This window comes from Siccirubricoccus soli (assembly GCF_024178315.1).
Lineage (GTDB): Bacteria > Pseudomonadota > Alphaproteobacteria > Acetobacterales > Acetobacteraceae > Siccirubricoccus > Siccirubricoccus soli.
On the sequence record NZ_JAMZIK010000030.1, the window covers coordinates 111,579 to 154,662 of the forward strand.

Here is a 43,084-nt window from a genome sequence, read left to right on the forward strand (position 1 = left end):
GTCCCGCCCCGTCGTCCCAAGGAAACGTCATGATGATGACGCATCCATCTTGGGCTGAGAAGAAGCCTAGCGCGGGCACATGGATCACCACGGGAGACCTTTGCGAAAGGCGGGTGTTGGGACTTGGCGGGACGCTTGGGTCATGCGGACGGTCGCCGGGAGCGCCCCAATGGTCGTGGGGCCACCCGACGGGCGCAGCTTTCCCGTCAGGCGGTGAGCCGTTCGGCCCGGCGCAGGTTCATGGCGGTGCAGAGCAGGTGCAGATGGGCGCTGTTGCGGACCAAGCCGCGGTAGCGGACCCGCCGCCAGCCATAGCTGCGCTTCAGCGTGCCGAAGGCGCGCTCGACCTGGCCCGGATCGGGGCGAGGTGCGCCTTGAAGCCGAAAAAGCTCCTCTGGCCGCGCCGGGTGAGGAAGGGCGTGGTCTCGCCCGACGTTCCGTCATCCAGCCCGACGCCGCAAAAGCGGCGGAAGACAACCGGTCGGCTAGCGCCTCCTCAAGGCCGGGGTCGGAGAGCTGGTACCACTGCGCCAGCAGCAGCGCGTGGAACAGCGCCAACGGCGGGTAACCGGGCGGCCGGTCGATGCCCGCAGCGGCGCCCTGTCGATCAGGCCGGCGATCCGCGCCAAACGGCGGTTCGAGCCGGCACCCGCCGGCAGCAGCGCCTCCGCGAGGCTCCCCTGTCCGATCCGCCGCTGGCCCGCCCGTGCCTCCGCCATCGCACCGCAGGCCCAAGCGAATCAGCCTCGGGCACCATCAGCAAGGCATTTCGCAGAGGTCTCCTGAGAGGCACCGGAGGCCACCTCGATCGCGCACGAGGCCACTGGAACTCTCCACTTTACTGCTGTGAGCTATTTTCCTCCGCCGCCGCTACTAGACTGCGCACTCGCTCTAAGTGATCGGAATACGCGACCGCCAAGAGCAAGCCGCGCGGCGGTGCAGAAGACCAATGCACCCGTGCTGACAGACACCAGCAGGTTAGCACCTGGGTGAAGATGCCATTTTGCCTGTAGCAGCAGCACGGAAAGGCTGGCAAAAACTGTGGCCGCCAGCCCTGGCGCGACCTTTCCCAACAACCAAAGGGGGGTGCGGCCCAGATACTGCAGCACACGCCGGGGCTGGCATGGCCGAACTAACGTTCGACAAGGCCAATGCGCTTGCCTCGGCGCTCTCGATGGATCGGCGCCGAGCTTGCTGCCGGAGGCCTACATCGGCACAGTCGAGGGCGCCAGAGCCCGTGCTTTCTAAGGGTGGAAGTGTGCCGCGGCGGCATCCACGCCATGATGCGACCTAGGAGGAGCGCCCTGGTCGCCGCGAAGCTCTCTAGCCACCTCGCCGGCTCCCTGAACCGCCCTAACCGCCCATGCCTTGTCGTCCCGAACGGCGACGAGGCCCTTTTCCACAAGTGCTTCCCTAGCGCGTTTGAATGCTCGGTACCGATCCTTTGCATCCTCCGCTGCTGAGATGCCTCGGCGGTCGCATTCCTTGCGCCACGCATCGACGCAGACGCCCTCGGTGCTGGTTTCGGGGTACCCGTCCCCAACCGGAAGCGGGGCACCGTCAGTCTCGATGGAGGCGTGCAGCGCACCCAGGGCTGCCTTCTCGATCTTCGTCAGCTTCGCCTTAGGGCGAGCAGCGCCGGCAGGCACTTCGGAAGCCAGGGCAGCAGTCTCCGGCTCGCCGTCCTCATCGATTCCAATGGTTGCTCCCTGGACATCGAAGTACCAGGTGACCCCGTCAGAAGGCCCATTGCGGTTCTTGCCAAAGGTGACGGTGCGTACCCGCTCGCCAGGAGCAGGCGCGGTAACCTCCAGCGTGAGATCGACCGCGCCGTTGAGCAGGGAATGTCCCCGGGGGCCGCGGTCGTTGTTCTTGGTGCCGTGGTGCAGCACCAGAACCGCGGCGCCCGTCGGCGCGGAAAGTGACCTTAGCGCGGCCACCGCCCGCCCCATGTCCTCCGACTCATTTTCTCGCAGCCCAGGAAATGCCGCGGCCATGGTGTCCACGATGACGAGATCGGCACCGCATTCCGCGATCCGCGCCTGCACATCGGCAAGGTCGGAGGCGCCGCCCAGGTTTGGCGGGATGTCGATCAACAAGAGATTCGTCGAGGGACCGTGGGCTTCCCACAGCGCGCGCACGCGTCCGCGCATCCCGTGTCCGTCTTCAGCCGCCACGTAGAGCACTCGGCACTGTCGCACTCGCTTGCCGAACACTGAGCGCCCCTGTGCCGCGGCCAGGGCGATGTAAGGCGCCAGAGCCGATTTGCCGGCGCCAGGTGGCCCGAAGAGGATCGCTAGGTCACCGCGCCCAAGCACGCCCTTGATGAGGTAGGGGCGCGCGACCGAAGTGATGCAATCCTCCATGGAGCGCAGCGGGAACCTATTGGTCGCGCCAGGGGCGGTGGCGACGCTGGCCACCAGTGGGCTCGGGTTGCCGGGTACGAGCACCGGCGCCTCTACCCCGGCGAAGTCGGTCAATGCGCCGCCCGTCCAGCCCCCAGCTCGAGCTCGGATCTCGACCCAAGGCCACCCCACCCGGAAGGGGGGCTTCTGCTGGTTCCACTTCGCATCGAAGTCGATGTGCGTGCCGCTGCCCCCGCCGGTCCAGCGGTTCGTCCAGTCACGTGCCAGCTCGCGCCCGTCGTCATCCGCCAGACCGGCAGCGGCGGCACGGATGGCGCACAGGCCAGGAATCCACTCGTCGTAGCCTCCGTCATTCGGGACATGGGCCAGGGCTTCGGTTAGCGCCTCCAACGACGGGGCGCGGAGGGACGCCTGGTCCACCGCCGCCCGGTCGGCCTGAGCCGCACTGGAGACTGACAGCACCTCGCCACCGATGATCTCTATAGCCCCTTCCAGTGCTCGCAATAGATCGTCTACGGACGGCAAGTTACGCACCGGGGAAGCCTCCGGTTTCTGGTAGCGCGCTCAGAGTGGGGCGCCCATCCGGCCAAGCATAGGGCTTCAATGTCTGTGGATGAATTCCATCGACGACGACCTGCTGGCCGCGCGCTAGGATCTCAATGGCGTGCTCCCCAGTCGGAAGTCGGAATCGCACCTTGCGCTTCGTCACTTCGCCCGCTGAGCGGTACAACAGCATCATGCGCGGTGCCCGCCCGATGCGTGGCGGCGAGGTACCTAGCGTCCTCTCCGATACCATACGCATTGTTTGCGCGGCGGCTGAATCGGATACGTCGATGTCAACAGCGATGATTTCGCCGAGTCGCAGCCCGACGTTGGCGCCCATCTCAGTCCAGCGAGCCAGGTCGTCGGCTGTGGGCTCCGGAGCTGCCCTCCAGTTGTAGCTGTGCCAGCCGTTCGCGCCACGAAGCCCTGGCACCTTGCCCCGCTGATTGAGGGGCACCGAACTACCGGGCGCCATCAGCACCAGTGGTGGGATAACAGGCAAGAGATAAGGGCCGAACCCACGCGCTGACCAGTCAGCAAAGGTCCCGGGCTGCACAATGTCCGGGTTGCCATTAGCCACTGGCGCGGCCCCCCTGCGAGAGGACATTCCCCGGGCTCTGGCAATCGATTTGGTCGCCGACCCAGCGAGCTTCCAACTGGCGACCTCCACCAAATCGGTTGATTCTTGTGGTGCTCCATACTATATCCATTCTTGTATCTCCAAAGCTTTAGGCGACCGCCGCAAACGGTCGTTGATCCTTCAGAGGCCGGGCCCGTCAGCTCGGCCTCTTCTTGTTTTCAGGGCTTTGCTAGGGTTCGCATGTCATGCGGGAGTGACCGCCGCATGCCTAATCTCCAGCCATCGCTGGTACGCCGGTACGGACGCGAAGAACTCTCCGGTCCCGACGGTGGCGACGCGACCATCCAACTTCCACGCCGCATCATCCGGGAGTTCCATCAACGTGCCGGCGGGCGTGATCGGACCCGCAGCACCGCCGATCCAAGCCCATCCGGCGACGGGCGTCTCCATGAGGCGAATGCTGCCGTCGTCATCTGTGGTAGGGAATAGGACGCTCATGGCACGCACTTCGGGCCACGATCTCCCGCACAGCGAAAGCGTCGTGCCAGTCGGCAAATCGTGCCGAGTACCGTCATGCATCACCGCGACGCCTGGAGCGGACGGGAACCCGTCCATCTCGACTTGCGCGATGTCTGCGACGCGAACTGCGACCCGCTGCGCCGTGAGAGCGAAATGCTGCGCACCCCGGGCACGTGCCCGCACCTGCCGGTATCTGGCCCTCGCTGCTAAGCAGCGCATCTGCAGCTTCACCAGCCAGATGCGCCATGCTGATGGACGCTGCGGCATCAGACCGGCCCCGCCAGCCGCCCGAACGCTCCGGGGTTGCCTGGCAGCATCTTGGAGCCGCCGTCTGGCCCGCCAAACAGCGTTGCCATCCAGCCGTTCTCGGGCGTCGGCCCGTTGCCGATACCCCCCCGCGCCCACGACCATCGCGGCGCCATTGAGGAGATCCCCGACAAAACGCCAATCGGAGCCTTTCTGTTTGGCCGCTGCGCGCTCCGCCTTGTTCGCTTCCATACTCCCCTGCGCGAAGCTGGCCTCGCGGGCGACACCCTGGCCGGAGCGGTTGACGGCGATGCGCCCGCCTAGCAGCGCATCCGCCCAGGACTCCAGCGCCGCCTTGCGCTTGGCTTCCTCGCCCAGCGTGGAGGCGTTCGCCGCGCGGCGCTGGTCGACGGCATCTCGCACCACCTGGGGGGCATTCTCCTGCCCTGGCAGGTAGGTCGGGATGGAGGGCTCGGCCGCGGTGCGGTAGGCATCCTCTCGCTGCTGGCCCGCCTTGGCCTGGGCGTCCTGGATGTTCTCCTGCTCGAACGCCTGACGGCCGGTGTCGACGGCAGCGCGCTGGCGATCGGAAAACTCCTGCTGGCGCAGCGCCTCGGCGGCAATGGCGCGCTGTTCGGCATCGCGGGATTGCTGCTGGCCGATGACCGGGGCGGTCGTGCCTGCAGCCGCCAGCGCGGCAGCGATGTAAGCGGCTGAAGTCAGCTCACACATTTTTAGACTACCCGGGCAGACGGAAGCGACTGGAGCCAGCTTTCCAGGTCCCCCGCCAGAATCAGTGTCCGGCCGGCGATTTTCCTCGCGGTAAGGCGCCCTGCCCGAATCTCACCATAGAGCGTTGTGCGGCCGACCCGGGCGAGGTTGTAGGCCTCCGGGATCGTGTACACCGGCCTCTGCCGAAGCGCGGTCGTATGGTCAGTAATGACCTGCTCATCGACTTCCATGCTTGCCTCTTCGTGAATACTGGACAGCGGCGTCCACGAACAGCATAGCAAGACCGGTCCCAGCCAAACAATATACTTTATTAGGTCGACAACAGTATTGACGCTTGTCTCGTCTAATGGACCGACCGATTAAGTAGGCGCTTATCTCTACACTTGGTGGTCACGTTGGGACGACGTTTGACGACGACACCGTAGGGTGCGTTAGGCTGTCGGCTTCCCGCACGCATTAAGCGTCGCTTTCGCCAGAGCCATTTGAGATACCACTGGCTGCAGGAGCCTAGCGACGGGCGGCCGCACCCAATGCGCACCCAAAGGCAGCCCGGCCGTATAGTCGCGGCCTAAGGCTTGCGATACCGCCCACCCCACAAGAAGACCATCATGGTGAACATGGCCTGACGTCCCGGCGGCGGCACTCGGTATCTCGGTGGCCCGGAGCAATATCCGATCAGGTGGAATCCCCTGATCGGATGTCTTGCTCCAGCTATCCTGCGAGTCTCAAGCCGACAACCGCATTCGTCCCACCATCCTGCCCCGCCCCCCCCGTCGCGGTGGGGTTGCGTGCATGGCCAGCACCCACCCCGCGCGACGCGCTGCGCAGGGGCTGACGACACAGCCGTATCAGGCATGGCGGCCGCTGACCACCGCGACTCCCCCGATCAATGCGGGGGCTGGCTGGCGCACGAAAAAGCGGTCGAGCGCGGTGGCAGGAGCGGCGGCGCCCCAGAAATAGCCCTGAGCCTCGGCGCAGCCCGCCTCTCGCACCAGTTCGAGCTGTGCGGCAGACTCGACCCCCTCCGCGGTTGCCACCATGCCGAGGCTCGTCGCGAGCCGGGCGATCGACCGGACGATGGCGCGGCAATCCTCGCGCGTCACCATGTCACGGACGAAGGACTGGTCGATCTTGATCTTGTCGAGCGGAAAATTGCGCAGATAGCTCAGGGACGAATACTTCGTCCCGAAATCGTCCAGGGATATCCCGACGCCCAGCGCCCGGAGGCGGTCGAATGCGGCAACGACCGCGTCATTGTCCTGCAGCAGGACAGATTCCGTAACTTCCAGTTCCAGCCGGCGCGGCGCCAAGCCGGACTCCCTCAGCGCCGAGCCGATCACCTGCAGAAGATCGTTGCTGGCGAACTGCACCGCAGAGACGTTGACCGCGACCTTCACGTCCTGGGGGAAATTCGCCGCTTCCCGGCAGGCCTGCCGCAGCACCCATTCGCCGAACTGCAGGATGAGGCCGGTTTCCTCCGCCAGCGGGATGAAATCGGCCGGCTGGACCAGGCCACGCACGGGATGCCGCCACCGCAGCAGCGCTTCGAAGCCGGCGAGCCTGTTCTCCACGATGCTGTAAACCGGCTGATAGTGGACCTCGAGCTCATGACGGTCGAGCGCGTGCCGCAGATCGGCCTCGAGCTCCATCTTCGTCTGCAACTCGGCCGCCATAGACTGCTCGAAGATCCGATACGTCCCTCGCCCTTCCGCTTTCGCGCGGTAGAGCGCCACATCGGCATGCTTCATCATGGCCTCGGCGCTCAAGCCAGCGCCGTTCGCCCAGGCAATGCCGATGCTCGCCGCGACCGAGGCCTTGTAGCCACCCAGGCTGAACGGCATCGCCAGGGCCTCCGTGATGCGCTTTGCCAGCGCCTCGACCCGCTCGGTCACGGCGGCACCGCCGACTGCCAGAATCGCGAACTCGTCTCCACCGAGCCGGGCGACGATTCCGCCGTCGTGCAAATGCGCCTTGATGCGTGCCGCGGCGGAACGGAGGAGCAGGTCGCCCGCCTGATGACCGAGCGTATCGTTGACGTTCTTGAAGTTGTCGAGGTCCATCAGCAGCAGCGCCATGGCCGTCCCGCCATCGCCATGGTCCCGCAGCGCCTGCTGCAGCAGTTCGCCGAAATGCCGGCGATTCGGCAGATCGGTCAGAGCGTCATGATTGGCGAGATGCCGGATGCGCGCCTCGGCGCGACGGCTCTCGGTGACGTCTTCATAGGTCGCAACCCAGCCCCCATCGGCCAGCGGACGGTGGGATACCCAAAGCGATCGTCCCTGATCGTCTTCCCGCACAAAGGTCGCCGCCTTCGCCCCGGCTGCGAGCATTCGGTGCTCGGCCCAGACAGCCTCCGTGGCGCGGGCGCCGAAGCCGCCGGCCGTACCGGCACGGCGCAGGATGTCGGCCGCATGCACCCCCGGTGTCGCCGTGCCGCGTGGCAGGTGAAACATCTCTTCCAGCCGGCTGTTGCAGACGATGACCCGGTGCTCGGCATCGAACATCGCCAATCCCTGCGGCATGTTGCTGAGCGCCGCGTGGAAAAGCTGGTTCTGCCGGCGCAGCTCGGCATCGCGGGCCCGCAGCGTGGCATTCTGCTTGCTGAGCGCCGCCATCGCCTCCCGCACCTGAAGGTTGGCGTGGGACAGGCTCTCGCCGGTCTTGCGCAGGCTCTCGACCAGGGAACTGACATCCGCATTCGCCTTGGCCAGCAGACGATTGTGCCAGGCGGCCAGCGCAGCCAATAGCAGCGAGGTGGCGATCAGCCCCATCAGCAGCCGCGAAAACTGCCAATGCAGGGCCGCAAGCTCCTCGTAATCCTCCTGCGCAAGATCGGCGCCGCGCGCATGCGCCAGCGAGGCAAGACGGGCCATTCGGGAATTAAGGGCCTCGAAGCTCCGCATGAGCTGCGAGACGGCACCGGCCTGATCGAGCGAGGCGAGCAACGGACGCGCCGCTTCCACCGCGCTTGCCAGGGAAGCGACGATCTCGCTCACCTCCGGGTCGGCGCGGACGAAAGCGCCCACTTCGCCGGCGCGGAGAACCGCCACGCGGCTCGCGAGCAGGTCGAGCCACGTCTCGACTTCCTCCCGCTCCGCATCCCCGTGGCGGAGGATCAAAGCGCCCAGCGCCGCCTGAAGCCGGGACACCTCATGGCCCGCCTGGGCAGCGGTCCAGCCGAGATTGTACCGCGATGTGTTCCGCAGGGCCTCCTGGCGTTCCTGAACCAGGCCGGAGACATGTGCCGCGCTGAGGGCGAGAAGCACCGTGGCAGCGACGAGCAAACCCTGGAAGCGCGATCGACTGAACCGCGACTTTCGCGTCCGCATGGCGGCGTGAACGGGGGGCGTAGCTGAGGCAGGAGACTTAGCGGGGATCGAGCCTCCCGTTTCGCTCATCTTACGACGAGTCGGGCCACCGACCAGGCGGAGCGGCTGTAGTACAGCCGGGTCCTCAGTTCGGGGCTGGAATCATAGGGGTAGACGATGAAGAGCGGTCCCTTGTCGCTGACCCGCATGGGCTCGCCATTGCGCAGCAAGGCGAGGATCACGCCGAAGCGTGCGAAGTCGGCGACCGGGATGTCCGTCGAATAGTCGTTCAAGGCAATCGCCGTGACCGTCTCGCCGGTGGCCCCGACCGCGTCCATCAGCTTCGCCAGCGGTACCCCGTCGAAGCGCATGGGGCCGTCATACCACGGGGAGTTGGTGACGATGGTGTCAAGGCCGAAGGCCTCCAGCATCGGCCGATCGAAGACCGCGGCGTCCCCCTGGTTGGTGTGCCGGATCCGGCCCGATACGGTGAGGAGCGGGCGCTGGCTGGGCGTGGGCAAGGGCGGCCTGCCGCCGTCGCCCTGCCCATGCGCCTCCGGTGGAAGGATCAGGGCCGGTGCGCAGGCCGCCCCGGCCGCCAGAGCGAGCACCCACCGTCTGCCTCGGCGATCCATCCGGCTGTCCCTCCCTCCAAACTGCCCTGCCCCAACACTGTCGGGCTCGGAACCTGCGCCGCAGTGCGCCGCTCCCCTCAAGGGCAGCAGCTTCCGCCGGGCTCCGGTGATCGTGCCACTCTCATCGGCGCCTTGGCGTCCATGGGCGCGGTCCCGATCAGTCCTGGCGCAGCCCTTCAGCGGTCGTCCCGGCTGTAGATGGTCCCCTCGGCGGCGCCTTCCGCACCGCGCCAGAGTTCCACGCGCTGCAGGCCAGGCAAGGCGGCGTCCAGGCGGTTCCAGATCCAGCGCGCGACATTCTCGAGCGTCGGCATCTCAAGGCCTTCGATATCATTGAGATATCGGTGGTCGAGCTGCTTGCGGACCGAGTCCAGAACCGGCGCGACTTCCAGCAGGTCATGCGACCAGCCATAGACGGGGTCAGGGTCGCCACTCATGACGACCCTGACCTTGAAGCTGTGCCCATGCAGAGGCGTGTCCGGTGTCGTTTTGTGCGCGGCGTCGAAGGCAAAGTCGCGGAAGGTCAAGGCGGGCATTGCCCCGGACTCCAGAAGGTTGAATTTGTTGGGTCGAGTGGCGATTATACGCCACCGCGCTCACTTTTGCAGCATACGCGAATCATTTGCCAGAGTGTTATCGATTAAGCTATGGCTGCCAATGGCCATGGCAGGGCCACCGGCTGGGCGGTCCGGCTCGCCGCCGATCCGCCAACCCCTTCGTCCTGGCGCGGCCCGTGCCGCGGGCGTGGGTGCACTGACACCGGGGATCCCTCGGTACCCTGTCGCCGGGACGTCCGCCGAAGCATGCCGGCACAGGCATCGCCCGGCGGCTTCTGGGCACGGGCCACAGCCTCCTCGTCACGCTGCCGGACAAGCGCGGCACCGCCAGGCTGCCGGGCCGTGCCCGCATCGCCAGGCGTGACCGCCGGGCACCGGTCGGCGGCCGGCCGCCGCACGTCCTTGAGCGGGCGGAGCGCATGACGGGGCGATGGATCGGACAGGTCGCTTTCGCCGGCGCCATCGGACATGCCGCCGGTCAAAGCGCTGTAGCGGCGAATCCCTGCACCGGAGCGCGCCCGAATTCCTCGGCCATTCCCGACGCCAGAAGGCGACCACCATGGTCGCCATGGGCTGATCCCGGGCCCGGCGCGCCCTGCCTGGCGAGCGGCGGACGCCGGTCAGCCGCGCCACCTGACCGGCGTCCTCGTTCAGCACGCTACCCGGCGTGGCCGCTTCACGGGTGCTGCTCCCGCTCGAATACCTCAAGCTGCGCCCCGAGAACCTTGCCCTTCGTCTCCGGCCCCAGATAGACGCCGATGATGAGGAGGATGAGCGAGCCGATCGTCGCGTACATCATCGGCAGCGCGAAGCCCATCTCCCGGTTCACCGCATAGTAGGTGAGGATCGGCGCGACGAAGCCGCCCCAGATGGCCCCCTGGTGGTAGACGAAGCCGGCGGCGGAGGCGCGGATCTCGGTCGGAAACCGCTCCGAGAGCCAGCAGGGGTTCAGCGTGTCCTTGCCGCCGACGACCAGGGCCTGCAGCAGGAAGCCGAGCGTGAAGATCATCGGGTCGATCGTCGTCAGATAGATCGGCGTGATGAAGATGGCGATGGCGCAGGGGATGATGAGCGCCCAGCGCCGCCCGATCCGGTCGGACATGGCGCCCCAGAAGGCCGCCGAGACGAAGACCAGGATGTTGCCCCAGAACAGCGGCGTCGCCACCATCGCCGGCGTCCATCCCAGCTCCTTCTGCAGATAGGTGCCGGGCAGCGCCCAGATCGAGTAGTAGACGCAGAAATTGGCGGCCATCCAGAGGCAGCCGGTCAGCGTGTTCCACAGGTATTTCCGCTTGAAGATGGCGAAGAGCGGCAGCGTCACCTGCCTGGTGCTGGCCTGGATCTTCTGATTCTCCGCCCAGATCTCCGGCTCCTTCACATAGGCGCGGATCCAGAGGCAGACGAGCGCCGGCAGCACGCCGAGGATCAGCATGCCGCGCCAGCCATAGCCCGGTCCCAGCCGTTCCAGCGGCTCGTAGAGCAGGCCGTAGGCGGCGGCCGAGAGCGCATAGCCGAGCCCCCAGGACCCCTGCAGCACGCCCGACATCAGGCCGCGCGACCGTGCCGGCCAGGATTCCATGGCGAGTGCCGCGCCGGCCGGCCATTCGGCCCCCATGCCGATGCCGAGCAGCGCCCGGAAGAAGAACAGGAAGGCGAAGTCCGGCGAGAATCCGGCGAGGAAATTACATATCGAGTACCACAGGATGGAGATCATCAGCGGCGCCTTGCGGCCCATCCGGTCGGCCAGCCAGCCCGCCGCCGTGGCGCCGAGGAGCCGCAGCCACAGCGTGACGGCGAAGACGGCCGTGACGGCGGTGAGCGGGACGTCGAATTCCCGCGCGATCGGCAGCATGATGAGCAGGAAGATGGTGAAGTCGAACGCATCCAGCGTCCAGCCGAGCCAGGCCGCCAGATAGGCGTACCACTGGTCCTTGGTGGGTTCCTTCCACCAGGGCACGGCTTCTGCGCCCTTCACCGCTACGGGCATGTTGACCTCCCTGTTTGTCGTGTTCTTGCTTGTCCGCCCTGCCGGGGTGTCGCCAGGTGCAGCCTTTGGACGGCACCCCTTCTGCGGCCGAGCGGGCCGCTGATCGGCCGTGGTGGCGCAGCCCTGCCGAGGGCGGTGGCCGACGCCATCGGATGTCGCCCCGGTCTCCGCACTCCGGATCTGGCCGGGGCTACGGCCCGGTGCCTTCGGCGTGCCGTCAGTGGGACGTCGCGGTGGCCGCGTCAGTCGCCAGGACCGTCGCGGGCGCGCTGTTGTTGCGGTGCGGGGCGTGCGCGGCCGGCCGGCGATCCTTCGGCACGCCTTGAGGTGCGGCTCGGCATCCGGTCCTCCCCCTGAGCGGGCAGAGGCGAAGACGGCACAGGGTCGGGGCAGCGATGGTCGCAGGTCTCACGCAGCCAGGATGGCCCCGATCGGTCGCAACGGCTCTTACCCGGGGGCGACGCTAGAGCAGATCGCGTTCAGATGGAATCATCTGAACGCGCGAAGATGCTCGCAAAACAACGGCCTGGAGCATGCTGCGTGAGCGCAAGCGAACGCCGCATGCTCCAGAACCCGCGAAGGCGGAGGAGCAACAGGCTTCTGGCGGCAACGCCCGCTCCGTCCCGCCTCGGCCCGCCATGCGCCGGGCGGCACCGGCAGCGGCGACGGCGCGATGCCCGGCAGCATCCCGGCCGCGACGCGGGGTTTCATCCGGCCGGAAGGCGGGTGACCGCAGGCACAGCCAGGACAGGGCGATCGGACGCATCTCCGGCGGGACGCCAGATGCGGAGGAATCGACTCATGCTCCCCTGTTGCCCCGCCAGCTGCCAGCCCGCCAATGACGCCGGCACCGCGAGGCCGCGGCGTGACGCGTTGATCGCGGCGGGCTCGGGCGGGCTCTGGCTCGCCCTCGCCAGCGACTGGCTGCAATCCGCCCCCGCCACCCGCCCGGACCGCGGGACGGTCGTGGCGCCCTGCCCCGAAACCGAGCGGCCAGCCGCGGCCTGACCTCCGCGTTGCCCCGGCCGGGAACGGGCTGCCCGGCCATGGCCGCCAGATGCGGCTGCCGGGCCGGGCGATGCCCCGCCCGGCATGCCCGGCATGTGTCGTAACATTCTGATCCGGCTGCGTATTTCGCCAACGCTGCACCGCGAATGTGACCGCCGCACCCCGCCCGGCGGGCGTAGGGTGGCTGCCGGGACCATCGCACCGTGCTCCGGGTCGCGGACCCGCTCCCGACGCGGCACGGCCAATGACGGGCGAGCAGGAATGCAACATCGTGGCCTCATCGCCGGCGCGGCAGCGGCGGCCCTCTGCCTGGGCGGCGCTGCCGCCCATGCCCAGGACTGCATGGCCGTCATGGCACGAAACCCGCAGCTCAGCACCTTCGTCGGGTCCCTGGAGCGCACCGGCGTCGCCGAATTGCTGCGGAGCCCGGGCCCCTTCACGATCCTCGCACCGACCAATGCGGCGATCGAACAGGTGCCGGTCAACATCCGCAACGACCTCATGGGATCGCAGCCGAGAGACAGTTTCGACCCGATACGGGGACCGGCCGTGGTCAACGCGCATATTCTCGACGGCAAGCACATGGCGAGCGAGACGGCCGGCCGGCAGGAAATCAGGATGCGGACCAGGAACGGCAATGAGCTGATCCTGAACCGCCAGCCCGACGGGCACTACAGCATCACGCCCGGGGGCGGTGGATTCAGCGCCGGCGGTGCGCACCGCATCCAGCCTGCGCATGTCGTCCAGGCCGATATCCCTTGCAGCAATGGCGTGGTTCACATCGTGGATCACGTCCTGGTGCGCTGAACGGCCCCGGCCAGTCCTCGGGCGCCCGCACCTCCAGGGCAGTGCCGGCTCCGGATGCGGGGTGGCGCTCATGCCCGAGCGCCACCCCGGTTCAGCCATGCTGCGCGGCCGGGCCGCAGCCAGGCCGCGCGATCGCGCCTCAGATCAGGAACACGCCCTTGCCGGTGTTCTGCTGGTCGAAGAGCTTGTAGGCCTCTTCCGCTTGGTCGAGCTTCCACTGGTCGGTGAACAGCTTGTCCACGTTCAGCTTGCGGTCGATGATGAAGCGCGCGCACTCCGCCTGGCCGACATTGGAGAAGGTCCAGGAGGCGATGACCGTCGCCTGCCGCCGCAGCATGTCCGGCGAGACGTCGATCGTCACCTCGCCGCCCTCGCCGACGAAGCAGCAGGTGCCCCAGACCTTCAGCGCGCGGATCGCCTGGATGCGCGCCTGAGGCGAGGAGGAGGTGTCGAGGGTGAGGTCGGCGCCGAGGCCGTGGGTCAGCTCGCGGATCGCCTCCACCGGGTCGGCGTTGGAGGGGTTGATGGTCTCCGCCGCACCGAATTCCCGCGCCCGCTCCAGCCGCTGCGGCGAGATGTCGAGGGCGATGACGCGCGCGCCCATGGCGGCGGCGAGCTGCGTTGCAGAGAGGCCCACCGGGCCCTGGCCGAAGATGGCGATGGTGTCGTTGCCGGAGATGTTCATCCGCCGCAGCGCGCCATAGGCGGTGCCGGTGCCGCAGGAGATCGCGGCGCCGGCGGTGAAGCTCAGCTCCTCGGGCAGCGGCACCAGGGTGTTGGCCGGCACGCACATGTAGTTGGCATGGCCGCCATGGCTGTTGTTGCCATAGACCTTCACGCTGGTCTTCTGGCAGAGCTGCTGCCAGCCGGTGCGGCAATGGTTGCAGGTGGTGCAGCCCTGGTAGTGGTGCACCATCACCCGTTGCCCGACCTGCGCCTGGCGCGGATCGACGCCCGGCCCGATGGCGGCGACGACGCCGCAGGGCTCGTGCCCCGCGATGGTCGGGCCGGTGGGGGTGGCGAGGCCGTTGTTCTGCCGCACGCCCTTCGGCCGGCGATACTGCTTCAGGTCGCTGCCGCACATGCCGGAGGCCTTCATCTCCAGCACCACCTCGCCGAAGCCCGGGGTGGGGTCCGGGAAATTCATGATCTCCAGCTGCCGGTCGCCGGTGAACACCACGCCACGCATCGCGCTTCCTCCTCGCTTGCTTGGGCGGGATGCTAAGCAGGTTCGCGCCGACTGGAAACCGCCGGCGTGATGCGGCCAGCCGGAGACGCAGCACGGCGGTGCGCCCCGGCCGCGGTGGACGAGTGCCCGGCGCTTCGCGCATGGTGCGCCGCATGGACGCCCCCCTGTCGAGTTCCGGTTCCGCTGCGCGCCGGAGGCGACCGCGGCACACCCGCCGCCTGCGCTCCGGCTGGCGCTGGGTCTGGCGGGGCCTCGCCCTGCTGGTGCTGCTGCCCCTGCTGCTGGCCGGTGCCGCCGCGGGGGCGCTGTGGTGGAGCCTGCCGACGCGGGAGGCGACGCTCACCCTCCCCGGCCTCTCCGCCCCGGTGGAGGTGGCGTTCGACACCCATGGCATCCCCCGCCTGCGCGCCGCCAACGAGCGCGATGCGGCGATGGCGCTCGGCCTGCTGCATGCGCGGGACCGGATGTTCCAGATGGAGCTGATGCGGCGCGGCGCCGCCGGCCGGCTGGCGGAGCTGGCCGGCGGCGCGGCGCTGCGCAGCGACCGGCTGGTCCGCACCCTCGGCCTCGCCCGGCGGGCCAGGGAGGATCTCGCCACCCTGCCGCCCGAGACGCGGGGCGTGCTGGAGGCCTATGCCACCGGGGTGAATGCCTGGATCGCCGCGCGCGGCCGCTTCGCCGCGCCCGAGTTCATCGCCCTCGGCGCGCCGGAGCCCTGGGCGCCGGAGCATTCCCTGCTCTGGGGCAAGATCATGGGCCTCTGGCTCTCCGGCAATTGGCGGGAGGAGCTGGACCGCGCCCGCCTCGCCACCCTCCTGCCGCCGGAGCGCCTGGCCGCGCTGACGCCGGAGGACCACACCCCCGGCCGACCGGACCAGGCGGTGCCGGAGCGCGGCGCCTTCCGGGATGAGGGCCATCTCGCCCGCCTCGCCGCCGCCCTGCCCCGCTTCCCGGAGCCCTTCACCCTGCCCGGCTCGGCCAGCAATGCCTGGGCGGTGACCGGAGCGCACAGCGCCTCCGGCGCGCCGCTGCTGGCCAACGACCCGCATCTCGGCTTCCAGGCGCCCATCCTCTGGTACCTGGCGCGGGTGGAGCTGCCGGGCGGCCGGTTCCTCGCCGGCGCCACCGCGCCGGGCGTGCCCTTCATGGTCATCGGCCGCAACGAAAGCCTGGCCTGGGGCTTCACCACCACCACCTCGGACACCCAGGACGTCTTCGTCGAGCGGCTGGCCGGCGAGGGCAGCTACGCGGCGCCCGGCGGCCCGCTGCCCTTCGCGGAGCGGCGGGAGGTCATCGGGCTGCGCGGCGATGCCCCGGTGCCGCTGCGGGTGCGGGAGACGCGGCACGGGCCGGTGATCTCCGACCTGGATGCCGAGCCGCCGCGCGACACGGTGCTGGCCGTCGCCATGGCCAACCTGGCGCCGGGCGATACCGCCGCCGCCGGGCTGCAGGCGCTGAACCGGGCGCGGAGCCTGGAGGCGGCGCGGGAGGCAGCGGCGCTCATCACCACCCCCTCGCAGAACCTGATGGTCGCCGAGGCTTCCCCGGGCGGGGGGCGGATCGGGCTGTTCCTCACCGGCCGCACCCCGCTGCGCCGGGCGGGCGACGGCACCCTGCCCGTCCCCGGCTGGGATGGCAGCCATGACTGGCTGGGCTGGGTGCCCTTCGCCGAGCTGCCGCATGTCGTCGCACCCGAGACCGGCGTGCTGGCCAATGCCAACAACCGCGTGGCGCCGCCGGACCACCCGGTCTTCCTGGCGCATGACTGGCCGGCGGATTGGCGCTTCCGCCGCATCGGCCAGCTGCTCGGCGCGGCGCCGCGGCAGGATGCGGCAGGCTTCGCCGCCATGCAGATGGACACCGTCTCGCTCTTCGCCCGGGCGGCGCTGGCGGAAGACGGGGTGCTGCGCCGCCTGCCGCGCCCCTCCGGGGCGGCGGGGCAGGCGCTGGACCTGCTCCTGGCCTGGGATGGCGATGCCCGCGCCGACCGGCCGGAGCCGCTGATCTTCAACGCCTTCGCCCGCCAGCTCGGTCGGCTGGCCCTGGCGGCGGGCGGGGTGCCGCCCGGGGCCTGGGAGGCGCGGAGCCGCTTCCTCCTGGGCCTCCTCTCCCCCGGCGCCGATGCCGCCGCCTGGTGCGCCGGCGATTGCGCCGCCCTGGCCGGGCGGGCGCTGGACGCGGCGGTGGCCGACCTCGCCGCCAGCCAGGGCCCGGACCCCGCCGCCTGGCGCTGGGGCGCGCTGCACCGGGCGCGGTTCGAGCACCCGCTGCTGCGCGCCATTCCCCTCCTGCGGGACTGGGCGCGGCGGGAGGTGCCGACCGGCGGCGATGCCGAGACGGTCGCCCGCGGCGGGATGGGGCCTGGCAGCTTCACCCATGTCCATGGCGCGGGGCTGCGGCTGGTGGCCGACCTCGCCGCCCCGGCCGGGATCCGGGCGATCATCGCCACCGGCCAGTCCGGCCATCCCCTCTCCGCGCACTGGGCGGATCTGCTGCCGCTCTGGCAGGCGGGCGGAACGGTCTCCCTGGGCCCGGAGGCCCCGGCGGAGGGCGGGCGGCTGAGCCTGCGGCCGTGAGCGACATGACAGATTCGAGTGGTTGATTTCCCGGCGCCGCACCGTGAGACTGGCGGGGAAATGCTGCAACGCCCACCCCGACGGCCGCAATTCTTCTACACGACAGCCCCCCTGCCCTGCCCCTACCTGGCCGGCCGGACGGAGCGGAAGGTCGTCACCGAGCTCACCGGGCCGGAGGCGGAGGCGCTGCATGACCGGCTGTCCCGCGCCGGCTTCCGCCGCAGCCACAACATCGCCTATTCGCCGGTCTGCCCCGGCTGCAGCGCCTGCATCCCCATCCGCATCCTGGCCGAGGCGTTCGAGCCGAACCGGGCGCAGCGGAAGCTCGGGAAGATCAACGCCGACATCGCCGGCTTCGAGATGCCGGCCCGCGCCACCGCCGAGCAATTCGCCCTGTTCCAGCGCTACCAGCGGGCCCGCCACGGCGAGGGCGACATGGCGGCCATGGGCTTCTACGACTACCGCGCCATGGTCGAGGACACGCCGATCACCACCGGGATGATCGAGTTCCGCGACGGCCGCGACGTGCTGCTCGGCGCCTGCCTGACGGACTGGCTGAGCGACGGGCTCTCCGCCGTCTATTCGTTCTATACGCCGGAGGCGGAGCGACGCTCGCTCGGCACCTGGGCGATCCTCTGGCTGGTGAAGCGGGCGCAGCAGCTCGGCCTGCCCTTCGTCTATCTGGGCTACTGGGTCCCGGAGAGCCGGAAGATGTCCTACAAGAGCCGCTTCCGCCCGAGCGAGGTGCTGATCGGCGGGAGCTGGCGCGTGCTGCAGGAGGAGGAGCGGGCGCCCGAGCCGATCGACTGCCAGGTGAAGGAGTCGATCGGCTAGAGCAGCCTCCGAGCCGAGGGATCACGGCGTGAGCCCTCGGCTCAAAGATAAGCTGCTCTGGATATTGATCTGGAGCATGCTGCGTTCGCTTGCGCTCACGCAGCATGCTTCAGGCCGTTGTTTTGCGAGCATCTACACGCGTTCAGATGAGGCCATCTGAACGCGATCTGCTCTAGGCACCTGCCTCCGCTGGGGCGGCCGGCCGCGCATCGCCGTCGCCGCACCGGTCTCCCGGCCTGCCGCGCGAGACGCGGCCCCGGGCCCGCGCCGCGGAACGATCCCGCCGCGCCGGTAGCGGGCGGCGCCGCGCAGCGCCACATTGGGGCGATGGCTCCGCAGATCCACCTGGCCGAGGCGCCCGACGGCGCGCTGACCTATGCCGTCCCCCTCGCCCCCGAAGCCCTGCCCCCGGTCCGCCCGGAGGAGTTGCTGGAGGCCTGGCGCCTGGCCCGCCGCGCCGCCGCCCTCCGGCAATGGGGGCCGCGCCGCGTGCTGCTCTTCCCCCGCCCGGATGGGGAGATGACGGAGCTGGCCATCGCCGACCCCGATGCCGGCTGCTGGGCGGAGGCGATCGACCGCGCCGCGGGCCTCGACACCATCGGCGGCCTCGCCCTCTGCCTCCGCCTGCTGGCGCTGGTGGAGGTGCTGACACGGGCGCCGAGCCTCGCCGCGCTGTTCGAGGTGACGGCGGAGGGGATCGAGATGCACCCGGCCCTGCTGGCCGCGGCCGCCGCCCTGCCGCTCGACGCCGCGGCGCGGTTCGACGAATCCAGGCTGCGCAGGCTATTGTCACGCGCCTTGCCGGAGAGTGGCGCGCCGCGCCGCATAGCCTGAAAGTCTCCCCGATGATCCGCGACCATTCCCTGCTCCCCTGCCTGCTGGCTGTCGGGCTGCTCGCCGGCTGCGCCGGCGGCCCCGACCCGGCGGTGTCGCCCATCGCCACTCCGCGCACCGCCCCCGACAGCCAGGCGGAGCAGACCGCGCTGGCCAATGCCTGCCGGCAGGAGGCCGACCGGATCGTCGCCACCCGCGACCGCGGCCAGCTGATGCGGGAGGATGAGCGGGACAGCCGCGTCGGCAGCCAGACCTCCATCTTCGCCCAGCGCGCCGAGACCGACCGGCTGGGCCGGATCTTCGAGCGGGACCGCATCGCCTCGGATTGCGTCGCGCAGAACGCCCGCAGCGCCCCGCAACGGTGAAGCCCGGCAGTTCCGGCGCCGGCTCGCGCTTCGGCTCCCTGGGCCGGGCGCTGGCGCAGCGTGACGCACAGCTTTTCTTCGCCGCCTCGGTGGTGTCCTGGACCGGGCTCTGGGTGCACCGCATCGCCGTCGCCTGGCTGGCCTGGGAGCTGACGGCGAGCGCCTTCTGGGTCGGCATGGTCGCCTTCTCCGACCTGGCGCCGGCGGTGGTGTTCAGCCCCATCGCCGGGGCGATCGCCGACCGGGTGGATCGGGTGAAGCTGACCATGGCCTCCCAGGCGGTGATCGCGGTGGAGGCGGCGACGGTGGCCACCACCCTCGCCACCGGCCATCTTTCCATCGGGCTGCTGCTGCTGCTGGAGATGACCTCCGGCACCGCCGCCTCCTTCGCCCAGCCGGCGCGGCAGAGCCTGATGCCGGCACTGGTGCCGCGCGCCGAGCTGCCGGCGGCCGTCGCCTGCAATTCCTTGTGCTTCAGCGTGGCAAGGCTGATCGGCCCGGCGATTGCGGGCCCGCTGATCGCCTGGGGCGGGGTGGTGCCGGCGGTGGCGCTGAATGCCTGCGCCTATGCCTTCGCCTGCCTCAGCATGCTGGGGCTGCGGGTGGACGCCGCGGAGCGCCGCGGCCATGCGCCGGAGGGCAGCATGCTGGCCGAGGTGATGGCCGGCTTCCGCTATGTCGGCCGGCATCCCGGCATCCGCCCGCTGCTGATCTTCGCCGCCACGGCCAGCGTGCTGATGCGCGGGGTGCAGGAGATCCTGCCGCCCTATGTGGAGCGGCTGTTCCACCGCGGCCCGGACGGGCTGGCGATGCTGACGGCGGCGATCGGCCTCGGCGCGCTCTTCGCCGGGCTGTGGGTGGCGAATCGCGGGCGGCTCACCGGGGCGACGGCGCTGTCGGTGGGGGCGGTGGCGGTGCAGGCAGTGGCGACGGTCGGCTTCGTGGCGACCGGCTACTTCCCCTTTGCCCTGCTCTGCGCGGCGGTGCTGGGGGCGGCGGCCTCGGTGCATGGCATCTCCACCCAGACGCTGATGCAGAGCGCGGCGGACCATTCCATGCGGGGGCGGGTGCTGAGCCTCTGGGGCATGGTCACGCGGGCCTGCCCGGCGAGCGGGGCCCTGGCGCTGGGCACGGCGGGGGAGGTGTTCGGGCTGCGGATGCCGACCATCATCGCCATGCTGCTGGCGCTGGGGGTGGCCGCCTGGGCGGCGGGCCGGCTGCCGGTGATGGTGCGGGAGCTGGAAGTCCCGCACTGATTTCATTCCCCACGAAGTCGCTGCGCGCCCTCGCGGGGCCCCGGATGCGCACAGGCGGCCCGGGGCCTTCCGCGGCCAAGCCACGGAAGGACAACGGGCAGCGACCTTCGACAGGCGGAGCAGGGGCTGGACCCGCAGCGCGCGGCGAGGCCCCCCTTGCATAAATGATTAGCAGGCTTATGTTCACTCTGCTGATTCTCCCTAAGGTGCGGTCTTCGCTGCCCCTGACCGGTGGCGCCCCCGCCCTCGCCCTGCTCATCGCCGATGCCCGACACCCTCCTCACCCTGCTGCATGAAGTCGCCCATCTCAGCCGCACCCGGGCGGACCGCCTGGCCCGCGCCCAGGGGATGAGCCGCGCCCAGTGGATCGCCCTGGTGAAGCTGCGCCAGCGCGACGGGATGACCCAGAGGGACCTGGCGGAGCTGCTGGAGGTGGAACCCATCTCGGCCGGCCGCCTGGTGGACCGCCTGGCCGCCCGCGGCCTGATCGAGCGCCGTGCCGACCCGGCCGACCGCCGCATCTGGCGCCTTCACCTCACCCCGGCGGCCGCGCCGGTGCTGGCGGAGATCGAGGCCGTCCGCGCCGCCTTCTCGGCCGAGGCGTTGCAGGGGATCGACCCCGCGCTGTGCGAGGCCGCCGCCGCCGCGTTGCAGGCCATGAAAGCCAACCTCCTGGCCGCCGAGCCCGAGACCGGCACGGCGGCTTGACTCCCAAGGACCCAAGAGATGCCTGAAGGCTCCCTCCGCACTCCGGCGGCGGCCGATGCCGCCTCCCCTGCCGCTGCCGAAGCGCCCAGACGTCAGCGCCGCTGGCTGCGCCCCGTCCTGATGCTGGGCGGCATCCTCATCGTGTTGGTCGGCGCCGGCGCCGCCTGGCTGAATGGCGGCCGCTACGCCGGCACCGACGACGCCTATGTGCAGGCCGACAAGCTGCTGCTGGCCACCGATGTCGCCGGCATCGTCCAGCGCATCGCGGTGAAGGAGGGCGACGGCGTCCGCCAGGGCCAGGTGCTGGTGGAGCTGGATTCCGCGCCCTTCCGCCATGCGCTGGACCAGGCGCAGGCGCAGCTCCGCCAGGTGGCGCTGAACCTCGCCTCCATGCAGGCGGACTACCAGCGCATGCTGCGCGACATCGCGGCGCAGGAGGCGGCGGTGCAGCTCGCCCAGGTGCAGTTCGACCGGCAGGCCCAGCTCCTCGGCACCAGCGCGGCGCTCAGGGCGAATTACGACCAGGCGCGCTTCGGCCTGGCCCAGGCGCGGCAGCAGCTCGAATCGCTGAAGGCCCAGGCCCAGGTGCAGCTCGCCAAGCTCGGCGGCGATGCCGAGGCGCCGGTGGAGCAGCACCCGGACTACCTGGAAGCCGCGGCGAAGGTCGCGGAGGCGCAGCGGCAGCTCGACCACACCGTGCTGCGGGCGCCCTTCGCTGGCGTGGTGACCCAGGTCTCCACCCTGCAGCCCGGCCAGTATCTGGCGGCGGCGACGCCCGCCTTCGCCCTGGTTTCCGCCGAGCATCTCTGGGTGGATGCGCTGCCGAAGGAGACCGACCTGACGCATGTGCGCCCGGGCGACCCGGCCACCGTCACCATCGACACCTATCCGGGCGTGACCTGGCAGGGCGAGGTGGAAAGCATCAGCCCGGCCTCGGGCGCCACCTTCAGCGTGCTGCCGGCGCAGAACGCCTCCGGCAACTGGGTGAAGGTGGTGCAGCGCATCCCGGTGCGCATCCGGGTGGAGCAGAAGCCCGGCATGCCGCAGCTCCGCGCCGGGATGAGCGCGGTGGTCTCGATCGACACCGGGCATGAGCGGCATCTGAGCGACCTGTTCTGAGAGGGCGAGGGATGGCGGCCGGCGCCCTTTCCATCCCTGCCCCTTCCCTTCCCCGCGCGGGGAAGGGCGAAGCCCTTGGCGTCGCCGGCCCGTGCGCTGCGGGGCCGGCGCCCCTCCCCCCCAATGACGCGCCGCATCAGGTGACATCGTGACCCAGGATTCCGTCCCGCATCGCGGGCTCATCACCGTCTGCGCCATGGTGGCGACCCTGATGCAGGCGCTGGACGGCACCATCGCCAATGTCGCCCTGCCCTATATGCAGGGCGGCCTCGCCGCCACCTCCGACCAGATCACCTGGGTGCTGACCAGCTACATCACGGCGGCCGCCATCCTGACCGCGCCGGTCGGCTTCCTCGCCGCGCGCTTCGGGCGGCGGGCGGTGTTCCTCGCCTCGGTGGGCGGCTTCACCATCGCCTCCCTGCTCTGCGGCGCCGCGCAGTCCCTGCCGCAGATGGTGATCTTCCGCCTGCTGCAGGGCGCCTTCGGCGCGGCGCTGGTGCCGCTCTCCCAATCCACCATGCTGGACATCTACTCGGCGGAGCAGCGCGGCTCCGCCATGGCGATCTGGGGCATGGGCGTGATGGTGGGGCCGATCCTCGGCCCGACGCTCGGGGGCTGGCTGACCGGCAATTGGAATTGGCGCTGGGTGTTCTACGTGAACCTGCCCTTCGGCCTGCTCGCCTTCCTCGGCCTGCTGGTCTTCCTGCCGAAGGACAACCCCGAACGCGACCGCCGCTTCGACTGGCTGGGCTTCGGCGTGCTGGCGCTCGGCCTTGGCGCGCTGCAGATCATGCTGGACCGGGGCGAGCTGCTGGCTTGGTTCGGCTCCACCGAGATCATCGTGGAGGCGGTGCTGGCGGGGCTCGGCATCTATCTGTTCCTGGTCCATCTGGCGCTGGCGCCGAAGCCCTTCATCCCGCCGCGCATCTTCCGGGACCGGAATTTCGCCGCCGGCCTCGGCATCATGTTCGCGGTCGGCGCCATCCTCTTCGCCACCTCGGCGCTGATGGCACCCTATCTGCAGACCCTGGCGGACTACCCGGTGCTGACGGCAGGGCTGGCGATGGCGCCGCGCGGCCTCGGCACCATGGCGGCGATGTTCATGGCAGGCCGCCTCGCCTCCCGTTTCGATCCGCGGCTGGTGATCATGGGCGGCATCCTGCTGCTGGCCTGGACGCTATGGGAGATGACGGGCTGGACGCCAGATGTCGCCATGTCGCGGCTGGTGACAATGACGGTGCTGCAGGGCGTGGGCCTCGGCTTCGTCTTCATCCCGCTGAACCTCGTCGCCTTCGCCACGCTGGACCCGAAGCTGCGCACCGACGGCACGGCGCTGATCAGCCTGCTGCGCAACCTCGGCAGCGCCATCGGCATCTCCGCCATGTCGGCGCTGCTGACGCGGAACACCCAGGCGATGCATGCCGACCTGGCGACCTATGTCACCCCGCTGAACCGGCTGTTCACCCTGCCCTGGGTGCAGCGCTTCTGGGACCCCTCCACCACCGCCGGCGCGGCGGCGCTGAACGAGGAGGTGACGCGGCAGGCCAGCATCATCGCCTATGGCAACGACTTCAAGGTGCTGATGTTCCTGGCGCTGGCGATGCTGGCGCTGCTGCCGTTGATGCGGCGGCCGGCGCGGAGCGCGGTGGTGGAGCCCGGGCATGCGGCGATGGATTGACGCCGCGCGCCGGCCCACGCCGCGGGCGCCTGCCGCACCGCGGAAGGCGTCCTGCCGCGATAGGTCAGGCCGGCGAAGACTTGGCGGCCATAGCCAGGCCCGGAGAGGACCCCGCCATCGGGGCGCGGCGGCGCCTCGCGCTCACGCCCCGCGGGAGGACACCGGATCCGCGCCACCCGGCGAGGTTCGACCCGGGGCTGCGGCCGGGCGGCCGCCTCTCAGGCGGTCAGCGCGTCATCCAGCTCCGTCGCCCGCCGATACGCCGGGCGGTCGGCAAGCCTTTGCCAATAGCGTTCCAGCACCGGCCGCCGCGGCAGCATGCCGAAATGCATCGCCCACCAGAGCTGCGCACCGAGATAGAGATCGGCGGCGGTGAAGCCCTCCCCCGCGACGTAGCCGCCATGCACCAGCGCGCCCTCCAGCGTGCCCAGTACCGCCGCCTCGGAGCCGAAGCCAAGCGCCCGCTCCCGCTCCGCCGGCACGGCGATGCCGCAGCCATTGAAGGTGACGAGCTGCTCCAGCGGCCCGGCGGCGAAGAACAGCCAGCGGTAATAGGCGGCGCGCGCGGCGGGCGGCGGCGCCAGCCCGGCCGCGGGGAAGGCATCGGCCAGATAGGCGCAGATCGCCGCCGTCTCCGCCACCACCTGCCCGCCATGGCGGATGGCCGGCACCTTTCCCATGGGGTTGATCGCCAGGTAGTCCGGCGCCTTCATGCTGGCGCCGTATTCCAGCACCACCGTCTCGTAGGGCGTGCCCACCTCCTCCAGCATCCAGCGGACGATGCGGCCGCGGGACATGGGGTGGGTGTAGAAGACCAGTTCCGTCATGGCTGTCATGCCTTCGGCTTCAGCACTTTGGCCATGATGGCCTGGGTCTCGGCGGAGGCCAGGCGCTCGGCGAAGATCTCCAGCTCCTCCTCCATCCGCGCCAGCAGCTTCGGCTGGTCCGGGCGCAGCAGGCGCTTGGTGGCGCGAAGCGACTCGACCGGCTTCCGCGCCAGGGCGCGCGCCGTCGCCATGGCGTTCGGCAGCAGCTCGGCCTGCGGGATGATCCGGTTGACGAAGCCGAGCCGCTCCGCCGCCGCGGCGTCGAAGAACTCGCCGAGGAACATCAGCTCCGCCGCCCGGTGCCGCCCGACGATCCAGGGCACCAGGAGCGAGGAGCCCAGCTCCGGCACCACGCCGAGATCGACGAAGGGCATGCGGAAGCGCGCCTCCGGCGCGGCATAGACCAGATCCGCATGCAGCAGCATGGTGAAGCCGATGCCGATGGCGAGGCCCTGCACGGCGGCCACCACCGGCTTGTCCAGCCGCGCCAGGCCCTGATAGACGCGGCGGCTGGGGCGCGGGCCGGACTCCGCCGGGCGGCTGCGGAAATCCGCGATGTCGTTGCCGGCGCAGAAGACATCCTCGCTGCCGGTGATGAGCAGGCAGCGGATGGAGTCATCCGCCTCGGTCCGCTCGATCGCCTCGGCGAGGCCGGCATACATCTCCCGCGTCAGGGCGTTCTTCTTCTCCGGCCGGGTGAACCGGACGGTGCAGACGCCCTCGGCGATCTCGGTGCGGATCTGGTCGGACATGGGGTTCCTCCTCTGCCGCGGAGGCTAGCAGCACGGCGCGGCAGGTGGCAGCATTCCGCAAAACCTGGGAGGACACCTTGGCCAAGACCGCGATCCGCCGCCGCCTCATGCTCGGCGCCCTGCCCCTGCTCGCCGCCCCCGCCCTGGCCCAGGGGCGGCCCGTCACCCTGGTGGTCCCCTTCCCGCCCGGCGGCTCCACCGACGTGATGGCACGGCTGCTGGCGGACCGCATGGCCCCTGCCCTCGGCACCAATGTGGTGGTGGAGAACCGGCCGGGCGGCGCGACGGTGGTGGGGGCGGAGGCGGTGGCGCGGGCGGCGCCGGACGGGATGACGGTGCTGGTGAACAGCGGCACCACCCTGACGCTGAACCCGCTGCTGATGAAATCCCTCTCCTACAAGCCGGAGGATTTCGCCGCCGTCTCCCTGCTCTCCACCCTGCCCTTCGCCTTCCTGCTGAAGAACAGCCTGCCCGGGGACATCGACGGCTTCGTCGCGCATGCCAAGGCACGGCCAGGGCAGCTCAACTACGGGACCAACGGCCCCTCCTCCTTCAACAACATCGCGGCGGTGCTGGTGGCGGATGCGCTGGGCATCCGGATGCAGGACGTGACCTATCGCGGGGATGCGCAGCAGCTTTCCGCCTTCCTGGCCGGGACGCTGGACCTGCTGGTGGTGGGCGGGGCCTCGGCCATCCAGCCGCACCGCAACGGCCAGGGGCGGATCATCGGCTGGACCGGGGACCGGCGCATGCCTTCCCTGCCCGATATCCCGACCTTTGAGGAGAAGGTGCCGGGGACGGTGGCGCAGACCTATTTCGGCCTCGTGGTGCCGGCACGGACGCCGCGCGGGCCGATCGAGCGGCTCTCCAAGGCCGCCGCCGCGGCGCTGCAGACGCCCGAGCTGCGGGAGCGGCTGCTGGCCGAGGGGCAATTCGCCATCGGCAGCGGGCCGGAGGATTTCGCCAGCTTCCTGCAGACGGAGGCGGCGCGCTGGCGGCCGGTGCTGGCGAAGATGAATCTGCAGATCGAGTAACCCATCCTCGGGGCCGCCGCGCGAAGGTGCTCCCACCCGCCCGCGGCACCGTCAAATGCGGCCGGCGCGGGTGGGTCAGCACCCCATCCCGCCCGGCGACGTGCCTTGGCGCGGTAGCGTCAAGCGAGGCGCGGAGCGCCGCGCCCGCGCTCCGCCCCCCTCAGAACTGGTGCCGCAGCGTGGCGATCACCGAGCGGCGGTAGCCCCAGAAGCAGAAGGTATAGGAGAGGCAGGAGGAGACGTATTTCTCGTCGAACAGGTTGCTGACATTCAGCTGCAGGCTGCTGCCCCGGAGCGACGGGCTGAGGTTCCCCAGCTCGTAGCGCGCCATCAGATCCACCAGCGTCACGTCCGGAACACGCAGCGTGTTGGCCGCGTCGCCCCAGCTCTGGCCGACATAGCGCACGCCGCCGCCCACCGTCATGCCCTCGAACCGCGTGTCCGGCTGGAAGGTGTATTGCGCGAAGATGGACGCCATGTGGTTCGGGACGGAAGTCGGCTCGGTGCCGGCCTGCGGCCGGGTCGAGGTCCGGGTGCCGACGCCGCGGTCGACGGTGACCAGGCTGTTGCTGCTCGTGTACTCGCTGTCCAGGTAGGTGTAGCTGGCCACAAGGTTGACCCCCGTTGCCAGGGTCGCCCGCGCCTCCAACTCGACGCCGCGGGTGCGGATCTCGCCGGTCTGGATGGAGTAGCTGATGTTCTGCGGATCGGTCGTCAGCACGTTCTGCCGGCGCAGGTCGAACACGGCCGCGGTGAACAGCGCGTTCACGCCCTCCGGCTGGTAGCGGATGCCGATCTCGTGCTGCTGCCCGGTGGTCGGCTGGAAGGGCCCGCCGCCGCGCGCCGGCGCGAAGGTGCCGGTCTGCGGCTCGAAGCTTTCCGTGTAGGAGTAATAGGGCACCACGCCGATCCCGGTGTGGTACAGGATGGCGGCGCGGCCGGTGAAGGCGCTGGTCTCGAAGGGCGTGCGCGTCGTGGCGCCGGTGGTCAGGTTCGTCGCCCGGGTCTCCGAATCATACCAGTCCTGGCGGCCACCGAGATGCACCGTGACCGGGCCCCAGCGGAGCTGGTCCTGGGCGTAGAGGCCGACGCCGCTCTGGGTCTGCCGGGTGCGGGTGGAATAGGCCAGGTTCGGCATGCGCACGCCATAGACCGGCGCATAGATGTCAATGGACGGCACGCCCGACTGCACGGAGCCGGCGCGGGTGTCGCTGCCCAGGTTGAAGTAGTCGAGGCCGCCCAGGATCGTATGGCTCACCGGTCCGGTCTCGACGCGGCCCTCGATCTGGTTGTCGAGGGTGATGGTGTCGAAATTGCCCTCGGTGCCGGTCAGGCCGCGGGGCGCGGTGCGGAAATCGGCGGACAGGCTCGTGAAATTGGCCTGGCGGTAATAGAAGTCGGTGTGCGCCCAGCGGAAGTTCTGGCGCGCCACGAGGTTCTCGCTGAAGCGATGCTCGGCGGCGTAGCCGAGCTGGTACTGCGTGCGGTCCAGCCGGTCGAAGCTCGGGTCGCCGTCCCAGAAATTCGTGCGGGTCCGGCCATAGGGGCTGGGGAGCACGGAGCCATAGGCGGGCACGCCGCCATAGGTGCCGCCCCATGGGTCGCGCTGGTACAGGCCCAGGAAGGTGATGGTCGTATCGGCCGTCGGCCGGAGGGTGAGCGACGGCGCGACCAGGTAGCGCTCCTCCCGCGCGTGTTCCGTCTGGGTGTCGGAGCGCGAGTAGGAGGAGACGATGCGGCCGAGGAGGGTGCGGTTCTCGTTCAGCGCGCCGCTGAGATCCGCGCCCGCGCGGAAGGTGCCGAAGCTGCCGCCCTGCAGCATCAGCTCGCGCTGGGGCTCCAGCGTCGGGCGCTTGCTGACCAGATTCACCAGCCCACCCGGGCCGGCCTGCCCATAGGTCACCGAGGCCGGCCCGCGCAGCACCTCCACGCGCTCCAGCCGGTAGGGATCGACGCTCGGATTGGCGTCGCGGCCGCCGAAGGTGCGCATGCCGTCGAGGAATTGCGGCGCCGAGAAGCCGCGGATGGTGAACTGGTCGAGGCGCCCCACCGTGCCGCGGGTATCCACCGCCACGCCGGGGGTGTAGCGCATGATGCCGTTCAGGTTCTGGGCCGACAGCGCCTCGATCTGGTCGCGGGTGACGACCGAGATGGATTGCGGCGCCTCGATGAGGGGCGTGTCGGTCTTCGTGCCGGTGGCGGTGGTTTCCGCCACGAAGCCGCGGACCGGCGCCCAGCCGCGCGGCAGGCCGGCATCGATCCGGACCTCCGGCAGGGCGATGGCGCCCTCGGGCATCTGGCCTGCCCCTGTCTGGCCGCTGGCCGGGGATGCGAGCAGGGCCGAGCCGCCGAACAGGGCGGCGATCAGCGGCAAGGCACCGCCACGCGGCCGGCCATGGGCCGGACCGTTCCGAACCTTCATCCTCTTCATGTCACTCCGTCCCGGCGCGGGCCTATCTGATATTGCGATTGATTCGCATTATCAGATAACCCAGGACGGCGGAAATGTGGAGGGCCGAAAGGAATCTCGGGCGGCAAGGTGCCGGCCAGCGGCCGGGCCGGCGGGGCCGCGCCATGGCGGCCCGCGCCCGGCATGCCGTGCGGGCATGCCGGGCGTTCAGGCCGTGGTCAGGCCGGCGACTTGATCAGCGCCATCAGCTCCCGCCGCGTATTCGCATCGTCGCGAAAGGCGCCGAGCATCCGGCTGGTGACCATGGCGGCGCCGTGCTGGTGCACGCCGCGCGTCGTCATGCACTGGTGCTCGCTTTCGATGATGACGGCGACGCCGCGCGGCTGCAGCACCGCCTCGATGGTGTTGGCGATCTGCGCCGTCAGCTTCTCCTGGATCTGCAGCCGCTTGGCATAGGCCCAGGCCACCCGCGCCAGCTTGCTGATGCCGACGACGCGCTGGGCGGGCAGGTAGGCGATATGCGCGACGCCGATGATCGGCACCATATGGTGCTCGCAATAGCTTTCCAGGCGGATGTTCTTCAGCAGGACGATCTCGTCATAGCCCTCCGTCTCCGCGAAGGTGCGTTCCAGCAGCGCCACCGGGTCGATGGCATAGCCGGCGAAGAATTCCTCATAGGCGCGGGCGACGCGGGCGGGGGTGTCGAGCAAACCCTCCCGGTGGGGGTCGTCGCCGGCCCAGCGGATGAGGGTGCGGATGGCGGCTTCGGCCTCTTCACGGCTGGGACGGGGCATGGAGCGTCTCCTTTCGGGAAGCAGAACGCAGTTGGGCGGCTCGGGCTCCGGCAAGGGACGCCGCCCGGCCGACTCGCGGCGGGGTCCGGGACCGGTTCCCGGCGGGGCTGGCGGCGCCACTGCCAAGGGCGGCACCGGTGACGCCGCCCTGGTCCGCCACCGTGACCCGGTCGCACCGGGCGCGGCGCGACAGGCCATCGGCACAGGCTAGAGCATGCTGCGTTCGCCTGCGCTCAGGCCGCATGCTCCAGGCCGTTGTTTTGCGAGCATCTTCACGCCTTCAGATGAGTCCATCTGAACGCGATCTGCTCTAGGCCGATGCCAGAGCCCGGCAAAAGATGGTTCCCCGATGACAGGGGGGCGGCGCATCCTGCCCTCCTCACGGGCAGGGGAGCCGCTCCGCATGATCCGCACCGGCGCGCAGTATCTCGACGGCATCCGGGATGGACGAGAGGTCTGGATCGACGGCGAGAAGGTGACGGATGTCGCCCGCCACCGGGCCTTCGCCCCGATCGTCGCTGCCAAGGCCCGCATGTACGACATGCAGCATGAGGCAGCCTACCAGGCGGACCTGACCTATGAGGAGAACGGCGAGCGCCACAGCCTGTTCCAGCAGCCGCCCACCACCCAGGAGGATTGGTGGCGGAAATGGCGCAGCGTGGACCTGCTGCTGCAGGATGCCGGCGGCATCGTCACCCGCGTCGGCGACGAGACGGTGGGGGAGATGTGGTCCCTGCAGGATGGCAGGGACATCCTGAACGAGATCGACCCGCGCTTCGCCGACAATATCAGCCGCCATATCCGCCGGGTGGTGGCGCTGGACCCCTTCCACGTCTCCGCCAATACCGACCCGAAGGGCGACCGCAGCCGCCCCATCACCGAGCGCGATCCCGACATGATGGTGCATGTGGTGAAGGAGACCAGCGCCGGCATCGTCATCCGCGGCGCGAAATACGAGACGGCGGCGGCCTATGCCGACCAGGCCTATCTGAAGCCCACCGTCGGCGCCTGGACCGACGAGAAGGAGAGCGACTACGCGCTGGGCTGCATCGTGAAGATGGGCGCGCCAGGGGTGAAGCATGTCTGCCGCGGCGGCTTCGCGGGACGGGGCGACCCGGCGGACACCCCGCTGGCCAGCCGCTTCGACGAGGTGGATACGCTGGTGGTGTTCGACGACGTCCTCATCCCCTGGGAGGATGTCTTCTTCTACCGCTACACCCGCGCGGCGCAGCAGGTGCGCGCCACGCTGCACCGCTACTCGGCCTTCCCCTACGTTCTCCGCCTGCTCTACAACGCCGACATGATGATCGGCGCGGCGATGTGGAGCGCGAAGCAGACCGGTCTCGAGAAGCTGCAGGCGGTGCAGGAGAAGCTGGCCGATCTGGCCTGCTACCGGGAGGGCATCCGGGCACACCTCGTCGCCTCCATCACCCTGGCGGAGCGGTCCCCGGCCGGGCTGCTGATGCCGAACCAGTCGCTGCTCTATGCCGGGCGGGTGCTGGCCTGCTCGCAGCTGCCGGTGATGATGCATGCGGCGCGGGAGCTGATCGGCGGGCAGATCTGCGTCACCCCCAACGCGGCGGCGTTTCACGCCGCCGGCAGCGGCGCATGGCTGCAGAAATTCTACACCCTGAACGCCGAGTGGGCGGCGGAGGACCGGCGCAAGCTGCTGGCCTTCGCGCGGGACCTGCTGAACAGCGATTATGCCGGGCACCGGCTGGCCTTCGTACAATTCGCCCAGGCCCCGCACTTCAACCATCTGGCGGCGGTGTACCGGAGCTTCGACTTCTCCGGCCCGCTGGACTTCGTCCGCCGCAGCGCCGGGCTGTCCGATCAGGTGCTGGGGACACCGAAGTAGCTTCGGGGTTTCCGAAGGCATTTCGGCCTTTGGCGGACGGAGTTCGAGGAGGGTCGCGCCGCAAGGCGCGCGCCCTGCAGCGCGCCGCCCTCCTCGACACCGCGCTATACGCGATAGGCCTGCCGCGCCAGCAGCTTCCAGTCGCTGCCTTCCTTCGTCCAGACTTGCATCACCCCGATCCGCACCGGCGCCGGCTGGTTGTTGGTCATCGTCTCGCCCACCAGCAGGTGCCGGACGATGGCGTTGTTCCCCGCCACGCTGATGCTCTGGTCCTGCAGGGTGATGCTGCGGAAGACGCTGGTCTTGTTCACCAGCGCATCGATGAATTGCTGCCGGTTCTCGATCTTGCCGGCGGAATGGCCGTAGCTCAGCCCGGCCACCGTCAGCGCTTCCAGCTTCGCGCGGTCCGGCTGCAGCATGGCGGCGGTCAGGGCGTCCACCGCCCGGGCCACCGCCTGCTGCTCGCCCTGCTGCGCCACGGCGGGCCGTGCCGCCAGCCAGGCGCCCACCACGGCCAGGGCCGCGGCCTGTCTGCGTTCGATCATCTGCGTTTCCTTCCCTGGGCCGTTGGCCGGCCGAGGGAAGTGTAGCGCAGATCAGCGCCCCAATGAGGCCCGATGCCGCCCCGCCAGCTCCACATAATGCGGCGCCGTCCGGTCGAAGCCGGCGCGCTGCTCCTCGCTCAGCACGCGCACCAGGGTGGCCGGGTTGCCCATCCACAGCTCGTAGCGGCCGATCCGCTTGCGCGGCGGCAGGACGGAGCCGGCGGCGAGCACCCCGCCCTCCTCGATCACCGCCTCGTCCAGCACCGTCGCCCCCATGCCGACGAAGGCGCGGTTCATCAGGGTGCAGGCATGGATGATGGCGGCGTGCCCCACCGTCACGTCATCGCCGATGACGGTCGCCTGGGTGCCGGCATTCACATGGATGATGGTGCCGTCCTGGATGTTCACCCCGCGGCCGATGCGGATGAAGTTGGTATCCCCGCGCAGCACGCAGTGATACCAGATGTTGGACTTCTCCCCGATCGTCACGTCGCCGATCACGGCCGCGGTGGGGGCGACGAAGGCGCTCTCATGCACCTCGGGGCGCTTGCCCTCGAAGGGATAGAGCGGGCCGACGATGGCCGGCGCGTTGTGGTCCATTGTACGTCCCTTCCCTATTCAGCCGCCGCCGGCAGCGTGGTCTCCACCGCGATGCCGAGCATGAGGCCGATATTCTGCACCGCGGCGCCGGAGGCGCCCTTGCCGAGATTGTCGTAGCGCGCCGTCAGTAGGGCCTGGCCGTGGGCGGCATGGCCATGCACCCGCAGCTCCAGCCGGTTGGTGTTGTTCAGCGCCTGCGGTTCCAGCTTCGCCGTGGCCGGCACCACGGAGACATAGTCGCCACCGGCATAGCGGGCGGCGAGCAGCGCCTCGAGATCGGCCGGGCTCGGCCGGCCGTTCAGCGTGTCGAGGTGGAGCGGGATGCAGTCGATCATGCCCTGGCGGAAATCGCCGACCGAGGGCACGAAGATCGGCCGCCGCTTGAGGCCGCTGTAGAGCTGCAGCTCGGCGATGTGCTTGTGCTCCAGCCCCAGGCCATAGAGCTCGAAATCCGGCGCGGTGCGGCTCTCATAGGCGGCGATCATGGCATTGCCGCCGCCGGAATAGCCGGAGACGGCATTGACCGTCACCGGATAGTCGGCGGGCATGATCCCGGCCTCGATCAGCGGCCGCAGCAGCAGAATGGCGCCGGTCGGGTAGCAGCCGGGGTTGGCGACGCGCGGCGCGGCGGCGATCCGGGCCGGCTGGTCGGGCGAGAGCTCCGGCAGGCCATAGACCCAGTCCGGGTTCACCCGGTGCGCGGTGCTGGCGTCCAGCAGCCGCGGCGCCCGCTCGCCGAGGGAGGCGGCCAGCGCCACGCTCTCCTTCGCGGCCTCGTCCGGCAGGCAGAGCACGACGAGGTCCACCTCCGCCATCAGGGCACGTCGGGCCTCCGGGTCCTTGCGGCGGGCGGGGTCGATGGAGCGGACCGCGACCTGCGGCAGGTTGGCCAGCCGCTCGCGGATCTGCAGGCCGGTGGTGCCGGCCTCGCCATCGATGAACACCGTCGGGACCTTGGTCATGGTCTGCCCCTCCTCTGGGGTGCATTTGCCGCCCAATGCGGCCCAAAAAGCAAGAGGGGCGGACCCCTGCGGGCCCGCCCCTCCGTATGACAGTCCTGCGTCGGACCGGCGCAAAGCCGGCCCGCCCGGCTCAGCGCTTGCTGAACTGGAAGGAACGTCGCGCCTTCGCCTTGCCGTACTTCTTCCGCTCGACCACGCGCGGGTCGCGGGTCAGGAAGCCGGCCTTCTTGAGAATCGGGCGGAGGCCCGGCTCGTACAGCGTCAGGGCGCGGGAGATGCCGTGCCGCACCGCACCGGCCTGGCCGGAGAGGCCGCCGCCGGTGACGGTCGCCATCACGTCGAACTGCTGGTAGCGATCGGCCACCAGGAAGGGCTGGGTGATCAGCATCCGCAGCACCGGCCGGGCGAAATACTTGCCGATCGGCTTGTCGTTGATGGTGATGGTGCCCTTGCCCGGCTTCACCCACACCCGCGCCACGGCATCCTTGCGGCGGCCGGTGGCGTAGCTGCGGCCCTGCGCGTCGCGCTTCGGCTCCCGCACCACGGGGGCCTCGCCGGCGGCGGGGGTGCCCTGCACCAGGGTCTTCAGGTCGGCCAGGGTGCCCGTCAGCGGGGCGGCAGCCGGTTGCGTGCCCGCCTCGGGGGCGCTCGTCTGATCGCTCATCGGCTCAGGCCACCTTCACGCCAGCGACATTCTTGCGGTTCATGCCCGCCACATCCAGCGCCACCGGCTGCTGGCCGGCATGCGGATGTTCCGGCCCGGCATAGACGTGCAGGTTCTTCATCTGCTTCCGGCCGAGCGGGCCGCGGGTGATCATCCGCTCCACCGCCTTCTCGATCACGCGCTCCGGGTGCTTGCCCTTGAGCCGCTCCCGCACCGTGCGCTCCTTGATGCCGCCGGGGTAGCCGGTGTGCCAGTAGAAGACGGACTGCTCCGCCTTCTGGCCGGTCACCTTCACCTTGCCGGCGTTCACCACGATGACGTGGTCGCCGCAATCGACATGCGGGGTGAATTGCGGCTTGTGCTTGCCGCGCAGCCGGTTGGCGACGATGGCGGCGAGGCGGCCAAGGACCAGCCCTTCCGCATCCACCACCACCCAGCCCTTCTTGACCTCCGCCGGCTTCAGCGAGCGGGTCTCAGTCTGCAACATGGTTCAAAGGGTCCGTATCGGGGACAGGGCGCCGTGTATGGCGCGCGAAGCGCGGCAGGTCAAGCGAAAGCCGAGGGTTTTCGCGGGCTTTCGTCATGCGGTATCATGATACCGGAGTTTGTCGTGGTCCCTCCACCATGGGCCGCCCGGCCCTAGGCCAGGGGCGGGGCAGACGCAGGGCCGCGTATCCAGCACCCGCCTTATCGCCTACCTTCTCCCGGCCAAGCCCCGGAGGGTAATGGGCAGGAAGCCGGGGCAAGCTGCGCCCATAACGCGGAGAGACGAACGTGACCGAGACGCCCCCGAAACGCGGCCTGGCCCGCGGCGCCGCCAATTACGGCGACCCGGATTTCGCCCTCTACCTCCGCCGCAGCTTCGCCAGCTCCATGGGCTATTCCCGGACGGCGCTGGAGAAGCCGGTGGTGGGCATCGCCGACACCGCCTCCGACTACAACAACTGCCACCGCACGGTGCCGGAGCTGGTGCAGGCGGTGAAGCGCGGGGTGATGCTGGCCGGCGGCCTCCCCCTCGCCTTCCCCACGGTCAGCCTCTGCGAGCCGTCGCTGACCCCCACCTCGATGCACTACCGCAACCTGATGGCGCTGGACACGGAGGCGATGCTCTCCGCCCAGCCCATGGACGCGGCGGTGCTGATCGGCGGCTGCGACAAGACGGTGCCGGCCCAGCTCATGGCCGCGGCCAGCGCCGATGTGCCCTCCGTCATGCTCGTCACCGGCCCGATGCTGGCGCAGAAATTCGAGGGCGAGCGGCTCTCCGCCTGCACCGATTGCCGCCGCTACTGGGCCCGCTACCGGGCGGGCGACGTCTCCGCAGAGCGGATCGGCGAGATCGAGGGCAAGCTCGCCACCACCGCCGGCACCTGCGGCGTCATGGGCACCGCCTCCACCATGGCCTGCCTCGCCGCGACTCTCGGCTTCATGCCGCTGATGGCGGCGAGCGCGCCGGCCGTCCATGCCGACCGGTTGCGCATCGCCGAGGAGGCGGGGGCGCTGGCGGTGCGCCTCATCACCCATCCGGTGAAGCCCTCGGAGCTCATCACCGAGAAGAGCGTGGAGAATGCGCTGCGGGTGCTGCTCTCCCTCGGCGGCTCCACCAATGCGCTGATCCACCTGACGGCGATCGCCGGCCGGGCGGGGGTGAAGATCGACCTGAAGCGGCTCGATGCGCTCTCCGAGGAGACGCCGGTGCTGGTGGACCTGAAGCCCACCGGCGAGGGCTATATGGAGGATTTCCACGCCGCCGGCGGCATGGTGGCGCTGCTCAGGGAGCTGCGCGACCTGCTGCACCTCGACTGCAAGGATCTCTACGGCCGCACCCTGGCGGAGCAGCTCGACGAGGCGCCGCCCTTCGTCGATCGCCCCATCATCCACGCCCGGGACAATCCGGTGAGCCCGGTGGGCGGCCTGGTCTCGCTCTTCGGCTCCCTGGCGCCGGATGGCGCCATCCTCAAGCGGAGCGCCGCCACCCCCTCGCTGTTCGAGACCGAGGCGCGCTGCGTGGTGTTCGACGGGCTGGAGGATCTGGCGCGGAGGATCGACGACGATGCGCTGGAGGTGACGAAGGACGACATCCTCATCCTGAAGAATGCCGGCCCGCTGACGCCGGCCGGCATGCCGGAGGCGGGTTACCTGCCGATCCCGAAGAAGCTGGCGCGGGCCGGGGTGAAGGACATGGTGCGGATGAGCGATTGCCGCATGTCCGGCACCGCCTTCGGCACCATCGTGCTGCACATCTCGCCGGAAGCGGCGGCGGGCGGGCCGCTGGCGCTGGTGGAAAGCGGCGACCGGGTGCGGCTCTCCGTCAAGGAACGGCGGCTGGAGCTGCTGGTGGCGGAGGAGGAGCTGGCCCGGCGCCGGGCAGCCTGGGCGCCGCCGGCCAAGCCGAAGCGGGGCTGGGACAAGCTGCTGCATGAGCAGGTGCTGCAGGCGCCGGAAGGGGTGGACATGGCCTTCCTGCGGCCGGAAGGGGTCTGACCACCGGTTCGAGAGGGGCGCTGCCCCTCTCAGGCTCACCCCGCCAAGGGCCGAAGGGCCCCTGGACCCCTTGAGTCTTCGATCTCGCTTGCTTCGGGCTGCGGGCGGGGTGAGATACAGGCTGCAAACGCCGGATGAGCCCCCATGCCAGTCCTGAACCGCATCGCCGAATTCCACCCCGAGATGACCGCCTGGCGGCAGGATTTCCACGCCCACCCGGAAACCGCCTTCGAGGAGGTGCGGACCAGCCGGATCGTGGCGGAGAAGCTGCGGGAATTCGGCGTGGACCAGGTCGTCACCGGCATCGCCGGCACCGGCGTGGTCGGCATCGTCCGCGGCCAGGGCAATAGCGGCCGCGCCATCGGCCTGCGGGCCGACATGGACGCGCTGCCCATCCTGGAACAGACCGGCGTCCCGCACGCCTCCACCGTGCCGGGCAAGATGCATGCCTGCGGCCATGACGGCCACACCACCATGCTGCTCGGCGCCGCGAAATACCTGGCGGAGACGCGCAACTTCGACGGCACCGTCTACCTGATCTTCCAGCCGGCCGAGGAATCGGGCGGCGGCGGCAATGTCATGGTGCAGGAGAAGTTGTTCGAGCGCTTCCCGATGGAGCGCGTCTTCGGCATGCACAATTGGCCCGGCGCGCCGGAGGGGCAGTTCCTCTGGAAGGTCGGGCCGGTCATGGCGGCGACGGCGCAGATCGAGGTGGTGATCGAGGGCAAGGGCGCCCATGGCGCCATGCCGCACCAGGGCAACGACCCGGTGGTGATCGCGGCCCAGCTCGTCACCGCGCTGCAGAGCGTGGTGGCGCGCAATGTGGAGCCGGTGGAGAGCGGCGTCATCACCATCGGCCATATCCAGGGCGGCGACACCTGGAACGTCATCCCCCAGAGCGTGACGCTGCGCGGCACCGCCCGCTGGTTCAAGTCGGAGGTGGGGGACCTGCTGGAGGAGAAATTCCTGGCGCTGGCCACCGGCATCCCGGCCGCCTTCGGCGCCACGGCAAAGGCGGTGTTCGACCGCGGCTACCCCGCCACGGTGAACGAGGAGACGAGCACCCGGCTGGCGGTGAAGGCGGCCGAGGCGGTGGCCGGCGCGGCCAAGGTGCAGGAGATGCCGAAGCCCACCATGGGCGGCGAGGATTTCTCCTTCATGCTGAACGCCAAGGATGGCTGCTACATCATGCTGGGGGCCGGCCGCGGCCCGGCCGACCCGCAGGTGCACCACCCGAAATACGACTTCAACGACGCCGTCCTGCCCATCGGCGCCAGCTACTGGGCGACGCTGGCGGAGCAGTTGCTGCCCCGGGGCTGATGTCCCGACTGCCACCTTCGCCGGATCTCCGGCGAAGGGAGCGGACGGGCGGGCACCAAGGTGACAGGCCGGTGGCCTGGGAGCGAAGCCCGCGGTGCTTCGGGACCGGGCCGCCGACGCTCGCCTGACCCGGGCGGGAAGGCCTGGCAGCGAGAACCCTGCGCCGGAGTGACGAGCCGGCGCGGCGTCACGGCGCCATCACCGGCGTGAAGCTGCCCCGGCCCTCGGCTGCCTGGAGCGGACATCTTCCTCCGCGAGGGTACGGCACGGGCGCCAACGAGCAGCGGCGGGGAATCTCTTCTCTCACCGCGCCGCCAGGCGCTGCGCTTCCCCCGCATGCTGCCGGATGAACCCCGCCATGTCGTCCGCCACCGGCGCCAGGCTCGGCAGCGACATCAGCAGCCGGATATGGCCGAGCCCGGGGGTAGATTCTCCACTCCGCCGCGCCGCCTGCCGCCCGCACCCGCCGGCCGAGCTGCCAAGCATGGCACTGGCCCCCGACGATGTCGAAGCCGCCGGCCAGCAGCAGCGGCGCCGCTCCGGGATCACGCCGCAACGCGGCGCTACCTCCGCCCCTGCCCGACGCGCTGGGGCGGCTTCACCGCTTCAGCCCCTGCGAGGCGCCGGTCGCCCGGCGCCTCCCGGGGCCCCCATGACATTGCGCAGCAACGTCATGGGGAACGACCTGGAGCAGATCGCCGTGGGGCGGCATCGCCCGAAGGCGGGAATCTGCTCTGCAAACAAAGGCGTAGAGCGTTCTCGGTGAACACATGTGAACCGAAGACGCTCTAGAGCTTCACCTTCAGCAGGCTGGCGATCTCGCCGACGACGCCGCGGCGGAAGGCGAGCACGCAGGCGACGAAGATCACGCCCTGGATCACCGTCACCCAGGCGCCCATCTCCGCCAGGTAGTTCTGCATCGTCACGATGACGGCGGCACCGACCAGCGGTCCGAACACCGTGCCGAGGCCGCCGACCAGCGTCATCAGCACCACCTCGCCCGACATCGCCCAATGCACGTCGGTCAACGTCGCGATGCCGAAGACCAGGGACTTCGTCGCCCCGGCCACGCCGGCCAGCGTCGCGGAGAGGATGAAGGCCAGCAGCTTGTAGTCATCCGTCCGGTAGCCGAGCGAGGTGGCGCGCGGTTCGTTCTCCCGGATGCTCTTCAGCACCTGGCCATAGGGCGAATGGATGATGCGGTGGATCAGCAGGAAGCCGCCGAGGAAGACCGCCACCACCATCCAGTACATGTTCATGTCCCGGTCCAGCGGCAGCACGCCGAACAGCCGGCCGCGCGGGATGGCCTGAATGCCGTCCTCGCCGCCGGTGAAGGGCGCCTGGACGCAGAAGAAATAGACCATCTGCGCCAGCGCCAGGGTGATCATGGCGAAGTAGATGCCCTGCCGCCGGATGGCGATCCAGCCGGCCACCGCGCCGAGCAGCGCCGCCGTCGCCCCGCCGATGATGATGGCGAGTTCCGGCGAAAGCCCCCAGACCTTCGCCGCATGGCCCGCGAGATACCCGCCCATGCCGAAATAGGCGGCATGGCCGAAGCTCAGCAGCCCGACATAGCCGATCAGCAGGTTGAAGGCGCAGGCAAACAGGGCGAAGCAGAGCAGCTTCATCAGGAAGACGGGGTAGAGCACGAAGGGCGCGACCGCCAGGAAGACGACAAGCACCCCGAGCGCGATGAGCTGGGCGCGGGAGAAGCCCCACACCCCCTCGCCCGGCTTGACCGAGGCGGCGATTGCGCCGGCCGTGATGGTGGTATCGGACGCCATGGCTCAGGCCCTCCCGAACAGGCCGGCGGGACGTGCCAGCAGCACGATCGCCATGATGACGAAAATGACGGTGGCGGAGGCTTCCGGCCAGAAGACCTTGGTCAGCCCCTCCACCACCCCCAGGGCGAAGCCGGTGAGGATGGCGCCGAGGATCGACCCCATCCCGCCGATGACGACGACCGCGAAGACCACGATGATGAGGTTGGAGCCCATCTGCGGGTTCACCGAGTAGATCGGCGCCGCCAGCACGCCGCCGATCGCCGCCAGCGCCACGCCGAAGCCGTAGGTCAGCGTGACCATGCGCGGCACGTTCACGCCGAAGGCCTGGACCAGCGCGGCATTCTCCGTCGCGGCGCGGAGATAGGCGCCGAGCCGGGTCTTCTCGATGATCACCCAGGTGGCGAGGCAGAGCGCCAGCGCCGCGATCACCACCCAGCCGCGATAGACCGGCATGAACATGAAGCCGAGATCCCAGGCGCCAGAGAGCTCCGTCGGGATGCGGTAGGGCAGGCCGGAGGAGCCGAATTCGTTGCGGAACACCCCCTCGATGATCAGCGCCAGGCCGAAGGTCAGCAGCAGGCCGTAGAGATGGTCCAGCTTGTAGAGTCTGGATATGAAGAGCTTTTCCAGGATGATGCCGGTGATGGCGACGATGATGGGCGCGATCAGCAGCGCCCACCAGTAGCCGATGCCGAGCCAGGCCAGCAGCATCCAGGCGGCGAAGGCGCCCATCATGAACTGTGCGCCATGCGCCATGTTGACGATGTTGAGCAGCCCGAAGATCACCGCGAGGCCGAGCGAGAGCATGGCGTAGAAGGCGCCGTTGATCAGCCCGAGCAGCAACTGCCCGAAGAGCAGCGGCGCGGGTATGCCGAAAATATCATCCATGCAGGTCGTCCCGATCCTTCGCGGTGAACATGATCCCTAGCTTCGCACGAGAGGGCAATTGCCCTCGGCGAGGGGGCGGAAGGCCTCCTCCGCCGGGGTAGTGGCCGCCAGCTTGTAGAGGTCCCAGGGGTTGCGGGACTCGCCCGGCGCCTTGACCTCGAACAGGTAGCTGGGGTGGATCTTGCGGCCATCGGCGCGGATGGTGCCGGCACCGAAGGCGTCGTCATCCGTGGGCATGGCCTTCATGCGGGCCACGGCATCGGCGCCGCTGGCCTTGGCGGCGGCCACGCCCATATCGGCCACCGCCTTCAGGTAGTGCAGCACCATGCCGTAGCAGCCGGCGGGTTCCATGGCCGGCGGGCGGTCCTGGTTCTTCGCCTTCACCCGCTGGGTCAGTGCCCGGGTTCGGTCGTTCAGGTCCCAGTAGAAGGCTTCGGTCAGCAGCAGCCCCTGGCCGCTTTCGAGCCCGACCGCCTTCACGTCGTAAATGCCCATCAGCAGGGCGGCGATCTTCATGCTGCGCTGCAGGCCGAACTCCCGCGCGCCCAGGATCGCGTTCACCGTATCCGTCCCGGCATTGGCCAGGCCCAGCACATTGGCGCGGCTGGCCCGGGCCTGCAGCAGGAAGGCGGAGAAATCCGTCGTCGCCGGGAAGGGGTAGCGGGCGCTGCCCAGCACCTTGCCGCCCTGCGCCTTCACGAAATTGCCGGTATCGCGTTCCAGCGCATGGCCGAAGGCGTAGTCGGCCGTGATGAAGAACCAGGAATCGCCCCCCGTCTTCACGATGGCCGCGCCGGTGGATTTCGCCAGCATGTAGGTGTCGTAGGTCCAGTGCACCATGTTCGGGCTGCAGGCCGGCCCGGTCAGGTCGCTGGTGGCGGCGCCGGAATTCAGGTGGACCTTGTTCTTCTCCCGGGCGATCTGGTTCGCGGCCAGCGCGACCGACGAGGTGGGGATGTCCGCCACCACGTCCACCCCCTGATCGAACCATTGCCGGGTGATGCTGGCGCCGACATCCGGCTTGTTCTGGTGGTCGGCCTGCAGCACTTCCACGTTGAAGCCGCGGCTGCCGAAATCCTGCACCGCCTGCTGCGTCAGCACCACGCTGCCGGGCCCGGCATTGTCGCGGTAGGGGCCCGACATGTCAGTCAGCACGCCGATGCGGATGGTCTGCGCCTGGGCGCGGGCGCGCCGCCGGGGCAACACCGTGCCTGCCGCCGCCGCCGCCGCGGTGCCGAGCAAGTCGCGTCTCTGCAGGACCATCCGTCTCTCTCCCATTCCTTCTGGTTTTGGGCCGGGAGCCAGGCCCCGGGCGAGCGCCCGAGTCCCCTCCCGGTTCAGCTCCGAACGAGCGGGCAGCCGCCTTCGTTCAGCGGGCGGAAGGCCTCCTCGGCCGGGGTGGTCTGGAGCAGCTTGTAGTAGTCCCAGGGGGCGTGGCTCTCCTCCGGCTTCTTCACCTCGAAGAGGTAGCTGGGGCAGAGCTTGCGGCCATCCTCGCGGATGCGGCCGGGCCCGAAGGCATCGTCGTCGCAGGGCATCGCCTTCATGCGGTTCACCACCTCGGTGCCGGACACCTTGGAGGCGGCAACGCCCATATCCGCCACCGCCTTCAGGTAGTGCAGCGTGGCGGAGTAGTTGGCGATGGAGGCCATGTTCGGCTTCACATCCTTCAGCCGCGGCTGCAGGCGCTGGGTGATAGCGCGGGTGCGGTCATTCAGGTCCCAGCAGAAGCTCTCGGTCAGCACCACCCCCTGCGCGGTCTGCAGGCCGATGGCGTGGACGTCCGGCAGGAACATCAGCAGCGCGGCCAGCTTCACGCCGCGCCGCATCAGCCCGAATTCCGCCGCCTGCTTGATGCTGTTGATGGTGTCCGCCCCGGCATTGGCCAGCCCCACCACCTTGGCGCGGGAGGCCTGGGCCTGCAGCAGGAAGGAGGAGAAATCGGTGGTCGCCGGGAAGGGATACTTCACGCTGCCCAGCACGCGGCCGCCGGCCGCCTTGATGAAGCCGGTGGTGTCGCGTTCCAGCGCATGGCCGAAGGCGTAGTCGGCGGTGATGAAGAACCAGCTGTCGCCGCCCGCCTTCACCATGGCGCCGCCGGTGGACTTCGCCAGCATGTAGGTGTCGTACATCCAGTGCACCCCGGTCGGGCTGCACTGCGCGCCGGTCAGGTCCGAGGTGGCGGAGCCGGTGTTGATGTAGACCTTGTTCTTCTCCCGCGCCACCTGATTCACCGCCAGGCCGACCGAGCTGGTCGGCACGTCGATGATCATGTCCACGCCCTGGTCGTACCATTGCCGCGCGATGTTGGCGCCGAC

General features: G+C 69.7%; 37 protein-coding genes and 2 pseudogenes. 14 read left to right on the forward strand and 25 right to left on the reverse strand.

Features of this window, described 5'->3' with window-relative positions; translation table 11 throughout:
- Window positions 1-206: 206 nt before the first annotated feature.
- The 10 genes and pseudogenes from NJ376_RS29155 to NJ376_RS05875 form a co-directional block, all read right to left on the reverse strand.
- Window positions 207-338 (reverse strand): annotated as a pseudogene (locus tag NJ376_RS29155) (transposase); the annotation flags it as partial.
- A gap of 130 nt (window positions 339-468) precedes the next feature.
- Window positions 469-735 (reverse strand): annotated as a pseudogene (locus tag NJ376_RS29160) (transposase); the annotation flags it as partial.
- A gap of 509 nt (window positions 736-1,244) precedes the next feature.
- Window positions 1,245-2,900, reverse strand: a complete 1,656-nt coding sequence (locus NJ376_RS05845) for an AAA family ATPase (RefSeq protein WP_252952294.1) — start codon at window positions 2,898-2,900, stop codon at window positions 1,245-1,247.
- Window positions 2,893-3,516: a bifunctional DNA primase/polymerase gene (locus tag NJ376_RS29165; protein WP_370287985.1), complete on the reverse strand. Its 624-nt coding sequence runs from the start codon at window positions 3,514-3,516 to the stop codon at window positions 2,893-2,895. The genes NJ376_RS05845 and NJ376_RS29165 overlap by 8 nt, the downstream gene beginning before the upstream one ends.
- A gap of 216 nt (window positions 3,517-3,732) precedes the next feature.
- The gene (locus NJ376_RS05850; RefSeq protein WP_252952295.1) at window positions 3,733-4,986 is read right to left on the reverse strand and encodes a hypothetical protein; all 1,254 of its coding nucleotides are present in this window, start codon (window positions 4,984-4,986) and stop codon (window positions 3,733-3,735) included.
- Window positions 4,987-4,988: 2 nt separating this feature from the next.
- Window positions 4,989-5,216, reverse strand: coding sequence for a helix-turn-helix domain-containing protein (locus NJ376_RS05855; protein WP_252952296.1), 228 nt, complete (start codon window positions 5,214-5,216; stop codon window positions 4,989-4,991).
- Window positions 5,217-5,834: 618 nt separating this feature from the next.
- Complete coding sequence (locus tag NJ376_RS05860) at window positions 5,835-8,252, reverse strand: putative bifunctional diguanylate cyclase/phosphodiesterase (protein ID WP_252952297.1); 2,418 nt, start codon at window positions 8,250-8,252, stop codon at window positions 5,835-5,837.
- Window positions 8,253-8,380: 128 nt separating this feature from the next.
- Window positions 8,381-8,905 (reverse strand): molybdopterin-dependent oxidoreductase, encoded by a 525-nt coding sequence (locus tag NJ376_RS05865; protein WP_252952298.1) that lies wholly within the window; start codon window positions 8,903-8,905, stop codon window positions 8,381-8,383.
- Window positions 8,906-9,105: 200 nt separating this feature from the next.
- Entirely contained in the window at window positions 9,106-9,465 is a 360-nt protein-coding gene (locus NJ376_RS05870; RefSeq protein ID WP_252952299.1) for a 6-pyruvoyl trahydropterin synthase family protein, read from the reverse strand.
- A gap of 697 nt (window positions 9,466-10,162) precedes the next feature.
- Window positions 10,163-11,473: an MFS transporter gene (locus NJ376_RS05875; protein ID WP_252952300.1), complete on the reverse strand. Its 1,311-nt coding sequence runs from the start codon at window positions 11,471-11,473 to the stop codon at window positions 10,163-10,165.
- 801 nt (window positions 11,474-12,274) lie between these two features.
- Between NJ376_RS05875 and NJ376_RS05880 the strand changes: the two genes are divergently transcribed.
- On the forward strand, window positions 12,275-12,481 hold the full coding sequence (locus NJ376_RS05880) for a hypothetical protein (protein WP_252952301.1): 207 nt from the start codon (window positions 12,275-12,277) through the stop codon (window positions 12,479-12,481).
- A gap of 261 nt (window positions 12,482-12,742) precedes the next feature.
- The gene (locus NJ376_RS05885; RefSeq protein WP_252952302.1) at window positions 12,743-13,288 is read left to right on the forward strand and encodes a fasciclin domain-containing protein; all 546 of its coding nucleotides are present in this window, start codon (window positions 12,743-12,745) and stop codon (window positions 13,286-13,288) included.
- A gap of 139 nt (window positions 13,289-13,427) precedes the next feature.
- On the opposite strand, the gene NJ376_RS05890 is transcribed toward NJ376_RS05885, so the two are convergent.
- On the reverse strand, window positions 13,428-14,477 hold the full coding sequence (locus tag NJ376_RS05890; protein ID WP_252952303.1) for a zinc-dependent alcohol dehydrogenase family protein: 1,050 nt from the start codon (window positions 14,475-14,477) through the stop codon (window positions 13,428-13,430).
- Window positions 14,478-14,629: 152 nt separating this feature from the next.
- On the opposite strand from NJ376_RS05890, the gene NJ376_RS05895 reads away from it, so the two are divergent.
- From NJ376_RS05895 to NJ376_RS05930, 8 genes are all read left to right on the forward strand, one after another.
- The gene (locus tag NJ376_RS05895; protein ID WP_252952304.1) at window positions 14,630-17,053 is read left to right on the forward strand and encodes a penicillin acylase family protein; all 2,424 of its coding nucleotides are present in this window, start codon (window positions 14,630-14,632) and stop codon (window positions 17,051-17,053) included.
- 60 nt (window positions 17,054-17,113) lie between these two features.
- Window positions 17,114-17,887 (forward strand): arginyltransferase, encoded by a 774-nt coding sequence (locus tag NJ376_RS05900; RefSeq protein WP_252952305.1) that lies wholly within the window; start codon window positions 17,114-17,116, stop codon window positions 17,885-17,887.
- A 327-nt stretch (window positions 17,888-18,214) separates the two neighbouring features.
- Complete coding sequence (locus tag NJ376_RS05905; protein WP_252952306.1) at window positions 18,215-18,721, forward strand: hypothetical protein; 507 nt, start codon at window positions 18,215-18,217, stop codon at window positions 18,719-18,721.
- An 11-nt stretch (window positions 18,722-18,732) separates the two neighbouring features.
- A complete protein-coding gene (locus NJ376_RS05910; protein WP_252952307.1) occupies window positions 18,733-19,086 on the forward strand; it encodes a hypothetical protein in 354 nt (117 codons plus the stop codon).
- Entirely contained in the window at window positions 19,083-20,342 is a 1,260-nt protein-coding gene (locus NJ376_RS05915; protein ID WP_252952308.1) for an MFS transporter, read from the forward strand. The genes NJ376_RS05910 and NJ376_RS05915 overlap by 4 nt, the downstream gene beginning before the upstream one ends.
- A gap of 264 nt (window positions 20,343-20,606) precedes the next feature.
- A complete protein-coding gene (locus NJ376_RS05920) occupies window positions 20,607-21,050 on the forward strand; it encodes a MarR family winged helix-turn-helix transcriptional regulator (RefSeq protein WP_252952309.1) in 444 nt (147 codons plus the stop codon).
- Between the two features lie 18 nt (window positions 21,051-21,068).
- Entirely contained in the window at window positions 21,069-22,169 is a 1,101-nt protein-coding gene (locus tag NJ376_RS05925) for an HlyD family secretion protein (RefSeq protein ID WP_252952310.1), read from the forward strand.
- 148 nt (window positions 22,170-22,317) lie between these two features.
- Window positions 22,318-23,847 (forward strand): DHA2 family efflux MFS transporter permease subunit, encoded by a 1,530-nt coding sequence (locus tag NJ376_RS05930; protein ID WP_252952311.1) that lies wholly within the window; start codon window positions 22,318-22,320, stop codon window positions 23,845-23,847.
- 218 nt (window positions 23,848-24,065) lie between these two features.
- Here the strand turns inward: NJ376_RS05930 and NJ376_RS05935 are convergent, their stop codons facing one another.
- Window positions 24,066-24,674 carry a glutathione S-transferase family protein gene (locus tag NJ376_RS05935; RefSeq protein WP_252952312.1) on the reverse strand — a complete coding sequence of 203 codons (609 nt, stop codon included), beginning with the start codon at window positions 24,672-24,674 and terminating at the stop codon, window positions 24,066-24,068.
- A 5-nt stretch (window positions 24,675-24,679) separates the two neighbouring features.
- Window positions 24,680-25,426: an enoyl-CoA hydratase-related protein gene (locus tag NJ376_RS05940; RefSeq protein WP_252952313.1), complete on the reverse strand. Its 747-nt coding sequence runs from the start codon at window positions 25,424-25,426 to the stop codon at window positions 24,680-24,682.
- A gap of 77 nt (window positions 25,427-25,503) precedes the next feature.
- On the opposite strand from NJ376_RS05940, the gene NJ376_RS05945 reads away from it, so the two are divergent.
- Complete coding sequence (locus tag NJ376_RS05945) at window positions 25,504-26,460, forward strand: tripartite tricarboxylate transporter substrate binding protein (RefSeq protein WP_252952314.1); 957 nt, start codon at window positions 25,504-25,506, stop codon at window positions 26,458-26,460.
- Window positions 26,461-26,620: 160 nt separating this feature from the next.
- Here NJ376_RS05945 and NJ376_RS05950 read toward each other — a convergent pair whose 3' ends face one another.
- Window positions 26,621-28,882, reverse strand: coding sequence for a TonB-dependent siderophore receptor (locus tag NJ376_RS05950; RefSeq protein WP_252952315.1), 2,262 nt, complete (start codon window positions 28,880-28,882; stop codon window positions 26,621-26,623).
- Window positions 28,883-29,088: 206 nt separating this feature from the next.
- Window positions 29,089-29,664, reverse strand: coding sequence for a GTP cyclohydrolase I FolE (folE, locus tag NJ376_RS05955; RefSeq protein ID WP_252952316.1), 576 nt, complete (start codon window positions 29,662-29,664; stop codon window positions 29,089-29,091).
- Window positions 29,665-30,067: 403 nt separating this feature from the next.
- Here folE and NJ376_RS05960 point away from each other — a divergent pair, with 403 nt between their 5' ends.
- Window positions 30,068-31,522 (forward strand): 4-hydroxyphenylacetate 3-hydroxylase family protein, encoded by a 1,455-nt coding sequence (locus NJ376_RS05960; protein ID WP_252952317.1) that lies wholly within the window; start codon window positions 30,068-30,070, stop codon window positions 31,520-31,522.
- 104 nt (window positions 31,523-31,626) lie between these two features.
- Here NJ376_RS05960 and NJ376_RS05965 read toward each other — a convergent pair whose 3' ends face one another.
- From NJ376_RS05965 to rplM, 5 genes are all read right to left on the reverse strand, one after another.
- Window positions 31,627-32,067 carry a nuclear transport factor 2 family protein gene (locus tag NJ376_RS05965; protein ID WP_252952318.1) on the reverse strand — a complete coding sequence of 147 codons (441 nt, stop codon included), beginning with the start codon at window positions 32,065-32,067 and terminating at the stop codon, window positions 31,627-31,629.
- A 51-nt stretch (window positions 32,068-32,118) separates the two neighbouring features.
- The gene (locus NJ376_RS05970) at window positions 32,119-32,667 is read right to left on the reverse strand and encodes a gamma carbonic anhydrase family protein (protein ID WP_252952319.1); all 549 of its coding nucleotides are present in this window, start codon (window positions 32,665-32,667) and stop codon (window positions 32,119-32,121) included.
- A gap of 14 nt (window positions 32,668-32,681) precedes the next feature.
- Window positions 32,682-33,629: an N-acetyl-gamma-glutamyl-phosphate reductase gene (gene argC, locus NJ376_RS05975; RefSeq protein ID WP_252952320.1), complete on the reverse strand. Its 948-nt coding sequence runs from the start codon at window positions 33,627-33,629 to the stop codon at window positions 32,682-32,684.
- Window positions 33,630-33,759: 130 nt separating this feature from the next.
- Window positions 33,760-34,293 (reverse strand): 30S ribosomal protein S9, encoded by a 534-nt coding sequence (gene rpsI / locus NJ376_RS05980; protein WP_252952321.1) that lies wholly within the window; start codon window positions 34,291-34,293, stop codon window positions 33,760-33,762.
- 4 nt (window positions 34,294-34,297) lie between these two features.
- Window positions 34,298-34,780 (reverse strand): 50S ribosomal protein L13, encoded by a 483-nt coding sequence (rplM, locus tag NJ376_RS05985; RefSeq protein WP_252952322.1) that lies wholly within the window; start codon window positions 34,778-34,780, stop codon window positions 34,298-34,300.
- A 287-nt stretch (window positions 34,781-35,067) separates the two neighbouring features.
- On the opposite strand from rplM, the gene NJ376_RS05990 reads away from it, so the two are divergent.
- Both NJ376_RS05990 and NJ376_RS05995 read left to right on the forward strand, forming a co-directional pair.
- A complete protein-coding gene (locus NJ376_RS05990) occupies window positions 35,068-36,774 on the forward strand; it encodes a dihydroxy-acid dehydratase (RefSeq protein WP_252952323.1) in 1,707 nt (568 codons plus the stop codon).
- A 144-nt stretch (window positions 36,775-36,918) separates the two neighbouring features.
- Window positions 36,919-38,094: a M20 aminoacylase family protein gene (locus NJ376_RS05995; RefSeq protein ID WP_252952324.1), complete on the forward strand. Its 1,176-nt coding sequence runs from the start codon at window positions 36,919-36,921 to the stop codon at window positions 38,092-38,094.
- Between the two features lie 303 nt (window positions 38,095-38,397).
- Here the strand turns inward: NJ376_RS05995 and NJ376_RS06000 are convergent, their stop codons facing one another.
- The 5 genes from NJ376_RS06000 to NJ376_RS06020 all read right to left on the reverse strand — a co-directional run.
- Window positions 38,398-38,580: a hypothetical protein gene (locus tag NJ376_RS06000; RefSeq protein ID WP_252952325.1), complete on the reverse strand. Its 183-nt coding sequence runs from the start codon at window positions 38,578-38,580 to the stop codon at window positions 38,398-38,400.
- A gap of 302 nt (window positions 38,581-38,882) precedes the next feature.
- On the reverse strand, window positions 38,883-39,878 hold the full coding sequence (locus NJ376_RS06005; RefSeq protein ID WP_252952326.1) for a branched-chain amino acid ABC transporter permease: 996 nt from the start codon (window positions 39,876-39,878) through the stop codon (window positions 38,883-38,885).
- A gap of 3 nt (window positions 39,879-39,881) precedes the next feature.
- On the reverse strand, window positions 39,882-40,766 hold the full coding sequence (locus tag NJ376_RS06010) for a branched-chain amino acid ABC transporter permease (RefSeq protein WP_252952327.1): 885 nt from the start codon (window positions 40,764-40,766) through the stop codon (window positions 39,882-39,884).
- Between the two features lie 36 nt (window positions 40,767-40,802).
- The gene (locus NJ376_RS06015) at window positions 40,803-42,029 is read right to left on the reverse strand and encodes an ABC transporter substrate-binding protein (protein ID WP_252952328.1); all 1,227 of its coding nucleotides are present in this window, start codon (window positions 42,027-42,029) and stop codon (window positions 40,803-40,805) included.
- A gap of 74 nt (window positions 42,030-42,103) precedes the next feature.
- The coding region (locus NJ376_RS06020) for an ABC transporter substrate-binding protein (RefSeq protein WP_252952329.1) at window positions 42,104-43,084 on the reverse strand (981 nt) is incomplete at its 5' end.

What these genes read in the sequence shown, in the direction of transcription:
- NJ376_RS29165 (WP_370287985.1), bottom strand. Translation starts at nt 3,516, where the DNA reads ATGTCCTCTCGCAGGGGGGCCGCGCCAGTGGCTAATGGCAACCCGGAC.
- NJ376_RS05850 (WP_252952295.1), bottom strand. Translation starts at nt 4,986, where the DNA reads ATGTGTGAGCTGACTTCAGCCGCTTACATCGCTGCCGCGCTGGCGGCT.
- NJ376_RS05855 (WP_252952296.1), bottom strand. Translation starts at nt 5,216, where the DNA reads ATGGAAGTCGATGAGCAGGTCATTACTGACCATACGACCGCGCTTCGG.
- NJ376_RS05870 (WP_252952299.1), bottom strand. Translation starts at nt 9,465, where the DNA reads ATGCCCGCCTTGACCTTCCGCGACTTTGCCTTCGACGCCGCGCACAAA.
- NJ376_RS05875 (WP_252952300.1), bottom strand. Translation starts at nt 11,473, where the DNA reads ATGCCCGTAGCGGTGAAGGGCGCAGAAGCCGTGCCCTGGTGGAAGGAA.
- NJ376_RS05880 (WP_252952301.1), top strand. Translation starts at nt 12,275, where the DNA reads ATGCTCCCCTGTTGCCCCGCCAGCTGCCAGCCCGCCAATGACGCCGGC.
- NJ376_RS05885 (WP_252952302.1), top strand. Translation starts at nt 12,743, where the DNA reads ATGCAACATCGTGGCCTCATCGCCGGCGCGGCAGCGGCGGCCCTCTGC.
- NJ376_RS05890 (WP_252952303.1), bottom strand. Translation starts at nt 14,477, where the DNA reads ATGCGTGGCGTGGTGTTCACCGGCGACCGGCAGCTGGAGATCATGAAT.
- NJ376_RS05895 (WP_252952304.1), top strand. Translation starts at nt 14,630, where the DNA reads ATGGACGCCCCCCTGTCGAGTTCCGGTTCCGCTGCGCGCCGGAGGCGA.
- NJ376_RS05900 (WP_252952305.1), top strand. Translation starts at nt 17,114, where the DNA reads ATGCTGCAACGCCCACCCCGACGGCCGCAATTCTTCTACACGACAGCC.
- NJ376_RS05905 (WP_252952306.1), top strand. Translation starts at nt 18,215, where the DNA reads ATGGCTCCGCAGATCCACCTGGCCGAGGCGCCCGACGGCGCGCTGACC.
- NJ376_RS05910 (WP_252952307.1), top strand. Translation starts at nt 18,733, where the DNA reads ATGATCCGCGACCATTCCCTGCTCCCCTGCCTGCTGGCTGTCGGGCTG.
- NJ376_RS05920 (WP_252952309.1), top strand. Translation starts at nt 20,607, where the DNA reads ATGCCCGACACCCTCCTCACCCTGCTGCATGAAGTCGCCCATCTCAGC.
- NJ376_RS05925 (WP_252952310.1), top strand. Translation starts at nt 21,069, where the DNA reads ATGCCTGAAGGCTCCCTCCGCACTCCGGCGGCGGCCGATGCCGCCTCC.
- NJ376_RS05935 (WP_252952312.1), bottom strand. Translation starts at nt 24,674, where the DNA reads ATGACGGAACTGGTCTTCTACACCCACCCCATGTCCCGCGGCCGCATC.
- NJ376_RS05940 (WP_252952313.1), bottom strand. Translation starts at nt 25,426, where the DNA reads ATGTCCGACCAGATCCGCACCGAGATCGCCGAGGGCGTCTGCACCGTC.
- NJ376_RS05950 (WP_252952315.1), bottom strand. Translation starts at nt 28,882, where the DNA reads ATGAAGGTTCGGAACGGTCCGGCCCATGGCCGGCCGCGTGGCGGTGCC.
- folE (WP_252952316.1), bottom strand. Translation starts at nt 29,664, where the DNA reads ATGCCCCGTCCCAGCCGTGAAGAGGCCGAAGCCGCCATCCGCACCCTC.
- NJ376_RS05960 (WP_252952317.1), top strand. Translation starts at nt 30,068, where the DNA reads ATGATCCGCACCGGCGCGCAGTATCTCGACGGCATCCGGGATGGACGA.
- NJ376_RS05965 (WP_252952318.1), bottom strand. Translation starts at nt 32,067, where the DNA reads ATGATCGAACGCAGACAGGCCGCGGCCCTGGCCGTGGTGGGCGCCTGG.
- NJ376_RS05970 (WP_252952319.1), bottom strand. Translation starts at nt 32,667, where the DNA reads ATGGACCACAACGCGCCGGCCATCGTCGGCCCGCTCTATCCCTTCGAG.
- argC (WP_252952320.1), bottom strand. Translation starts at nt 33,629, where the DNA reads ATGACCAAGGTCCCGACGGTGTTCATCGATGGCGAGGCCGGCACCACC.
- rpsI (WP_252952321.1), bottom strand. Translation starts at nt 34,293, where the DNA reads ATGAGCGATCAGACGAGCGCCCCCGAGGCGGGCACGCAACCGGCTGCC.
- rplM (WP_252952322.1), bottom strand. Translation starts at nt 34,780, where the DNA reads ATGTTGCAGACTGAGACCCGCTCGCTGAAGCCGGCGGAGGTCAAGAAG.
- NJ376_RS05995 (WP_252952324.1), top strand. Translation starts at nt 36,919, where the DNA reads ATGCCAGTCCTGAACCGCATCGCCGAATTCCACCCCGAGATGACCGCC.
- NJ376_RS06000 (WP_252952325.1), bottom strand. Translation starts at nt 38,580, where the DNA reads ATGCTTGGCAGCTCGGCCGGCGGGTGCGGGCGGCAGGCGGCGCGGCGG.
- NJ376_RS06005 (WP_252952326.1), bottom strand. Translation starts at nt 39,878, where the DNA reads ATGGCGTCCGATACCACCATCACGGCCGGCGCAATCGCCGCCTCGGTC.
- NJ376_RS06010 (WP_252952327.1), bottom strand. Translation starts at nt 40,766, where the DNA reads ATGGATGATATTTTCGGCATACCCGCGCCGCTGCTCTTCGGGCAGTTG.
- NJ376_RS06015 (WP_252952328.1), bottom strand. Translation starts at nt 42,029, where the DNA reads ATGGTCCTGCAGAGACGCGACTTGCTCGGCACCGCGGCGGCGGCGGCG.